Annotated in this window: 54 protein-coding genes; 49 read left to right on the top strand and 5 right to left on the bottom strand. The window is 36.8% G+C overall.

Annotated elements, in window-relative coordinates:
* Positions 1-245 precede the first annotated feature (245 nt).
* The 4 genes from C7B89_RS03590 to C7B89_RS03575 are packed head-to-tail and all read right to left on the bottom strand — an operon-like array spanning position 246 to position 2,721.
* Positions 246-860 (bottom strand): ABC-2 transporter permease, encoded by a 615-nt coding sequence (locus C7B89_RS03590; protein WP_115673180.1) that lies wholly within the window; start codon positions 858-860, stop codon positions 246-248.
* A gap of 10 nt (positions 861-870) precedes the next feature.
* Positions 871-1,497 carry an ABC-2 transporter permease gene (locus C7B89_RS03585; protein ID WP_048391550.1) on the bottom strand — a complete coding sequence of 209 codons (627 nt, stop codon included), beginning with the start codon at positions 1,495-1,497 and terminating at the stop codon, positions 871-873.
* Between the two features lie 2 nt (positions 1,498-1,499).
* Positions 1,500-2,342 (bottom strand): ABC transporter ATP-binding protein, encoded by an 843-nt coding sequence (locus C7B89_RS03580; protein ID WP_004224974.1) that lies wholly within the window; start codon positions 2,340-2,342, stop codon positions 1,500-1,502.
* 1 nt (position 2,343) lies between these two features.
* Positions 2,344-2,721, bottom strand: a complete 378-nt coding sequence (locus C7B89_RS03575; protein ID WP_048391548.1) for a GntR family transcriptional regulator — start codon at positions 2,719-2,721, stop codon at positions 2,344-2,346.
* 142 nt (positions 2,722-2,863) lie between these two features.
* Here C7B89_RS03575 and C7B89_RS03570 point away from each other — a divergent pair, with 142 nt between their 5' ends.
* From C7B89_RS03570 to C7B89_RS03325, 49 genes are all read left to right on the top strand, one after another.
* The gene (locus C7B89_RS03570) at positions 2,864-3,127 is read left to right on the top strand and encodes a YlmC/YmxH family sporulation protein (RefSeq protein WP_004224966.1); all 264 of its coding nucleotides are present in this window, start codon (positions 2,864-2,866) and stop codon (positions 3,125-3,127) included.
* A gap of 9 nt (positions 3,128-3,136) precedes the next feature.
* Entirely contained in the window at positions 3,137-3,916 is a 780-nt protein-coding gene (locus C7B89_RS03565) for an NAD(P)-dependent oxidoreductase (protein ID WP_004224963.1), read from the top strand.
* Entirely contained in the window at positions 3,910-4,500 is a 591-nt protein-coding gene (locus C7B89_RS03560; RefSeq protein ID WP_004224962.1) for a dipicolinate synthase subunit B, read from the top strand. The genes C7B89_RS03565 and C7B89_RS03560 overlap by 7 nt, the downstream gene beginning before the upstream one ends.
* A gap of 82 nt (positions 4,501-4,582) precedes the next feature.
* Positions 4,583-5,620 carry an aspartate-semialdehyde dehydrogenase gene (locus C7B89_RS03555; RefSeq protein WP_048391546.1) on the top strand — a complete coding sequence of 346 codons (1,038 nt, stop codon included), beginning with the start codon at positions 4,583-4,585 and terminating at the stop codon, positions 5,618-5,620.
* A 13-nt stretch (positions 5,621-5,633) separates the two neighbouring features.
* Positions 5,634-6,533, top strand: coding sequence for a 4-hydroxy-tetrahydrodipicolinate synthase (gene dapA / locus C7B89_RS03550; protein ID WP_048391545.1), 900 nt, complete (start codon positions 5,634-5,636; stop codon positions 6,531-6,533).
* Positions 6,534-6,810: 277 nt separating this feature from the next.
* Positions 6,811-8,478, top strand: coding sequence for a ribonuclease J (locus C7B89_RS03540; RefSeq protein WP_048391543.1), 1,668 nt, complete (start codon positions 6,811-6,813; stop codon positions 8,476-8,478).
* A gap of 154 nt (positions 8,479-8,632) precedes the next feature.
* Positions 8,633-10,924, top strand: coding sequence for an FtsK/SpoIIIE family DNA translocase (locus C7B89_RS03535; protein ID WP_115673178.1), 2,292 nt, complete (start codon positions 8,633-8,635; stop codon positions 10,922-10,924).
* A gap of 199 nt (positions 10,925-11,123) precedes the next feature.
* Positions 11,124-11,852 (top strand): GntR family transcriptional regulator, encoded by a 729-nt coding sequence (locus tag C7B89_RS03530; RefSeq protein WP_036080379.1) that lies wholly within the window; start codon positions 11,124-11,126, stop codon positions 11,850-11,852.
* 53 nt (positions 11,853-11,905) lie between these two features.
* Complete coding sequence (locus tag C7B89_RS03525; RefSeq protein WP_048391537.1) at positions 11,906-12,991, top strand: BMP family lipoprotein; 1,086 nt, start codon at positions 11,906-11,908, stop codon at positions 12,989-12,991.
* Positions 12,992-13,367: 376 nt separating this feature from the next.
* Positions 13,368-14,915 (top strand): ABC transporter ATP-binding protein, encoded by a 1,548-nt coding sequence (locus C7B89_RS03520; RefSeq protein ID WP_054550535.1) that lies wholly within the window; start codon positions 13,368-13,370, stop codon positions 14,913-14,915.
* Positions 14,915-15,961, top strand: coding sequence for an ABC transporter permease (locus C7B89_RS03515; protein WP_004224945.1), 1,047 nt, complete (start codon positions 14,915-14,917; stop codon positions 15,959-15,961). Before C7B89_RS03520 ends, C7B89_RS03515 begins: the two co-directional genes overlap by 1 nt.
* A 1-nt stretch (position 15,962) precedes the next feature.
* The gene (locus C7B89_RS03510) at positions 15,963-16,922 is read left to right on the top strand and encodes an ABC transporter permease (protein WP_048391533.1); all 960 of its coding nucleotides are present in this window, start codon (positions 15,963-15,965) and stop codon (positions 16,920-16,922) included.
* 169 nt (positions 16,923-17,091) lie between these two features.
* Entirely contained in the window at positions 17,092-18,363 is a 1,272-nt protein-coding gene (yfmF, locus tag C7B89_RS03505) for an EF-P 5-aminopentanol modification-associated protein YfmF (protein ID WP_054550536.1), read from the top strand.
* Complete coding sequence (gene yfmH, locus C7B89_RS03500; RefSeq protein WP_066036548.1) at positions 18,360-19,661, top strand: EF-P 5-aminopentanol modification-associated protein YfmH; 1,302 nt, start codon at positions 18,360-18,362, stop codon at positions 19,659-19,661. The genes yfmF and yfmH overlap by 4 nt, the downstream gene beginning before the upstream one ends.
* Complete coding sequence (gene ymfI, locus C7B89_RS03495; protein ID WP_115673177.1) at positions 19,658-20,386, top strand: elongation factor P 5-aminopentanone reductase; 729 nt, start codon at positions 19,658-19,660, stop codon at positions 20,384-20,386. The genes yfmH and ymfI overlap by 4 nt, the downstream gene beginning before the upstream one ends.
* A gap of 45 nt (positions 20,387-20,431) precedes the next feature.
* Positions 20,432-20,689, top strand: coding sequence for a DUF3243 domain-containing protein (locus tag C7B89_RS03490; RefSeq protein WP_004224939.1), 258 nt, complete (start codon positions 20,432-20,434; stop codon positions 20,687-20,689).
* A 216-nt stretch (positions 20,690-20,905) separates the two neighbouring features.
* Positions 20,906-21,691, top strand: a complete 786-nt coding sequence (locus tag C7B89_RS03485) for a DUF3388 domain-containing protein (protein ID WP_026023397.1) — start codon at positions 20,906-20,908, stop codon at positions 21,689-21,691.
* Between the two features lie 16 nt (positions 21,692-21,707).
* Complete coding sequence (locus tag C7B89_RS03480; RefSeq protein ID WP_175400707.1) at positions 21,708-22,637, top strand: helix-turn-helix domain-containing protein; 930 nt, start codon at positions 21,708-21,710, stop codon at positions 22,635-22,637.
* A 47-nt stretch (positions 22,638-22,684) separates the two neighbouring features.
* A complete protein-coding gene (gene pgsA / locus C7B89_RS03475) occupies positions 22,685-23,263 on the top strand; it encodes a CDP-diacylglycerol--glycerol-3-phosphate 3-phosphatidyltransferase (protein WP_004224936.1) in 579 nt (192 codons plus the stop codon).
* Between the two features lie 16 nt (positions 23,264-23,279).
* On the top strand, positions 23,280-24,539 hold the full coding sequence (locus C7B89_RS03470) for a competence/damage-inducible protein A (protein WP_054550950.1): 1,260 nt from the start codon (positions 23,280-23,282) through the stop codon (positions 24,537-24,539).
* A 161-nt stretch (positions 24,540-24,700) separates the two neighbouring features.
* A complete protein-coding gene (gene recA, locus C7B89_RS03465; protein WP_016992835.1) occupies positions 24,701-25,765 on the top strand; it encodes a recombinase RecA in 1,065 nt (354 codons plus the stop codon).
* 515 nt (positions 25,766-26,280) lie between these two features.
* Positions 26,281-27,840, top strand: coding sequence for a ribonuclease Y (gene rny / locus C7B89_RS03460; RefSeq protein ID WP_004224930.1), 1,560 nt, complete (start codon positions 26,281-26,283; stop codon positions 27,838-27,840).
* 226 nt (positions 27,841-28,066) lie between these two features.
* Positions 28,067-28,795, top strand: a complete 729-nt coding sequence (locus tag C7B89_RS03455; RefSeq protein ID WP_115673176.1) for a YveK family protein — start codon at positions 28,067-28,069, stop codon at positions 28,793-28,795.
* A complete protein-coding gene (locus tag C7B89_RS03450) occupies positions 28,795-29,496 on the top strand; it encodes a CpsD/CapB family tyrosine-protein kinase (protein WP_115673175.1) in 702 nt (233 codons plus the stop codon). Before C7B89_RS03455 ends, C7B89_RS03450 begins: the two co-directional genes overlap by 1 nt.
* A 40-nt stretch (positions 29,497-29,536) precedes the next feature.
* Positions 29,537-30,292 (top strand): tyrosine-protein phosphatase, encoded by a 756-nt coding sequence (locus tag C7B89_RS03445; protein WP_341865298.1) that lies wholly within the window; start codon positions 29,537-29,539, stop codon positions 30,290-30,292.
* A gap of 95 nt (positions 30,293-30,387) precedes the next feature.
* Positions 30,388-31,506, top strand: coding sequence for a glycosyltransferase family 4 protein (locus tag C7B89_RS03440; protein ID WP_115673174.1), 1,119 nt, complete (start codon positions 30,388-30,390; stop codon positions 31,504-31,506).
* Between the two features lie 114 nt (positions 31,507-31,620).
* Positions 31,621-32,811, top strand: coding sequence for a glycosyltransferase (locus C7B89_RS03435; RefSeq protein WP_115673173.1), 1,191 nt, complete (start codon positions 31,621-31,623; stop codon positions 32,809-32,811).
* Positions 32,798-34,141 carry a hypothetical protein gene (locus C7B89_RS03430; RefSeq protein ID WP_054550541.1) on the top strand — a complete coding sequence of 448 codons (1,344 nt, stop codon included), beginning with the start codon at positions 32,798-32,800 and terminating at the stop codon, positions 34,139-34,141. Before C7B89_RS03435 ends, C7B89_RS03430 begins: the two co-directional genes overlap by 14 nt.
* 5 nt (positions 34,142-34,146) lie before the next feature.
* Positions 34,147-35,238 (top strand): glycosyltransferase, encoded by a 1,092-nt coding sequence (locus C7B89_RS03425; protein ID WP_115673172.1) that lies wholly within the window; start codon positions 34,147-34,149, stop codon positions 35,236-35,238.
* The gene (locus tag C7B89_RS03420; RefSeq protein WP_054550543.1) at positions 35,228-36,739 is read left to right on the top strand and encodes a lipopolysaccharide biosynthesis protein; all 1,512 of its coding nucleotides are present in this window, start codon (positions 35,228-35,230) and stop codon (positions 36,737-36,739) included. The genes C7B89_RS03425 and C7B89_RS03420 overlap by 11 nt, the downstream gene beginning before the upstream one ends.
* A gap of 77 nt (positions 36,740-36,816) precedes the next feature.
* Positions 36,817-37,926: an acyltransferase family protein gene (locus C7B89_RS03415; protein ID WP_115673171.1), complete on the top strand. Its 1,110-nt coding sequence runs from the start codon at positions 36,817-36,819 to the stop codon at positions 37,924-37,926.
* A 114-nt stretch (positions 37,927-38,040) separates the two neighbouring features.
* Positions 38,041-38,838 (top strand): TIGR00282 family metallophosphoesterase, encoded by a 798-nt coding sequence (locus tag C7B89_RS03410; RefSeq protein ID WP_048391507.1) that lies wholly within the window; start codon positions 38,041-38,043, stop codon positions 38,836-38,838.
* A 177-nt stretch (positions 38,839-39,015) separates the two neighbouring features.
* Entirely contained in the window at positions 39,016-39,282 is a 267-nt protein-coding gene (locus C7B89_RS03405; protein ID WP_004224903.1) for a stage V sporulation protein S, read from the top strand.
* Positions 39,283-39,545: 263 nt separating this feature from the next.
* The gene (locus C7B89_RS03400) at positions 39,546-41,285 is read left to right on the top strand and encodes a 2-oxoacid:acceptor oxidoreductase subunit alpha (RefSeq protein WP_115673170.1); all 1,740 of its coding nucleotides are present in this window, start codon (positions 39,546-39,548) and stop codon (positions 41,283-41,285) included.
* On the top strand, positions 41,285-42,151 hold the full coding sequence (locus C7B89_RS03395) for a 2-oxoacid:ferredoxin oxidoreductase subunit beta (protein ID WP_004224896.1): 867 nt from the start codon (positions 41,285-41,287) through the stop codon (positions 42,149-42,151). The genes C7B89_RS03400 and C7B89_RS03395 overlap by 1 nt, the downstream gene beginning before the upstream one ends.
* 193 nt (positions 42,152-42,344) lie before the next feature.
* On the top strand, positions 42,345-43,052 hold the full coding sequence (locus tag C7B89_RS03390; RefSeq protein WP_112118035.1) for a lantibiotic protection ABC transporter ATP-binding protein: 708 nt from the start codon (positions 42,345-42,347) through the stop codon (positions 43,050-43,052).
* A gap of 1 nt (position 43,053) precedes the next feature.
* Positions 43,054-43,782: a lantibiotic immunity ABC transporter MutE/EpiE family permease subunit gene (locus C7B89_RS03385; RefSeq protein ID WP_115673169.1), complete on the top strand. Its 729-nt coding sequence runs from the start codon at positions 43,054-43,056 to the stop codon at positions 43,780-43,782.
* Positions 43,783-43,785: 3 nt separating this feature from the next.
* Positions 43,786-44,541, top strand: coding sequence for a lantibiotic immunity ABC transporter MutG family permease subunit (locus C7B89_RS03380; protein ID WP_103117598.1), 756 nt, complete (start codon positions 43,786-43,788; stop codon positions 44,539-44,541).
* 10 nt (positions 44,542-44,551) lie between these two features.
* Positions 44,552-45,214 (top strand): response regulator transcription factor, encoded by a 663-nt coding sequence (locus tag C7B89_RS03375; protein WP_115673168.1) that lies wholly within the window; start codon positions 44,552-44,554, stop codon positions 45,212-45,214.
* Positions 45,202-46,575: a sensor histidine kinase gene (locus tag C7B89_RS03370; protein ID WP_115673167.1), complete on the top strand. Its 1,374-nt coding sequence runs from the start codon at positions 45,202-45,204 to the stop codon at positions 46,573-46,575. Before C7B89_RS03375 ends, C7B89_RS03370 begins: the two co-directional genes overlap by 13 nt.
* Positions 46,576-46,725: 150 nt before the next feature.
* Complete coding sequence (locus C7B89_RS03365) at positions 46,726-47,103, top strand: ELKS/Rab6-interacting/CAST family protein (RefSeq protein WP_227744978.1); 378 nt, start codon at positions 46,726-46,728, stop codon at positions 47,101-47,103.
* Between the two features lie 234 nt (positions 47,104-47,337).
* Positions 47,338-48,426, top strand: coding sequence for an ABC transporter substrate-binding protein (locus C7B89_RS03360; protein ID WP_115673166.1), 1,089 nt, complete (start codon positions 47,338-47,340; stop codon positions 48,424-48,426).
* Positions 48,416-49,252 carry an alkaline phosphatase family protein gene (locus tag C7B89_RS03355; protein ID WP_115673165.1) on the top strand — a complete coding sequence of 279 codons (837 nt, stop codon included), beginning with the start codon at positions 48,416-48,418 and terminating at the stop codon, positions 49,250-49,252. The genes C7B89_RS03360 and C7B89_RS03355 overlap by 11 nt, the downstream gene beginning before the upstream one ends.
* A 71-nt stretch (positions 49,253-49,323) precedes the next feature.
* Positions 49,324-50,169 carry an ABC transporter permease gene (locus tag C7B89_RS03350; RefSeq protein WP_181574653.1) on the top strand — a complete coding sequence of 282 codons (846 nt, stop codon included), beginning with the start codon at positions 49,324-49,326 and terminating at the stop codon, positions 50,167-50,169.
* Entirely contained in the window at positions 50,166-50,951 is a 786-nt protein-coding gene (locus C7B89_RS03345; protein WP_048391486.1) for an ABC transporter permease, read from the top strand. Before C7B89_RS03350 ends, C7B89_RS03345 begins: the two co-directional genes overlap by 4 nt.
* Complete coding sequence (locus C7B89_RS03340; RefSeq protein WP_066036564.1) at positions 50,948-51,949, top strand: ABC transporter ATP-binding protein; 1,002 nt, start codon at positions 50,948-50,950, stop codon at positions 51,947-51,949. Before C7B89_RS03345 ends, C7B89_RS03340 begins: the two co-directional genes overlap by 4 nt.
* A complete protein-coding gene (locus C7B89_RS03335; protein ID WP_048391482.1) occupies positions 51,946-52,731 on the top strand; it encodes a DeoR/GlpR family DNA-binding transcription regulator in 786 nt (261 codons plus the stop codon). The genes C7B89_RS03340 and C7B89_RS03335 overlap by 4 nt, the downstream gene beginning before the upstream one ends.
* Entirely contained in the window at positions 52,728-53,738 is a 1,011-nt protein-coding gene (locus C7B89_RS03330) for a histidinol phosphate phosphatase domain-containing protein (protein WP_048391480.1), read from the top strand. Before C7B89_RS03335 ends, C7B89_RS03330 begins: the two co-directional genes overlap by 4 nt.
* 115 nt (positions 53,739-53,853) lie before the next feature.
* The gene (locus C7B89_RS03325) at positions 53,854-55,122 is read left to right on the top strand and encodes a carboxylate--amine ligase (RefSeq protein WP_115673164.1); all 1,269 of its coding nucleotides are present in this window, start codon (positions 53,854-53,856) and stop codon (positions 55,120-55,122) included.
* 1,575 nt (positions 55,123-56,697) lie between these two features.
* Here the strand turns inward: C7B89_RS03325 and C7B89_RS03320 are convergent.
* The gene (locus tag C7B89_RS03320) at positions 56,698-57,426 is read right to left on the bottom strand and encodes a hypothetical protein (protein ID WP_244205561.1); all 729 of its coding nucleotides are present in this window, start codon (positions 57,424-57,426) and stop codon (positions 56,698-56,700) included.
* Positions 57,427-57,671: the final 245 nt, after the last annotated feature.

The following is a 57,671-nucleotide window of genomic DNA, read 5'->3' as shown; positions in this document are numbered from 1 at the left end:
AGTGAAAACCTTTACCCAAAAGGTAACACTTTATTAAACTGGCGAGGAAGGTACTTGATTCCCGGGGATAGCGAGACATGTCACCCTCTCTAAATGGAGAGGTAGCGAAGGAAGCCGCTCTGCATATGCTCATAGGAAAGCAAGTAGCCTGCAATGAAATCCATTTCCTTTTAATTGACTGTTTTGCTATTCAACACAATTAAAAATAGGCTGCCAAATAAGGCAGCCTATTTTTTGATGAATGTTTAGCAAATTTCCTTTGCCAAATATAAATAAAGACATTTGTGAAACACAAGAAAAGTGATGAGGATACTAACCAGTGTTGGTATGAATAAGATAATTAAATTTGCAGCTACTAGTGATAAATAATAATGAATAACAAAATTTAGCAGAATGATAAGCACAATAGCTGTAAGCATTCTAACCGTTCGCATTCTCTCTGTTTCATCAAGATGCTGAATATAAAATTGACTACAGATGAGGAAAGAGGCGCTACTTATATAAGCAAAGTACATAGCAAGATGCTCGATAAAATTTTCAGATGCATCAGGTTGTGAGAAATACATAGGCGCAAGGATAATAAAGAGCAATGCAATAAGACCATAGCAAAATAAAAAATCGGATTGCAATTGTGTTTTCTTTGATAGAGGTAGCGTATTGACATACATTGTCCACTTTACTTGACGGTCGCCTCTATATAAATTATCTACGATGTTGGCTGAAATAACGACAACAAATAATCCGATAGAAGGACTATCTACAAAAGGTAAATGTACAAAATGAAGAAGTAAACATATCGTCATTGTAAAAAGAATAGTCCATTTTTGTACGACAATTCTTTGTAACAACAGTGCTCGCATGAGATCCCTCCTAAAACTCTTTTCTTTTATAAATAGCAGTAGAAACTAGAGAGGAGAGGCAGAGCAGTATTAGCCCGCCCAAAGGTGCTAAATAGACATATTGCTTTAAATATAGAAACGTTTGAGTCATATCAGGGATATATTCTTTAAACATCCCCGTTAAGAAGCCAGGAATAAAACAAAACGCAATGAGGACTATTCTTCCTTTAATAGAGCCAAATTTAATATAGATAGGTAGTAATACGGCTAATAAACAGAGCGCCGATGTTATGATCAAATTAAACGTTAGGAAAAATTCTGAAGTGATGTCGTTATTGGTAAAAAAATTGATAAAAAATAGGATAGGTAATGCCATAACAAGTCCGAAAATCATTAACATCACACTGAGTATATATTTACTAAAAACGATATCCGCTTTAGAAATTGGTAAAGTATTAGCGTATTTATCCCACTTACTTTGTTCATCGTAGCTAAGCGCAGTTATCGCTTGTATCGTAACAATAAAAACAATAACAGCTAGAAGCATTGCGCTTTGCTGCATAAAAATCGCCATCACAAGAAGAAATATAAGAACAAATGCTTGTGCTTTCATTTGTCGTTGAATGGTCATTAAATCTTTTAGGATAAGTCCTACCATATTTAAACACTACCTTTCACGAAAAATAGCATGATATCTTCTATAGAAGGCCTTTCAAGTCTGAAAGCCTCATTTACTTCATTTTTCAGAACTAATGCTTCTATTCCAAACGCACCAGGACGGGTTCTTAGAATAGCATGCTCTGGCAAGTCGTTTACTTCCTCACTGTTACCTTTGAAAATACCATATTCATATAATAGAGCATCTTTACTCTCGCTCAATAAAATCTCACCATTATGAATTAACGTAATATAGTCAGCAATTTTTTCTAAATCGCTTGTAATATGCGATGAAAATAAAATGCTGTGCGTTTCATCCTGCATAAATGCTAAAAATAAATCCAGAATTTCATCCCGAATAATAGGGTCTAATCCACTTGTTGGCTCATCTAAAATCAATAATTTTGGATGATGTGCCAATGCTAAGGCAATTGATAGCTTCATCCTCATTCCTCGTGATAGTTCCTTTATCTTCTTCCTCTTTGGCACCTTAAATTGAGCTAATCTTTCAAAATAATAGTCTGAATCCCATGTTTGAAATACTTTTCTCATGATTTTGTCGAGTTGCGTCGCATTTAGCGTTTCTGGTACATGTAAATCGTCAAATACAACGCCGATGTCGTTTTTTATCGATAGTTCGTGTTCGACATGATCTTTGCCAAATAGCAAAATTTCGCCATATTCTTTTTTTATTAAATTCAGCATGCATTTTATCGTTGTTGATTTGCCAGCCCCGTTTTCTCCAACAAAACCCATTACCGTGCCTTGTGGGACGGAAAAACTTATATCTTTAAGAAAAAAGCCTTCAAAGCCCTTATGTAGATCATGAATTTCAATGGCATTCATATTACTTATCCTCCTCTAACATTAAAGATAGTAGTTCTTGTAATTCTTCACCAGAAAGTCCAGCGGTTTTCGCTATTTTTGCTGCCTTTTGCAAATGCCCCTCTACCTGCCGTAATAGCTCCTCACGTAGAAAGTCTTGATTTCGTTCTGTGACAAAGCTCCCTTTACCAGCGACAGTTTCAATGAAACCATCTCGCTCTAAATCAGCATAGGCACGTTTAGTGGTCATCACACTTATTTTTAAATCCTTTGCTAAAGCGCGGATAGACGGTAGTGCATCACCAGCCTGTAATTTATTAGCTAAAATAGCCTCTTTGAGCTGTATGGTGATTTGCTCATAAATAGGTTTTTCACTCGCATTACTTAAATGGATATGCACAAATCATCACCTCTTATAACTGTATATATACACTATATACAGAAGGCGATGGAAATGCAACATATTCGTACTTTAGGTAGGGGTCACGATTTGCAAAAAGTCCGCATATATTGAGGTAACGGCTCAAGGAGGGAGATGAGGCATGCTACTATCTGAGATGGTGGATAAGGAGTTAATTCAAATTGAGGGTGGCGTACATTTTGGCATCCTGGCACATACAGAATGCCTATTAGATGTGCAAACAGGGAAAATACATGGTTTTGAAATTGTGAAAGATAAACTACCATTCCAAAAAAAGAAAATGAAAGTTAGTGAAATGATACCTTGGCACGAAATTATTTTAATTGGTGAAGATCGTATTTTATTTAATAAGACATCTACAGTACAGTCAGAATATTTACAGTGAGGTGAGCTTTTGGAAAACGAAAAATGGCTTGTTATCGGTGAGGACTCCCGATTAAAGGAACTAGCTACAATGCTAAGAAGTCCATCGAGAACAGTATTTTATAAAAGAACAACCGTATGGAACGAAGAGTTAAATAAACTTGTTTTAGAATTCCAACCTAATAAAATCGTATTACCTATTCTTCCATTAAAAATAGAAGTTGAGCAGCTCTATGGTATATCACAAGTGAAATTTTATACAGGTCGATTAACAATGCATTGGAAGCAATTACTAGAGAAAAATGAATCTATTTGCTATTTACAACAAGAATCATTTATTTGGCAAAATGCTCGATTAACAGCGGAGGGATTTATCGCCACGTTTTACGGACTCGAGCAAAAATGTATTTACGGACAAAATTTCACAATCGCAGGTTTTGGTCGCATCGCAAAAATGCTCGCCTCTTTACTAGTTAAGATGGGTGCAAATGTTCATATTGTTGCACGTTCAGTTGTACAAGTGAGTGAAGCAAAAGCTTATGGTTATAAAGCCACGAATTTAGATGATCGCCAATGGTCTATTACAGATGGCATTTTTATTAATACAATTCCTGCTAAATGGATTACAGAGTCTTTTATAGAGCATGTTCCAACTGTTTTATATGACTTGGCTTCAGAGCCAGGATGTTTAGATATAGATTCTGATCAATTACAAACGTATGTACTATTGCCATCATTGCCTGGGAAATACTTTGCACATGATGCAGCTACAATATTGTGCAAGGCAATAGAGGAGGAAGAAAATTGTTAACGGGGAAACGAATTGGCTTAGGTATTACTGCTTCTCATTGTACGTATGAAGATGTAGTACCTAAAATCCAAAATTTTATTGATGTCGGAGCAACAGTTATTCCAATCATTACCCATTCCGTTTTACATGCAGCTACACGCTTTGGTACAGGTGAAGAGTGGATTGCCAAAATAGAAGCTTTGACAGGAGAAAAAGTTATTTCTTCTATAAAAGAGGCGGAGCCATTTGGCCCATCCAATCCATTAGATGCAATGGTCATAGCCCCCATGACAGGCAATAGCATAAGTAAATTTGCTAATGCGGCAACAGATAGTCCTGTGTTAATGGCAGCAAAGGCAACTTTGCGTAATGGTTCGCCTGTAGTTTTAGGTATTTCCACAAACGATGCACTAGGCTTAAATGGCATAAATATTATGAAGCTGTTAAATGCTAAAAATATATATTTTATTCCCTTTGGTCAGGATGCCCCTCACTCCAAACCAAATTCTTTAATTGCTGATTTTGAACAAATGGTGGATACTGTTCATGCAGCAATTACGCAGAAAAAGCAATTACAACCGCTGTTGATACAATATTTCAAATAAATAAGAGATTACACACAATTTTCAGTATTTTTGTGATACAATAGCACACATTATGGAACATGTATTCAAGGAGAGATGACAGATGACAAAGCAGTTAACAGTTGCGGTTGTTGGGGCAACAGGTGCAGTAGGATCGAAAATGATGGAGCAGTTGATTAAACGTAAATTTCCGATTGGACATATTAAATTTCTAGCTTCTGCTCGTTCAGCAGGAAAATCAATCGAATTTAATGGGGAAACATATACAATTGAAGAAGCGACACCTGAGGCTTTCGAAGGCGTCAATGTCGCTTTATTCTCAGCTGGTGGTTCAGTATCAGCTGTGCTTGCACCAGAAGCAGCTAAGCGGGGTGCAGTAGTTATTGATAATACGAGCCATTTTCGTATGGATCCAGAGGTACCGCTTGTCGTGCCTGAAGTGAATCGAGGCGACTTAGCGAAGCATAAGGGAATTATTGCGAATCCAAACTGCTCGACAATTCAAATGGTAGCTGCGCTTGAACCAATTCGTCATGCATTTGGTTTAACAAAAGTAATTGTTTCAACTTATCAGGCAGTATCAGGTGCAGGGATTTCTGCGATCCAAGAATTAAAGGCACAAAGCGAAAACTGGGATGCAGGTAAAGATGTAGAAGCAAATATTTTACCATCTGGTAGTGATAAACGTCATTACCCAATTGCTCGTAATGTCATTCCACAAATCGATAAATTCACAGATAATGGATTTACATACGAAGAAATGAAAATGATTAATGAGACGAAAAAAATCATGCATGCACCAGAGCTAAAAGTAGCTGCTACTTGTGTTCGTGTGCCGGTCGTTTCAGGTCACTCTGAATCTGTTTATATTGAGGTAGAGAAAGACGCGTCAATCCAAGAGATTTTCGAAGTATTACGCAACGCACCAGGTGTGGTATTACAAGATGATATTGCAACACAAACTTACCCAATGCCTATTTATGCAGAAGGGGAAGACGCTACTTTTGTAGGACGTATCCGTCAAGATTTAGACAACAGCAAAGGGTTCCATCTATGGATCGTTTCTGACAATTTATTAAAAGGCGCCGCATTAAACTCTATCCAAATTGCAGAAGCAATGCTTGAGGATAACTTACTATAAGAGGGGTGTAAGGATGAATTTAGGTCGAATTGGAACGGCAATGATTACGCCGTTCAAAAATGATGGCACGATTAATTATCCAGAACTAGAACGTATTATTAATCATTTAATAGACAATGGTACTGATTGTATTGTTGCTTGTGGTACGACTTCTGAAAACCCAACTATGTCTACAGAAGAGAAAATTGAAGTTGTACGCTTTACCGTAGAGAAAGTAGCAGGTCGCGTACCAGTTATTGCAGGTACTGGGGATAATGAAACAGCTTACTCTATCGCGATGACACATAAGGCAGAAGAAAATGGAGCAGACGGCATTATGCTTGTAGCTCCTTACTATAATAAGCCAAATCAACGTGGGATTTATGCTCACTTTGAAACCATTGCTAAACAAACGAGTCTCCCTGTTATGCTTTATAATGTTCCAGGGCGTACTGGGGTCAATGTTGCCTATGAAACTTCTGTTGCATTAAGCAAGATTCCTAATATTGCTTGGATTAAGGAAGCTAGCGGTAACTTAGATCAGATGGGTGATGTTATTGAGAATGTTGATCCAGCTGATGATTTCTTAGTGTATAGTGGGGACGATGGTTTAACACTCCCACTAATGGCCATTGGTGGAGCAGGTGTTATTTCTGTAGCTGCCCATGTGGTAGGCAATGATATGCAATTAATGATTAAAGCGTTTGAAGAAGGAAATCATAAGCTAGCAGCCCAAATTCACCGAGCCTTATTACCTTTAGTACGTGCGCTGTTCGCTCAGCCCAACCCTTCACCGATTAAATATGCGATGACAAAATTAGGATTTGATACACTCAATGTTCGTTTGCCGATGATGGAAATGACAGATGAAGAGAAAGCTAATTTTGACCGAATTTGGGATACGTATCAAGAAAAAGCGAAAAGTTTTAGATAAATAGGAGCGAGGCTGATAGCATTTCAGCCTCGTTTTTTATATTTTATAAATAAAAAGTATGTACAAAATTTGTAACTCCTCGTCCTTACAAATACTTATTTAGCTCTATTTATACAGGATAGCCAATATTTATTTTCCATCTGCTAGTAATAAGCAAATAGCAGGAAAATCTATTTCCAAAGTGAAACATGTATTTTTAATTTGTGCAAAAGCTTTGCAAACCGTATAATAAATGTTAAGTGGTTGCTGTTCGGGATATTTTTTAGGAGGAAATAAATTGACAAAAAAGAAAAATGAATTAATCCGCATCATCCCTCTTGGTGGTGTAGGCGAAATTGGGAAAGCCATGTACGTAGTAGAAATTGATGAAGAGCTATTTGTGGTGGATAGCGGCTTAATGTTCCCAGAAGATGAAATGCTAGGTATAGATATCGTGATTCCTGACATTACTTACTTAGAAGAAAATAAAGAACGTGTGAAAGGTATTTTCTTAACACATGGTCATGAAGATGCAATTGGCTCTATTGCCTATGTATTACAAAAAATAAAGGCACCTGTGTACGGATCGAAATTAACTATTGCATTAGCAAAGGAACATTTAAAAGAATTACCTGCACCACATCAAGTGAAGTTTTTTGAAGTAACAAACCGTAGTCGTATGAATTTTAACTCAACGTATGTAACATTCTTCCACACAACACATAGTATTCCCGATTCGTTAGGGGTAGTGTTCCATACATCTGAAGGCGCGATTGTTCATACAGGAGAGTTTAAATTCGATCAGTCAGCGACAGGTAAATTTAAACCTGATTTAGCAAAAATGGCACAGCTAGGAGAAGACGGCGTTTTCATTTTACTATCTGAGTCTTGCGAAGCTGAGCGACCAGGATATACGACATCAGAGATTGTCATTGAAGAACAATTATCAAAAACATTCCACTCAGCACCAGGTCGTATTTTAGTAGCTGTTTACGCATCGAATTTTATTCGAATTCAACAAGTATTTGCTCAAGCACAGAAATCATTCCGTAAGGTTGTAATTGTGGGCAAACCTTTGGAAAAGGCAGTTGATTTAGGCGTACAGCTTGGTTATTTAACAGTCGAAGAAGATACAATTATTCCGATCTCGGAAATGCAAAAATATCAAGATGATGAAATTATCATTATTGCAACAGGCAACAGAGGAGAACCTCTCGATGCTTTAGAAAAAATTGTCCGTAAGCACCATCGTGACATTAAAATTAAACAAGGTGACACGGTACTAATCACCTTTACACCTTCTCCTGGCATGGAAGTTCAAATGGCGAATACAATGAACTCTATGTCAAAAGCAGGCGCTGAAATTTTGACTTCTAGCAAAAATGTCCATGTTTCAGGGCATGGTAGCCAAGAAGATTTAAAGCTGATGCTAAACTTGATGCAACCAAAGTACTTTATTCCCGTACAAGGAGAATACCGTATGCTAATTGCGCATTCTAAATTAGCACAACAGCTAGGTATGCAAAAATCCCAAATTTTTATCGCTGATAAAGGGGATATCGTAGAATATAAAAATAATAAAATGCGCATGAGTGGTCGTGTACAAGCTGGTAATGTCTTAATTGACGGTATTGGTGTAGGCGATGTAGGTAATATTGTCCTTCGTGACCGTAAATTATTATCGCAGGATGGTATTTTCATTGTGGTGGTAACATTAAATCGAGCACAAAAGAAAATTGCCTCTGGGCCAGAAATTTTATCACGAGGCTTTGTCTATGTACGAGAATCAGAGGAATTAATGATTGAGGCTTCTGACATTGCGAGAAATGTGATTGAAAAGTACGTTGGGAAAGAAACCTTTGAATGGACGAATATAAAACAAGAAATTAGAGATACACTGAATACGTATTTATTCCAAAAAACAAAACGTCGCCCAATGATTATTCCTATTATTATGGAATATTAATTGAACAAGCTCATCGTATATGCTTTGAGGAAAAAATAAATGATAAAGGATTTTCTCCCAATTGCGGTGGAAAATCCTTTTTTTGAAATATTCAAGTTCTACATGTGATGATTCGCTACATATATAGAATGGATTGCAGAAGAAGGTGAATTTGATGGCAGTTAGTAAGAGAAAAAAAGTTACTAAAAGTAAAGCGACAACAGAAAAAAAAGAAATGCATCCGCTTATGTACGAAATATTAGGGTTGCTCTTAATTGCATTAGCAGTCATTATGATTTTTGAATACGGCATGATCGGGCGGATTCTACAAACAATCGCCATGTTCCTTTTTGGTAATTTACATTTTGCTGTTCCATTTATGCTTATATTTGTTGCATTGTTAATGATGATTGGTCGTAAAAAAGTTGGGATAAAGGATCGATTAATACTTGGCATGTTCCTCATTGTTATGAGCTTAACGATTTTTAGTCATGGCATATTATTTGAACAACTATCCAAATCAGGTGGTCTACTATCTGATTCTGTGCTACGTGAATCATGGCGAATTTTGATTAATACAGATGGTATCATTCATCGTAGTAATGCTTTAGGGGGTGGCATGATTGGTGCCCTACTATTTAGTGGGCTTCATGTGCTGTTTGAAGCCTCGGGGGCAAAAGTTGTTGCTTGGGTTATTTTCTTTATTGGTTTAATTCTTGTCACTGGTAAAGCATTAGTGCCTTATTTAGCAGAAAAAACGCCAGATATATTTGGTAAATGGAAAAAAAAGCATCGTGATAAGAAAAAAAATACACCGAGAAAACCAAATAATCGTCGTTCAAGAGTAGAGAGTGGGGATGAAGTAGCAGCTGTTAATCAATCTATAGATATGCCTGAACAAGAAGAAGAAATACCACATGAACCGATTATTTCTGCTTTTACACAGAATGTTTCACAGGAAAGAGAAGTGATTGATACAACTCACATGGTGGAAAATGAACTTGAAGAAGCATCGGATGATGTCCAGATTCAGGGCACAGATGCAGTAGAAAATGCAGATTATCAGCTCCCATCATATAATTTATTACAATTACCTCCACAACATGATCAAAGTGGTGAATATTCAGTGATTCAGGCAAATGCCAAAAAGCTTGAGCAGACATTACAAAGTTTTGGCGTAAAGGCAAAGGTGACACAGGTGCATTTAGGTCCTGCTGTTACGAAATACGAGATTTTACCAGATATCGGTGTGAAAGTAAGCAAAATTGTCAATTTACAAGATGATCTTGCATTAGCATTGGCAGCTAAAGATATTCGTATGGAAGCGCCAATTCCTGGGAAATCTGCGATTGGTATAGAAGTACCTAATAGTGAGGTAGCCATTGTAACACTTCGTGAGGTATTAGAATCGAAAGATGGTGCTAAGCCTGAAGCATTATTACAAGTAGCATTTGGTCGAGATATTACAGGACAAGCTGTATTAGCAGAGCTCAATAAAATGCCACATTTACTTGTAGCTGGTTCTACAGGTAGTGGGAAAAGTGTTTGCATAAATGGCATTGTTGTATCCATACTAATGCGTACAAAACCGCATGAAGTGAAGCTCATGATGATAGACCCAAAAATGGTTGAATTAAACGTTTATAATGGGATTCCACATTTATTAGCGCCTGTCGTAACGGATGCCCGTAAAGCTTCGCAGGCACTGAAAAAAGTGGTATCTGAAATGGAACGTCGCTATGATTTGTTTTCTCATACAGGTACAAGAAATATTGAGGGCTATAATGCACATGTCCAAAAGGTTAATGATCAAACAGAGGAAAAGCATCCAAAGCTACCTTATATTGTGGTTATTGTAGATGAGTTGGCGGATTTGATGATGGTCGCATCAAGTGATGTAGAGGATTCGATTACACGTTTAGCGCAAATGGCAAGGGCAGCTGGCATTCATTTGATTATTGCCACACAACGACCAAGTGTAGATGTTTTAACAGGTGTCATTAAAGCAAATATTCCATCAAGAATTGCTTTTGCAGTTTCTTCCGCGATTGACTCAAGAACAATTTTAGACATGGGTGGAGCTGAACGATTATTAGGACGAGGCGATATGTTATTTTTACCTGCTGGAGCTTCTAAACCAAAAAGGGTGCAGGGTGCCTTTTTATCAGATCAAGAAGTGGAGGCAGTCGTTCATTTTGTTATAGAACAGCAAAAAGCTCAGTATCAGGAGGAGATGATTCCTACTGAAGAAGAGACCATTTTAGAGGAAACAGATGATTTGTATGATGAAGCAGTCCAATTAGTTGTCAATATGCAAACAGCATCTGTCTCTATGCTTCAACGTCGCTTCCGTATCGGTTATTCAAGAGCTGCACGTATTGTTGATCAGATGGAGCAACGCGGTATTGTTGGGCCTCCAGAGGGTAGTAAACCTCGTCAAGTACTTGTTCACCAATACGATAACTAAGCAAAAAATGAAGACGAAAATGGTGAGAGCATTTGTATTTTTGTCCAAAAATTTGCAGATAAAATAAAGAAAGAATGAATTCTATAACAGATTTTACTCAAAACTGTTTATTTCATTCTGCAAAAATGTTATATTTATGAACGATTAGTAGGAATGTTGTACATCAGATGTCTGATCTCTGATTTTGGTGGTGATATATGTGACTATTAAAGCAGATCATCGTCATCTCTATCTTCAAGTAATCGATCGTTTAAAATCTGACATCGAGGCTGGCATTTTTAAAGAAAATGAAAAGCTGCCTTCAGAATTTGAATTATCGAAATCACTAGGAGTCAGTCGAGCAACACTTAGAGAAGCACTTCGACTGTTGGAAGAGGAAAATGTGATTGTGCGCCGACATGGGGTTGGGACTTTTGTCAACCCGAAGCCGTTGTTTACATCAGGCATCGAGCATTTATCTAGTATTTCTTCTATGATCGAGGCAGCAGGTATGGAGCCAGGTTCGCGATTTTTAAAAGCGACTGAGCATGTGCCTTCTGAGGAAGATTTAAAACGCTTCCAAAGTGATGGCGACGATAAAATACTCACGATTGAACGTGTCAGAACAGCGGATGGTGAGCCAGTAGTATACTGCATAGACAGGCTACCTGCAAGCTTCCTGCCTACTGACTTTGTCGAAAAAAAAGAAGTTTCACTGTTCTCTGCACTTGAGCAATCTGGCAAAATTCATGTAGCTTATGCTGTAACCTATATTGATCCAGTTGGGTATCATGAACAAGCCTCACCGATTTTAAATTGTGGACGTGAGACAGCTCTTTTAGTGTTAAAGCAATTGCATTATGATGATCATGATCAAGTAGTGCTCTATTCAAAAAATTATTTCCGAGCTGATAAATTCAGCTTCCATGTAGTTCGTAAACGGGTGTAGAACATTTCTAAATTTTTTCCTGCTAATTACAATACCTTTGGGGGGTTAATTAAATGAAAAAACGTAAATTTGGTTTAGTATTAACATCAGTATTAGCGGCAAGTGCTATTTTAGGTGCTTGTGGTACGAAAGACGACGAAAAGCCAGCGAAAGAAAATGACAATGCTTCAGGTGGCGAAAGCACAGAAGAAGCTTTCTCAGTAGCGATGGTTACTGACGTAGGTGGCGTTGATGACAAATCATTCAACCAATCTGCATGGGAAGGTGTACAAGCTTACGGTAAAGAGCATGATTTATCAAAAGGTGATGGTGGTTTTGACTACCTACAATCAGCTTCAGATGCTGACTATGAAACAAACTTAAACAACTTAGTTCGTCGTGACTTTAACTTAGTATTTGGTATCGGATTCATGATGGCTGATGCAATTGATGCAGTTGCTTCTGAAAATCCAGATAACCACTTTGCATTAATCGATGCTGAAGTAGAAGCAGACAACGTAGTAAACGTACTGTTCAAAGAGCAAGAAGGTGCTTTCTTAGCAGGTGTTGCTGCAGCGAAAACATCTAAAACAGGTAAAATTGGCTTCGTAGGCGGCGTTGATATTCCAGTTATTAACCGTTTCCACGCTGGTTTCGTTGAAGGGGCTAAAGCAGTAAACCCAGATATCGATATTCAAGTAAAATATACTGGTGCCTTTGATAAAGCAGATCTTGGTAAAATTACAGCGAACAGCATGTATTCTTCAGGTGTAGATGTAATCTTCCACGCTGCTGGTGCAACTGGTAACGGTGTATTCTCTGAAGCAAAAGAGCGTAAAGCGAAAGATCCAAATGCTGATGTATGGGTTATCGGTGTAGATGCTGACCAATACGAAGAAGGTAAAGTAGACGATAAAACAAACGTTACATTAACTTCTATGTTAAAAGGTGTTAATACAGCAGTAGTAGATATTTCAAATAGAGCGAAAAATGGTGATTTCCCAGGTGGAGAAACACTTGTTTACGGTTTAGCTGAAGACGGCGTTAAACTTGCGGATTCTCGCGGTGCGATTCCAGAAGATGTACAAAAAGTAATCGACGAATATAAAGAAAAAATTGCTAAGGGTGAAATCAAAGTTCCAGAAAAAGTGGAAAAATAATTCATCTTTTGATCATCATAAGGGACTCTTAGAAGGACCTTATGATGATTTTTCAATCTATCGTTATATTTAGATTATTCGCAATACTCTATTTAACTAGATTTATAGAAACCTTATAGAGGTAGTAATTATGATTTGAATAATGATGGTAACAAGTTAATAGAAGAAAGGTTTCTAACGATGACCTTTCCTGTATTAATTTAGCAAAACATCTACCTCTATAGGTGGGATATTAAATCGGTAATAAAATATAGCCTCTAGTAGAAAATTTATTACTGGACGTATGGCTTATCTGTACCATCCATCATGTAGCAGCAGATACTATACGCTAAGATGAAAATACTTAATAATAGTGCCTATTAAGGGAGTGACAAATTTGGATTATGTGATTGAAATGCTAGGAATCCGTAAAGAATTCGGTAATTTCGTGGCGAATAATAATATCACCCTCCAACTGAAACAAGGCGAGATTCATGCATTGCTAGGTGAAAATGGTGCAGGTAAATCGACTTTGATGAACGTCCTTTTTGGTTTGTATCAACCAGAGGGTGGCGAAATTCGTGTACGTGGGAAGGCTGTAAAAATTACAAACCCGAATATTGCCAATGATTTAGGGATTGGCATGGTGCATCAACATTTTATGTTGGTAGAAAACTTTACGGTAACAGAAAATATCATTTTAGGCACTGAGCCTACTAAAATGGGAATTGTGAATATAAAAGATGCGGCTAAGAAAGTACAAGCACTTTCTGAAAAGTATGGATTAGATGTTGATCCGAACGCCAAAATCGAGGATATCACGGTTGGTATGCAACAGCGTGTAGAAATATTAAAAACATTGTATCGTGGTGCCGAAATTTTAATTTTTGATGAACCAACTGCATCATTAACACCGCAAGAAATTACCGAATTAATTCAAATAATGCGCCGTCTTATCGCAGAGGGTAAATCCATTATTTTAATTACGCATAAGCTAAAAGAAATTATGGAAGTTTCAGACCGTGTGACGATTATCCGTAAGGGAGAAGGGATTGGCACAGTTGTAACCGCTGCCACAAATCCTGATCAGCTTGCTGAAATGATGGTTGGCCGTCAGGTTGAATTCAAAACGGAAAAAACGGATGCGACACCGACTGACGAAGTGCTTGCGATTGAGAACTTGGTTGTTACAGACTATCGAAATATTGATAAAGTGAAAGGTCTTAATTTAAATGTTCGTAAAGGTGAAATCGTAGGTATTGCTGGTATTGATGGTAATGGTCAATCCGAGTTAATAGAAGCCATTACAGGTCTACGCAAAATTAAAAGTGGTAAAGTCAAGCTGAATGGTAAAGATATTACTAACATGAAGCCTCGTAAAATTACAGAGGAAGGCGTAGGACATATTCCACAAGACCGTCATAAGCATGGATTAGTTTTAGATTTCCCAATTGGTCATAATATTGCATTGCAAACATATTACCAATCTCCAATAGCGAAGGGCTTTGTGATGGACTATAAAAAGGTGTCAGAGAAAGCTCGCCAAATCATTAAAGAGTATGATGTGCGTACTGGTAATGGAGAGATGACACCAGCTCGTGCATTATCTGGTGGTAACCAACAAAAAGCAATTATTGGTCGTGAAATTGACCGTAACCCTGATCTATTAATTGCTGCTCTACCAACACGTGGACTTGACGTAGGAGCTATTGAATTCATTCACTCTCGTCTAATTGAGCAACGTGATAAAGGGAAAGCCGTTTTATTAATCTCATTTGAATTAGATGAGGTAATGAATGTTTCGGATCGAATTGCTGTTATCTATGATGGACAAATTGTTGATGAGTTAAATCCGAAAGAAACGACTGAACAAGAGCTAGGCTTACTAATGGCAGGACAAAGTAAAAAAAATATAAAGCGTGATGCGAAGGAGGGGAACGACTAATGTCAAATCGTGTCATTAATATCCTCGTTCCTATCATCTCTATCATTATCGGTTTAATTGTAGGGGCTATCGTTATGGTAGTCAGTGGCTATGACCCAGTGCAAGGTTATATCGCTCTTTGGACAGGTATTTTTGGAGATTCATATTCAATCGGGAACACAATTCGTCAAATTACACCATATATTTTAGCAGGTCTTGCGGTAGCATTTGCATTCCGTACAGGGCTCTTCAATATCGGTGTTGAAGGTCAGCTAATTTTAGGTTGGTTAGCCGCTGCATGGGTAGGTTATGCGTTTGAACTTCCTAAAATCATTCACTTACCATTAGCATTGCTTGCAGCAGCTGCTGCAGGTGCATTTTGGGCCTTTATTGCAGGTTTCTTAAAAGCGAAATTTAAAGTTCACGAAGTTATTGCGACAATTATGCTGAACTACACTGCACTTTATATTGCAAATGCAGTGATTAAAAAATTGTCCGATGGCAGCTTTAAAACAGAACGTATCCATGAGTCAGCTTCTTTACGTTCTCCGTTTTTAAGAGAGCTTACAGACAACTCAAGTCTTCACTATGGGATCATTGTTGCACTTTTAATGGTAGTTGTGATGTGGTTCATTTTAGAAAAAACAACACGTGGCTACGAGCTAAAAGCAGTAGGTTTTAACAAAAATGCCGCTGATTATGCAGGTATGAGTGTCAATAAAAATATTATTTTAGCTATGACAATTTCTGGTATGTTTGCAGGTCTGGGTGGTGCGATGGAAGCTTTAGGGACATTCCAAAACGCATCCATTAAACCTGGCTTTACGGGAATTGGGTTTGACGGTATCGCCGTTGCGCTACTTGGTGCCAATACACCACTTGGAGTAGTGTTTGGGGCATCCCTTTTTGGTTCTTTAAAATATGGTGCATTAAATATGCCAAATGCTGCGGGAATTCCAGAAGAAATCGTATCCATTATTATTGCATTGATTATCTTCTTCGTTGCATCAGGCTATATTATTCGAGTAGGCTTACAAAAGCTGAGCAAGAAAAAGGAGGGACAATAACATGAGCTTTTTAGAAATGTTATATTTCATCATCCCTTCAGCGATTCTTTATGCAACACCTTTGATTTTTACGGCCATCGGTGGGGTATTCTCTGAACGCTCTGGTGTTGTCAACATCGGGCTAGAAGGCTTAATGATTGTCGGTGCGTTTGTTGGTATTTTTGTCAATTTAGAATTCGCTTCATCATTAGGGGCAGCAACAGTTTGGGTAGCAATGCTAGCAGCTGTTGTGATTGGTGCTGTGTTCTCACTTTTCCATGCTGTAGCTTCTATTTCTTTCCGTGCCGATCAAACGGTATCAGGGGTAGCTATTAACTTACTAGGTTTAGCTGCAACCGTATTCTTAGTAAAAATGATTTATGATAAAGGTCAAACAGATATGATTGACCAACCGATTCGTCGTTTTGGTGTCCCTTACTTAGAGGATATTCCGTTCTTCGGTCGTTTACTGTTCCATGATGTTTACAGCACATCTATTTTAGCGTTCGCTGTAGCATTCGGGGCATGGTTTATCATTTATAAAACGCCATTCGGCTTGCGTTTGCGTGCAGTGGGTGAACATCCAATGGCAGCAGATACAATGGGTATAAATGTAAATAAAATGCGCTATATTGCCGTGATGATTTCAGGGGCATTAGGTGGTCTTGGTGGTGCAGTGTATGCACAAACAATTACACACGACTTCTCACATGCAACAATTGCTGGTCAAGGTTTCATGGCTATTGCCGCAATGATTTTCGGGAAGTGGCATCCAATTGGAGCACTAGGTGCAGCCTTATTCTTCGGTTTAGCACAAACATTAAGTATTGCAGGGAATCAAATTCCGCTAATCGAGAATGTTCCAGCAGTGTATCTACAAATTTTACCGTATGTGTTAACAATTCTTGCTTTAGCAGGATTTATTGGTAAAGCAAACGCTCCAAAAGCGAGTGGACAACCTTATATTAAAGGTAAACGCTAAGAAAAGCATTTTAAGGACTGGGCACTATGCTCGGTCCTTTTTTTATTATAATTGGCGTAATTTTTAATTTTTCCCATACATACTTTGGATTCCTTTTGCAATTATAGACAATAGACATGTATAGTATGTGTAGTACATCGTTATATTAAGAAGGATAGGAGGGTTTCATATGTTTAAAACAATACCTTTTGCAAAAGGTGTCAATTTGCATATCCGACAAACGACCCAATTTAAAACCGTAAATTTTTCAATTAAATGGAGAAGAGCATTAACGGCTAAAAGTGCATCAGAGCGTACAGTATTAACAAATGTACTGCAGCACAGTAATGCTAAATATAAGACAACTGCTGCTTTTCGAAGCTTTTTAGATGACTTGTATGGTACAGTTTTGTATTTTGATACATCGAAGCGCGGAAATGAGCATACGGTTCTTATGAATGTAGAGACTGTTAATGATCATTATCTAGCAAATACAAGTGTCTTAAACGAAGTCCTTGGTTTATTGCATACAGCTATTTTTGAGCCTAATCTAGAAAATGGTGTCTTTAAGGAATCCGTTGTTGAGCGTGAGAAAAAGACAGTTATTCAACGTATTGAATCTATTTTTGACGATAAATCTCGCTTTGCTCAATTCCGTCTTCAACAAATCTTGAGACCAAATGAGCCAGCATCAATTTCAGCGAATGGTAGTGTCGAAGAAATTCAAAAGATTACCCCTGCCTCATTATTTGAGGCTTATCAATCGATGCTAGCTAACGACAAAATCGATATTTATGTAGCTGGAGACATTAATGAAGAGGAAATTGTTGCGAAATTAAAAAAAGCGCTACCATTTAAGGATCGTACTCCTGAGGAAGTTCCAGCAGTACTCCCCCAACAACATCCAGACAATGATTATGTAAGAGAACAGCATGAAATGAAACAAGGTAAACTTCATATTGGCTTTAGCACGCCTGTTAGATTTGGTGATGCAGATTTCTCTAAGATGCAAATTTTTAATGGGATTTTTGGTGGATATCCACATGCTAAGCTGTTTATGAATGTTCGTGAAAAAGAGAGTCTTGCTTATTATGCTTCAAGTTCCTATGCTTCGCATTATGGACTTGTATTTGTTGTATCTGGGATTGAAGCTAAAAATGAAGAAAAAGCGCTATCTTTAATTAAAGAACAACTTGCCGTCATGCAGGCTGGGGACATTACAGATTTAGAGCTGGAGCAAACAAAGGCTATGCTGACGAATCAGCTAAAAGAATCCTTAGATTCGGCACGAGGTCAAATTGAAATTTTTGATCAATACAAGGATTTACCTGAGGAATTCTCAGTTCAAGCCTGGGCAAATAAGTGGAAAGCTGTGACAAAAGAAGATGTTGTTGCAATGGCAAAGCAAGTGCAGCTTGAAGCGGTCTATTTCTTATGTGGAAAGGAGCAAGCCGCACAATGAAAACAATAGAATTTAAACAATTAGATGAAATACTTTATTATGAAAAACTAGACAATGGCTTAGATGTTTATATATTGCCGAAAAAAGGCTTTTCCAAAACATTTGTTACATTTACAACAAAGTACGGCTCTGTCGATCGTACGTTCGTGCCAATTGGTGACACAGAAAGTATTACTGTACCAGATGGTATTGCACACTTTTTAGAGCATAAAATGTTCGAAAAAGAGGATGGAGACGTTTTCCAAAAATTTAGCGAATATGGTGCTTCTGCGAATGCATTTACATCGTTTACGCGTACAGCTTATTTATTTTCATCTACTGACAATATTTATAAAAGTACAGAAACATTATTGAATTTTGTCCAAGAACCATACTTTACAGAAGCTACTGTCAATAAAGAAAAAGGAATTATTGGGCAAGAAATTACAATGTATGATGATCAACCAGACTGGCGTCTATACTTTGGCACAATTGAAAATATGTATCATCATCATCCTGTAAAGATTGATATCGCTGGTACAATTGAATCGATTGATGGCATTACAGCCGAGCACTTATATACGTGCTACAATACGTTTTATCATCCTTCGAATATGTTGTTATTTGTGATTGGTGCTGTTGAACCAGAAGAAATGATGACGTTTATTCGTGAGAATCAAGGTAAAAAAGAGTTCCCAGAACCAACGCCTATTCAACGCTTCTTTGATATAGAACCAACAGAGGTAGCTATTAAAGAACGTACATTAAATATGGATGTTCAAAAACCAAAAATTTATGTAGGTTTAAAAGCGAAAGACACTAATTTATCAGGTCAGGACATGTTAAAGCATGAGTTGTCGGTTCAAATTGCACTTGAGCTTATTTTTGGACGTACCTCTGATTTTTATGAACGTGTTTACGAGGAAGGTTTAATTGATGAGACATATGCTTTTGATTTTACCTTAGAAAATGGTTTTGGGTTTGCCATGATCGGATCAGATTCAGCAGAGCCTGATAAATTGGCAAAAACGATTATGGACGAATTAGCAAAATATGAAGGAAATAGCCAGTTTGATCGTGCTGGTTTGGATCGTATAAAACGCAAAAAAATTGGGTTCTTCCTACGTGCACTAAATTCGATCGAGTTTATCGCAAACCAATTCACACGATATTCCTTTAATGACATGAATTTATTTGATGTAGTACCAGTACTTGAGACATTAACTGTGGATGATTTACAAAAAGCATTTGCTTCTATCCAAGGTGAAACACAGCAAACGGTCTTTAAAATTCTGCCAAGTAAGCAGGATGCACAGTGAAAAAATTTGCCCTTGTTTTAGGTGCATCAGGTGATATCGGTCATGCCATTTGTCAAAGCTTAGCTGAGGACGGCTGGTCCATCTATGTACATTATTCAAACAATCAAAATGCGGCACAGAGATTATGTGAAATGCTTACCGAAAATTTCCCTGCACAAGAATTTATGCTTGTACAGGGGGATTTTTCAATTGTTGATGGAGCAGAATTAGTAGCCGCGCAAATTTTCAATGTGCAGGCTATTGTTTTTGCTAATGGACAAGCCCATTATTCATTGCTCGAAGATACGACAGTTGAGGATATGGATGCTTTATGGCGTGTTCATGTTCAAAATCCTATGAGACTAACAGCTTTACTTTCTGGAAAACTTCGCAAGCATGAAGTGAGCTATGTACTATTTATAGGTTCCATTTGGGGAGAAGCTGGCTCAGCGGGGGAGGCACTTTATGCAACTGTTAAGGGTGCGCAACATGCTTTTGTTAAATCCTATGCAAAAGAAGCGGCATTATCTCGGATTAGAGTGAATGCTATTGCTCCTGGTTTTATAAATACCTCAATGAACAGCCATCTAATTCAAGAAGAGCTTCAATACATTTTGGACGATATCCCACTAGGTTCCATTGGACAAACAAAAGATGTGGCTGAAATGGTACGTTTTTATTTGTCTGGTAAAGCTGATTATGTGACAGGACAAATCGTACGATTAAATGGAGGCTGGTACATATAATAATCTCTTTTGCACATACTACTTGTGTAAAGGAGGAGGAAGAATATGACCATTTTAGAAAACTGGCAAAAATGGACATCGTTTTTAGGACAAAACGTTATGCAAGCTGAATCAAGCGGTATGCCGAAGAAAATGATTCAAACGGCTGCTGTCCAAATTGGGGAATATTTGGCGACTAATGTCGATCCTAAAAACGAACAAGAGCGAGTGCTGTCGGATTTATGGGGCGTTGCCTCTGAAGATGAAAAACATGCATTAGCGAATTGTGTCATTAAGCTTGTACAAAATAAGCATGTGCAGTAAATAAAAGAGGAGAGCCAATCTCCTCTTTTTGTTATACTATAAACTTTTTATCTGTGAAAACGGGAACGTATGTAAGCCTATTTAACAGTCATCAAAAAAAATTAGTAAATAACACTGTAATTCCATGTATTCTAACTTTCCATTACATAAAAAATCAGCTATGATGGAACTTATAAAGGATTTTTTACGTTAACTAATAGGAAGGGAACGAGTGTGTTGAGCGATTGGTACTTTGAATATGAAATTCAGGTGAATCGCCCTGGATTATTAGGAGATATTGCTTCACTTTTAGGGATGCTTCGTGTCAATATTATATCAATAAATGGTGTAGATGAGGATCGACGTGGTATGTTAGTGCATACAGACAATGATGAGGCAATTGAGCGTTTTCGTACAATTGTTTCGACAATGGAACATATTAACGTAACCAAATTTCGACAACCAAAACTTCGCGACCGTTTAGCCATTAGGCATGGTCGTTATATTCCTCGAGATGCAGATGAAAAAAACACATTCCATTTCGTAAGAGATGAATTAGGTATTTTAGTCGACTTTATGGCAGAACTCTTTAAAAAAGAGGGACATAAGCTGATTGGTATTCGTGGCATGCCACGTGTTGGAAAAACTGAATCCATAGTAGCCGCCAGTGTCTGTGCCAATAAAAAATGGATCTTTTTATCATCTACAATGATTAAGCAAACAGTTCGTAATAAGCTTGTGGGAGATGAATTTAGTCGTAACAATATTTTTATTTTAGATGGTATTGTGACTCGACGTTCATCTGATGAGAAACATTTGCAATTAGTGCGTGAAATGATGAATATGCCTTGTATCAAAGTTGTAGAGCATCCAGATATGTTTGTTCAGCATTCAGAATATAAAATAGAGGATTTTGATTATATTATTGAACTACGTCATCACACTGATGAAGAAATTACTTATGAAATAATGGAAAAAAATCATATGTCCGAATCGGATTCTTTTGGAGGATTTAATTTTTAATTTGATGTTAAAGTAGGTGTTATTAGTGGCAGAATTAGGGACTCGACTGAAAGAGGCGAGACTGTCTAAAGGCTACAGCTTAGACGATTTACAAGAAATAACGAAAATCCAAAAACGTTATTTAGTAGGAATTGAAGAGGGCAATTATTCCATTATGCCTGGTTCGTTTTATGTACGAGCTTTTATCAAACAATATGCAGAAGCTGTTGGGTTGGATGCGGAAGAAATCTTAGAGACATATAAAAATGAACTACCGAGCACTCCAAACGATCAAGTAAGTCAATCGATGACGAATAGCCCCAGCAGAAGAAAAGTAACGAAAGGCCCTTCGAATAAAATGATGGAGGCTATGCCAAAAATCATTGTTGCTTTATTTATTGTAGTCATTATTGTGGCTATATGGGTGCTATGGCAATCAAAAAACAGTCCAGGGACAAGCGAAGAAGTAAATCCAACTCCTGAGATTGAATATGACACAAATGTCAAGCCAATTGATAGTGAGAAGGATAAAAAAGAACAAGAAAATAAAGATGCACAGAAAAATGATAAAGAAGATACAAAAGCTACAGAAGAAACACCAACTGATGAAGATGACACTGATCAAACTGAAGAGATGAAGCAAACAATTTCCGCGGGTACTGTTGAAGCAGATGGAGCGACAACTTCTTATACGTTAACAGGGACAGATACAATGAAACTGAAAATTGAAATATCAGGCCCTACATTTGTTGGTATTCGCAATCAACAGCAACAAGAAATCTTAACAGATACGCGTGTCTATAATGCCGGGGAAGTAGTTGAATTTGACGCCTCAACACAAAACTATGTTCGTATTCGTCTCGGTAATTCAACGCAAGCTAAAATCTATATTAATGACGAACTTCTAACGTATGCACAACAAATTGTAACGCAAAATATCGTCATCAATTTCAATAAAGAACAGTAGTCATCACATGATGACTACTTTCTTTCATCATGAAAGGTGTTAGAAAAATGAACATTCCAAATAAAATTACCATCTCTCGAATCTTACTTATTCCATTCTTTGTCATTGTTATGATGTTTGATTTTGGCTGGGGAACATTATCACTTTTTGGTGCAGAGATGCCAATTCATCATTTTATAGGCGCACTTATTTTTATCTTTGCTTCAACAACCGATTGGGTGGATGGTTATTACGCACGTAAGTATAATCTTGTAACGACATTTGGGAAATTTTTAGATCCCTTAGCTGACAAGTTACTTGTCTCAGCAGCCTTTATTTTAATGGTCGAGCTTAAGATGGCACCTGCTTGGGTAATTATCATTATTATTAGTCGTGAATTTGCTGTAACGGGTTTACGTTTGATTTTGGCAGGTGGAGGAGAAGTCGTAGCTGCCAATCAGCTTGGTAAAATTAAAACTTGGGCACAAATTGTAGCGATTGCTGCTGCTCTTTTACACAATACAATCTTTACATTGGTTGGTATTCCATTTGATACAATCATGCTCTATGTTGCATTGTTCTTTACACTTTGGTCAGGATGGGATTATTTCTATCTAAATCGACGTGTATTACTTGAGTCTAAATAAGAAAGGTCTTGGGATCATGAATGCTGAAATTCTTGCGGTTGGCTCAGAACTATTATTAGGTCAAATTACGAATACAAATGCGAGATTTATCTCAAGCCAGCTATCCGAGCTTGGCATCAACGTTTTTTATCATACCGTAGTAGGCGATAATGCAAAGCGTTTAGAACAAGCTATCGAAGTGGCAGAGTCTCGTGCAGATCTCATTATTTTTTCGGGAGGACTTGGTCCAACAAAAGATGATTTAACGAAGGAAACGATTGCACGTCATCTTGGTGTTTCTCTTGAGTTTGATGAAGTAGCATTGACGTATATTGAGCAATTTTTTGCTAAACGAGGACGTCCAATGACGGAAAATAATCGTAAACAGGCATTAATTTTAGCTGGGAGTGAAGTATTAGCTAATCACCATGGAATGGCTCCAGGTATGATCTTCACAAAAAATGATCGCACTTATATTTTATTACCAGGACCTCCAAAAGAGTTAGAACCAATGTTTCAATTTGAGGCTAAACCTAAACTTGCTGCGATGCTTAATGATGGAGGGATCATTGCATCACATGTTATGCGATTTTATGGAATTGGTGAGGCCGAGCTTGAAGTACAAGTTCAAAATATTTTAGATGCACAAACCAATCCAACAGTTGCTCCACTTGCTTCTGATGGTGAGGTAACGTTACGCGTAACAGCTAAAGCCGCAACAGAGCAACAAGCTGGCCAACTTATTAAGGCAAAGGTTGCAGAAATACAAGCACTTGTTGGTGATTATCAATATGGTGTAGATGATGATTCCCTTGCCTCAAAAACGGTAGAAATGCTACTGGATAATGAGCTAACAATTGCGGCTGCAGAAAGTTTAACTGCTGGTTTATTTCAATCTGAACTTGCGGAAATTCCAGGGGTAGGCAATGCACTTATAGGAGGCGTTGTTACCTATGCAGCAGATGCGAAAGTAAAACAGCTAGGCATTTCACAAGAATTAATTGATACACATGGTGTTGTGAGTGCTGAGTGTGCAGCGGCAATGGCAAGTGCTGTTCGTGAGAAATTTGCTACAAATATTGGGATTGGTCTTACAGGAGAAGCAGGTCCCACTGCACATGATCATCAGCCAGTAGGTACGGTTTGGATTGGTATTGCCATAAATGACGAGGAGCCGCTTACATATTTACTTCATTTATCAGGCATGCGGAATACGAATCGACTCCGTGCGGTGAAATTTACATGCCATTATTTAATGCAGCTTTTAGAAGAACGTGGCTACACAAAACGTTATTAAAATAGAGTAAAACATAGGAATTTGGGTAGAGGAAAACTATCCAAATTTTTATTTTGAAGAAAAATCGAATAAATGTTCGCTTTTTTCTTGCGTGTTTTCTCAAAAACAAGTATAGTAGAGATAGATAAAAACAGTGAACAGTTTTCGAAGGAGGAAAATGAATGAGTGATCGTAAAGCAGCCTTAGAACAGGCTCTAAAACAAATTGAAAAGAATTTTGGTAAAGGTTCCATCATGAAACTCGGTGAAAAAACCGATTTAGAAATTGCGACATCTTCAAGTGGGTCACTTGCACTTGATGCTGCATTAGGAGTGGGTGGATATCCACGTGGACGTATTATTGAAGTATACGGTCCAGAATCATCGGGTAAAACAACTGTTGCTCTACATGCCATTGCTGAAGTACAAGCAACAGGTGGACAAGCAGCATTTATCGACGCTGAGCATGCATTAGACCCAATCTATGCACAAAAATTAGGTGTTAATATTGATGAGCTATTATTATCACAGCCCGACACAGGTGAACAAGCACTTGAAATCGCAGAAGCATTAGTGCGTAGTGGGGCTATTGATATTATCGTTATTGACTCAGTTGCTGCCTTAGTGCCAAAAGCTGAAATTGAAGGGGACATGGGTGACTCTCATGTCGGCTTACAAGCCCGTTTAATGTCTCAAGCTTTACGTAAACTATCAGGTGCGATTAATAAATCAAAAACGATTGCTATATTCATTAACCAAGTTCGTGAAAAAATTGGTGTTATGTTCGGTAATCCAGAAACAACACCAGGTGGACGTGCACTTAAATTCTACAGCTCTGTCCGTTTAGAAGTGCGACGTGCAGAAGCTATTAAGCAAGGTAATGATATTGTTGGTAACCGTACTAAAATTAAAATTGTAAAAAATAAAGTAGCACCACCTTTCCGTACAGCTGAAGTAGATATTATGTATGGAGAAGGAATTTCTAAAGAAGGCGAAACAGTCGATTTAGGCGTAGAATTAGACATTGTACAAAAAAGTGGTTCTTGGTATGCATATGGCGATGAGCGCTTAGGTCAAGGACGAGAAAATGCTAAACAGTATTTAAAAGAAAATACTGCTGTCCTAGAAGACATAGCAAATAAAATCCGAGCTTCTTATGGTATTGCAGCTTCTTCTTATACAATTGCTGCCCATGATGATGAAGAAGAGATGGATGAAGAATTAATGTTACTTCTGGAAGAAGAATAATTAATGATTGCATTGTTCCTACTTTATTGAGGGGGCAATGCATTTTTTTGTCTATATTCTTAAATTTTTACACATAATAAGAGAGAGGCTATGTGTTTATTTCTTATGTACTGTTTTTTTATTAATTGTATTTAACATGAAAAATTTTCTAGTGAAATAGTAATAGGGAAAAAATTCACTGAATGGATAGGACTTACTTTTTTTGGCTAAGGTGGCGAACATACGCCTGACTATCCTTGACAGAGCATGAGGCTAGCTATACAATTAAATATGTATAATTTCTGAATTATGACTTTAAATAGGCAGTACATTTTATCCTCATTTAGCAAATGTTTTATAGTGAAATATCCTTTAAAATGGATGTCTAAACGCCTACTGGATGAAGATAATGCCTTTGGCCAATGAAACGGGTTTTGCATAAATTTTAACAAAATCTGGTGCATTTTAGCTAAGGCGACATAGATGTATGCGCCGACTGAAACTGTAATACCCAAATAGCAAGAGGAGGTGTTCATATGGATGGAATTACTATCATCTCCGCTTTGCTTGGACTCATCGTTGGTGCCGCTGTTAGCTATATCTACATGAAAAAAGTGAATGACTCAAAAATCACTGGTGCTAAACATGTCGCTGAAACAATCGTTGAAGAAGGAAAACGAGAAGCGGAGGCAATGAAGAAAGAAGCACTACTTGAAGCCAAAGATGAAACTCACAAATTTCGTACTGAAGCTGAAAATGACATTCGTGAACGTCGTTTAGAACTTCAAAAACAAGAGAACCGTTTATTGCAAAGAGAAGAGAATCTTGATCGCAAAGATGATGCTCTAAATAAGAGAGAAGCTGGCTTAGAGCGCAAAGAACAAGCTCTAGCTGAAAGACAACAGCATATTGAACAGATGGAGAGCAAAGTGGACGAGCTCATGGCATCACAAAAAACAGAGTTAGAACGTATTTCTGCTTTAACTAGGGATGAAGCTAAATCAATTATCCTCAATGAAGTAGAAAAAGAGTTATCAACTGATATTGCTGTGATGACAAAAGAAGCTGAAACACGTGCGAAAGAAGACTCAGATAAAAAAGCACGTGAAATTTTATCATTAGCACTACAACGCTTTGCTGCAGATCACGTAGCAGAAACAACTGTATCTGTTGTGAACTTGCCAAATGATGAAATGAAGGGACGTATTATTGGTCGCGAAGGCCGTAATATCCGTACATTGGAAACGTTAACAGGAATTGATTTAATTATTGATGATACGCCAGAAGCGGTTATATTATCAGGCTTTGATCCAATTCGCCGTGAAACAGCTCGACTTGCACTTGAAAAACTTGTACAGGATGGTCGTATTCACCCAGCTCGTATTGAGGAAATGGTGGAAAAAGCTCGACGTGAAGTGGATGAACAAATCCGCGAAACAGGTGAGCAAACTACATTTGAAATTGGTATTCATAACTTACATCCAGATTTAATGAAAATTTTAGGCCGCATGAAATATCGTACAAGCTATGGACAAAATGTTCTAAAACATTCAATTGAAGTCGCACATTTAGCAGGATTACTTGCTGCTGAACTTGGTGAAGATGTAGCATTGGCTCGTCGTGCAGGCTTATTACATGATATTGGAAAAGCAATTGATCATGAAGTTGAAGGAAGCCACGTCGAAATCGGTGTGGAATTAGCAACAAAGTATAAGGAACACCCAGTTGTCATTAATAGTATTGCTTCGCATCATGGTGATACTGAAGCAACATCTGTTATTGCGGTATTAGTCGCTGCAGCTGATGCATTATCAGCAGCTCGTCCAGGTGCACGTAGTGAAACACTTGAAAACTATATCCGCAGACTTGAAAAGTTAGAGGAAATTTCAGAAAGCTATGATGGCGTAGAAAAATCTTATGCGATTCAAGCTGGACGTGAAATTCGTATTATTGTACAACCTGAAAAAATTGATGATTTAGCGTCTCATCGTCTTGCGCGTGATATTCGCAAACGTATTGAGGAAGAACTCGATTATCCAGGTCATATTAAAGTAACAGTTATTCGCGAAACACGTGCTGTGGAATACGCGAAATAAATATTAAAATAATAGGCATCCCTTGACCAAGGTCAGGGGGTGCCTTTTTGTATGTGAATAAATTCGATGTGATCTACCCAGTAAGAATAAATGGATGATTCCAACAATATAGTATGGAATAAAGCATAGTGAACTAGCCTCAACATGAATACCTTTTAAAAATTAACCAGCCTAGTTATACTCCATTTTTACAACTGGTTTATGTTTTGACAAGGAGTGAAGAGCATTGAAAGAAACAATCACATTACAAGATATATTGAAAATAGTCCGAGAAAACTTTCTTTTTATCATAAGTTTTACACTTTTTGCAGCGTTGGTTACAGCCTTTATTAGCATCTTTGTGTTAAAACCTACCTATGAGGCAGAAACGCAAATTTTAGTTAATCAAAAAAATATAGAGCAACCACATTTAGGTGTACAACAGGTTGAAACAGATCTCCGACTTATTAATACGTATAACATTATCATAACAAGTTCTGCTATTTTATCTAAAGTTATAAATAAGCTAGATTTGGATGTCACACCTGAAGTTTTAATGGATCAAATTACTGTATCTAGTGCCAATAACTCACAAGTTGTCAATATTAATGTTGTAGACAAGCAAGCAGGGTTGGCTGTCGAAATTGCCAATACAATAGCAGATGTGTTTCAAGAGGAGATCCAAGTTTTAATGACGGTTGATAATGTTAATATTTTGTCAGTTGCACAATTAGATAAGGAACCTGTACCGATTGCGCCAAATAAAACCCTTTATATAGTAGCAGCCTCGTTTATTGGTTTTGTTTTAAGTGCTGCTCTCATAATCATAATAGAGAGCTTAGATACTACAATCAAGACGGAGCAAGATATTGAAGAGCTAATAGGACTACCGATTATTGGCTTGATTAGTCAAATTAGTGATGCTCACAATAAAAGCACTAGGATAAAATCTCGTAAAACGAGGAGAGGATCATAATGTTTTGGAAAAAAAAGAAAAAGAAGAAGTTAGTGAAAATGGGACGAAAACTTGTGACGATTGCAAATGACCATTCTTTTATTTCTGAACAATTTCGAACAATCCGAACAAATATTACTTTTTCAATGCCAGATAGAGAGATTAAAACAATATTAGTGACATCTGCAACACCAGGTGAAGGAAAGTCAACCAATGCAGCCAATATAGGTGTTGTTTTCGCACAAGAAGGAAAACGGGTCGTCATCGTAGATGCAGATTTACGAAAACCAACAATGCATTATACGTTTCTATTGCAAAATGCTAGAGGACTATCAAATTTACTAACAAGACATTTTACAATTTCGGAAGTCGTCAATAATACAGATATTGCTAATCTATATGTCTTGACAAGTGGGCCTATTCCCCCCAATCCAGCAGAGTTACTAGCTTCTACCTTAATGGGGAGTGTAATTGAGGAACTAAAGAAAGAGTTTGACATCATTATTTTTGATGCGCCACCCCTATTATCTGTAACAGATGCTCAAATTTTGTCCAATAAATGTGATGGTACATTATTAATTGTGAACAGTGGAGTTGCAGAAAATGAAAGTGTGTTAAAAGCAAAGTCAAGCCTTGAAGCCTCAAAAGCAAATATTTTAGGCATAGTATTAAATAACTATAAAATGCCACTCCATCAATATTATGAGCAATATTATCGTTAATTCAAGTATCTAGACAGGGAAGTGAAGTACAGTGATTGATATGCACAGTCATATATTATTTGATGTCGATGATGGTCCGAAAACGATTGAAGAGACACTTTGTTTATTTGAGCAGGCAGTTTTGGAGGGCATTTCAACGATTGTTTCCACTTCGCATGCTTTACATCCATTGTATAATGTCCCCTTTGATGTCGTGAATGAGCAAATTGTACAGTTACAAATGGCAATTGACCAACGTAATATGCCTTTAAAACTTTACACGGGACAAGAGGTACGCTTGGCAGGTAACATTCTAGAATTGTATGAAAAAAAACAATTACATACATTAGCAAATTCCAATTATTTGCTGTTGGAACTTCCCTCTAATCATATTCCCAAATATACAAAGGATATCATTTACTCGTTATTAACAGCAGGCATAACACCAATTATTGCACACCCAGAGCGAAATAGAGTCATTTCAGAAAATCCAAGTCATTTGGAACAAATTATACGCGAGGGAGCACTTGCACAAATTACATCAGGGAGTTTAGCAGGATTGTTCGGAAAAACCGTCCAAAAACTTTCGCTAAATTTAGTGCGCTCGAATCTTGTCCATACATACGGTTCAGATGTGCATAACTTAAATACACGTCCTTTCTTATTTGAAAAGGGACTTAGATTTTTAGAAAAACAAAAAGATTTGGATATGGTAGAATTTTTGCTTGAAAATAACGAACGAATCATTAATAATCTTCCATTAATTGTATATGAACCAGATGATACTTTCACAAAAAAATGGTGGAAGTTTTTTTAAAATGGGAAAGCACCTTTAAGTTGTAAGGACATAAAAGGAAGCGAAAAGTAGCTGAAGCACTAGAGACATTCAGTGTTTAAGGGGGGGCATATGAGATGCGAGTTGTTTTTATGAGGAGTAACCCTGTTTCTCCAGATCCAAGGGTTGAAAAGGAAGCACATTGCCTTGCGAAAAATAATTGGAAGGTTCACATTTTAGCTTGGGATAGAGATAAAAAATATAAAATAAAGAACCAGCTGTTAGAAGGTGAACAGGCAATTCGTATTACAAGGTTTGGTATTCCGGCAACATTTGGAGGAGGTTTGAAAAAGAACTTAGTCCCATTTATAAATTTTCAACTTAAACTTTTTCAATGGTTACTTCGCCATAAAAATACGTATGATATGATTCACGCTTGTGATTTTGATACAGCGTTAATAGGTACAATATGTGGGAAATTACTTCGTAAAAAAGTAATCTACGACGTATTTGATTCGTATACTTCACCATTTTATGGACCGGAGATTATTGGAAAGGTCATTGCTAGTCTAGATATACGCCTTATGAATAGTGTGGATGCAGTCATTATATGTACAGAAAAGCGCAAAGAACAGATTGCTAAAGCTTCACCTAAAAAAATAGAGGTCATATATAATACTCCACGTTATATAGATTCCAATGATTGCTTAGATTTGAATCCGAAAAAAGTAAAAATAGTCTATGTAGGTATACTTACTGAAAATCGATTGATTAGTGAACTGGTTGAAGTAGTAAAGAATACGCCAAGTTATGAGCTGCATATTGGTGGATTTGGTAAGTTAGCTGATACATTGCTGCAAGCTTCGAAAATGCATGACAATATAAACTTTTATGGTAAGTTACCCTATGAAAAAACAATAGAGTTAGAAAATAGTTGTGACATTATGACGGCTATTTATGATCCTACCATCTCTAACCATTATTATGCTGCACCTAATAAATTCTATGAAGCATTAATGCTTGGTAAGCCTTTGATTATGGTGAAAAATACGGGAATGTCAGAAGTAGTTGCAACAAATAATTTTGGAGAACTTATTGATTACAATAGAGAGAGTTTACAAAATGGAATTGAGAATTTGGTAAAGCGTAGAAAAGAATGGCCAGAAATTTCTCGTGAAATGAAGGCACTGTACGAAGAAGGTTACAGCTGGGCGAAAATGGAGAAACGGATAACAGATTTATACAGTAATTTATAAAAGCTATGCGGAGTGTGAGCAGCAAAGGAAGTGGCACGTAGCGGCTATCGATCCGTTTTTTATTTACGTAAGAGCAATATGAAAATTTACAGTAGTATTTTTAGGGGGGCTAATATGAAAATATTATTTGTTGCACAAAATTTTCAAATGGGTGGCATCCAAAAGTCGTTAATTAATATGCTAAAAGAAATCAGCCTCTACGAGAAATATGAGATAGATGTTTTCACATTTAGTGGAGGGGAATTAATGAACGATATTCCCTCCAATGTGAAGGTAACTACAGGGAACTTACTGTTACAACTAATTGCTACACCTTTTGCTGAAGTGAAAAAAAGAAATAACGTATGGCATATTATTTTACGCATTGTGTGTATGATAGTTGTTCGATTAATAGGTTCCCATAACTTCTATTCGATGCTTTTAAAAAAACATCGCAATAATTGTCATTATGATATCGCCATATCTTATTTTAATGATGTACCCAATCAATACTTCAATAAGGGGACCAATTTATTTGTAGATCAGTTTGTGATAGCAGATCGTAAGTTAGCATGGATTCATACAGATCCCATTAAAGCGAATTTTAATTATGAGGCTTGTGTCAAAACCTATAAAAATTTTGATCGATTGTTATGTGTTTCAGTAGCATGTAAGGAAAATTTAATAAATTTTCTTCCACAATATCAACATAAAATTCAAGTGGTTTATAATTTTTTTCCAATCGAAGAGATTAAAGAACTGGCATGTCAATATACACCGTTTCATAAAAGCGAGTTGGATTTAATATCTGTCGGGCGAATTGAAAATAGTACAAAAAGGTTCGACCTTATTCCACATCTGTGTAAGTTGTTAAAGGAAGCTTCTATAAATAATTTTCGCTGGCGCATTTTAGGGGATGGACCAGACCTACTTTCAAATCAGCAATTAGCTTTGCAACTAGGTGTAGAGGATGTAGTTGAATTTGTAGGAGAAATGAAAAATCCGTATCCATTTATAAAATGTAGTGATGTATTCGTTTTAACATCTGCCTACGAAGGCTATCCAATGGTCATTGGGGAGGCATTAATTGTACAAACGCCTGTTATTACAACGGACTTTGCCGCAGCAGGTGAACAAATTTGTAATGGTCATAACGGATTGATAACAGGCTTTAACATTCAAGACATCTTTCAAGTCATTTCTAGTGTTATGAAAAATACAGAATTACTACACAATATGAAAAATTACATAGAGGAAAATCACTACACAAACAAAAAAGCTCAAGAGCAACTTGTATTGGAGTTTGATGTACATGATAGAATCTAAGAATTTTAGTGTGCTCATTTGTATAATTTCAAGTATCTTTGTCGTATTCAAAATATATACAGGTAGTAATCTATTTCTCTGGCTCTTCTTCCTTTTAACTAGTTTGGCGATGCTGCTAGATAAGCAGCAGCATCGAATTGACTATTTATTGTTTTTTATTTCGTGGGTGTATGTCATTAAATTCGATATATCAGGATACTCACTGCTTGTTGTACTTAGTTCTTTCTATATTTTGTTAAGTATTTTGACGCTCTTTTTACAAAAGCAAGGTATTTCAAAACGACTCCTATTAACCTATTTTTTATTTGCATTTTATACGGTGGCCGTAACGATAGTTAGTGGTGGTAATCTTATTGCAGTTTTAGGCTTTGTGTTGAATTATAGTGTGCTCTTTTGTGCAATATTGACCCTCGATGATAAGGCATATTTCAGAAGGTATACGTATATCTATGCATCGGGTTTACTAGCTGCTTCAATCGTTCGATTGATTAGTTATTCTATCCCAGAAATTGATCATTTCATAGAGTCAATGACCATTGTGAATACAGTGAAGACAATGAACTCGATTAGTACAAGATTTACGGGTTTAGATTTAGATCCAAATTACTTTAGTTTGCAAGTATTAATAGCTATGGCTTGTTTATTAGTGCTTTTTAATCTGGATGGAAAAAAGGAGAAAAAGTCAATTGTATTACTCGTGATATTAGCATTTTTTGGCATACTGACATATTCCAAAATGTTTATTATTACATTAATCGTTTTCATTATGATGACATTTGTTGTATTCATTAGAAATAATGTGAAGACTGCTATTAAATTTTCGTCTTTTATCGTGATTATTTGTGGGGGTGCCCTCTATTTTTTTTACGAGAAGTTATTCGAAATTTATTGGATTCGGTTTTTTGGGTCAGGAATATCGACAGATGCCATTACCACTGGTCGAGTGAGTAGTTGGAGCCTATTTGTAAATGAAATCCTTCAAAACACGAAAGTATTTGTTTTGGGTGCAGGCTTTGGCACAAGCTTTGCGAAGGTAAAGATGGCACATACAATGTACTTATCAACTCCCTATTATATAGGTTTAATCGGAATAGTCTTGTCAGTACTATACATTTCAAGCCTCTATAAAGTACTTAGAGAGAATGTCGGAATTATGAATAGACCAGGCTTTCAAATCCTTTCAATCAACGCTATTCCTCTCTATATCATGTTAATAGCGAATATAGGACTTGATTCATTTGTCATGGATTATTTTCCATATCATATTTTATTAATTATGTTTGCACTGACTATGAGTAAAAGTAAGGGAACTACTATGAATGAGAGGTGAGGTGAGTGCCATATTTAAGCATTATTGTCCCCGTCTATAATACGGAACCTTACTTAAAAATGTGTCTTGATAGTATTCTGAGACAGGAATTCGTAGATTTTGAGTTGATATTAGTAAATGATGGCTCGACTGATAGCTGCTCGGTAATCTGCGATGAATATGCCGAATCTGATACAAGAATTACCGTCATTCATCAAGCAAATAGTGGTGCTGTCAGTGCCCGTAAAGCAGGGCTAAGGGTCGCCAAAGGACAGTATATTGGTTATGTAGATAGTGATGATTGGATTGAAGTTGATATGTATAAATCATTATGTAATACTGCCCGTGTTTTTGATGTAGATATTGTTATTTGTGACATTGTAGAAAATTATCCACTCCAAGAAGTGAAGAGACCACAGCTTGTCTCGCCTGGTTTGTACAGGAAGGATAGAATGGAAAAAGAAGTATATCCAATTATGCTATATTCGGGCGAGTATTACCGTTTTGGCTTATATCCATCTTTATCTAACAAAATATTTAAAAGAGACCTATTAGAGAAAAATCTCTTTGATGTGGATGATCAAATTTGCATGGGGGACGATGTTGCTTGTACATATCCTAGCTTACTTGATGCAGAAAGTATTTATATATTAGAAAATCAGTATCTCTACCATTACCGTCAGCATTCTTCTTCCATGACGGCTAGTTATGATCAGATGTTTTTTAAAAAAATACTTGTGTTGTATGAACAATTGAAAGTTTTAAAGTACAGGAAAGCAGACCAGGTTCCTAATTTTGCTGAACAACTTCAGTATTATTTTACTTATTTAGTGATGGCAGCGGTGAATAATGAATTGAATAGATTCAACCATAAGCGTTTACATGAAAAGCGTACCTTTATTAAGGAAATGTTGATTCATGAAGCGTTTCATGGATCGTTGCATGCGATTCGGATGACAAATATGCCGCTCAAATCAAAGATCTATACTTGGTTATTAAAGAAAAAACAAATTCTTTTACTTTTCATGTTGAATAGGTTTAAACGGCGGATCAGTGATTGCAAAGGTTTAATTCCTACTTTTACTAAAAGAAAAGGTGCTTACCAGCATGAGAACTAAGAGAGTAGTTTTAAATTTAATGTCTAATGTATTACTACAAGTTGTTGCAGCGGTTATTAATTTCATTTTACCTCGACTATTTATGACAACATACGGCTCTGCTACTAACGGGCTTGTTTCGTCGATTAAGCAATTTTTAAGTTATTTAAAAATAGTAGAGGCTGGGGTTGGTAATGCATCTATAGTGGCACTTTATAAGCCACTAGCCAAGGGTGATAAAGACCAAATAAATGGAATTCTTTCAGCGACTAATCGTTTTTATAGACGTTCGGGTTATGTCTTTGTTGGATTAGTCGCCATTTTGGCTATTTGTTATCCGTTATTAGTAGGAGATGAAGTGAATCCGCGAACGGCTCTTTACATGGTACTTATTTTGGGGATTAGTGGCATGTGGGAGTATTTTTTTATAGGGAAATATTTAGTTCTACTGTCGGCAGATCAAAAAAGCTATGTTATTTTTCGCATTCAAACAATGTTGCTTTTTGCGAGTGCACTATTGTCAGTTACTTTGATAGCATTTGGTTTTTCCATCGTCATTGTTGTTGCTAGTTCAAGTGCCATATTGCTACTGGATGTTCTTTTTTTAAGATTGTATGTTAAAAAGAAATATCCATATTTCAATAGTAAAAAACAAGCGAATACGTTAGCAATTAAAGATAAATGGGATGCTTTAATTCATCAAATTGCCTCGTTAGTGGTGTTTAACACGCCGTTTATTTTAATAACGATTTTTCTGGGCTTAACAGAAGTCAGTGTGTTTACAGTTTATAGTATGGTGTTTAATGCAGTCACTTTGTTTATATCCACTTTTTCAGGGGCGATATTAGCAGCTTTTGGAGACATTCTTGTCAAAGAGGATAAGGACGTTCTTCGGAAATATTTTCATCACTTTGAATATATTTTTTATGGCATCATTGCTTTTAGCTACACATGTACAGCTATTTTAATATTGCCATTTATAAAGATTTATACAGCAGGGATTGAAGATGCCAATTACATAAGGCCCTGGTTAGCAATATTGTTTGTCATTGTAGGAGTAGCGAATACAATTCGGATTCCTGCCAATACGTTAGTGAATGCTGCAGGCCATTTTAGAGAGACGAAAAATCGTGCCATTATGGAAGCATTAATCAACCTTGTAGTTTCTCTTGTTTTTGTACAGTTTTTTGGCGCAGAAGGAATATTACTGGGAGGAATTTGTTCATACGGCTATCGTACTTATGATTTAATCATTTATTCTTCTAAAAAGATTTTACAAAATTCACCTAAAGATACTGTCAAAAAAATTGTGCAAAATAGTATTTTTGCACTTACTGCAGCAATACCATTTATATTTTTTATCGAGCTCCATATTACATCTGCAGGTTCATGGCTTGTAGCCGCTATATGTATTTCCTTGTGGACGATGTTTATTTTATTAGTAGGTAATTTTATTATTGAGCCTCAAACAATGCGAGATATTTTGGTGCAATTAAAGAGAACAACTACCAATAGTAAATAATTTTATCCCTGCATTGAGTAAGGTAAGTAGCATAATTGAAAGGCAAATTGATTCCTTTGAAATGGCAGGTGAGGGTGATGAAGCGAGAAGTCAAAGAAATATATTTACTACGATACGTTGCTTGCTTAGGGATTGTGTTAATGCATAGTGTTACGTTGGCATTGAACATGTATGACATAGAAGAAGGTCCACTATTCGTAATCCTGACATCTATTCAGCTGATCTTTATGTTCGGGACACCTCTTTTTATATTTATCTCAGAGTTTGTCATTGCCTATTCCTATTCAGATCGTTTGCCGAAAAAGTTTTATGTAAAACGTTATAAATATATGTTAACGCCATTTCTTTTTATTGGACTACTTGATGCCGTTCTTAAATCAATTGAATCGCCTTCTATTGAATTTGCCAAAAAACTACTACTAAATTATTTGGAAGGTGATTTCCATGGTTATTTTATCGTGATCATTTTTCAGTTTTATATCATTCATCCATTTTTTGTGAAATTTATTGCCTCAAGATACCCTGCCTATAAAGTAATAATGACTGCTTTTATCATTAATTTTGGTTACTTAGCCTTTTTTAATTTTTTGGATCCATTTAAGTATTTTCCTGATTTAGCGTATACTAGTTTACAATGGGATTTTTTTAATAAGATGCCATTTCCTGCGTGGATTGCTTATTTTGCAGTAGCTTATTACTGTGGAAAAAATTATGATAAATTTCTATCGTGGTTACAGCGTTTTCGTTTTCTGTTACTAGCAGTATTACTAATCACAGTAAGTCTTTTGCTAACCACTCAATTAACAGGTATTATTACGGAAGTTCATTCAAAGAGAATAGACGTTATCCTTTATACATTCAGTGTAGCTTTTCTGTTATTTTTCATAGCGAGTAACAGAAGAAAAATGCCGAAATTTATCATTTTTATTAGTCGTTATTCCTTCGGTATATATTTATTACATCCCCTAGTTAATAGCCTACTTAAAATTTTTTTAACGAATTTTATCAAAACATTAAGTGTATTTTCTGTCATTGCCATTTCATTTATTGTCAGTCTCAGTTGCTCCATTTGTATAACATATATAATGAGTAAATGGAAATTAGGCGCTTTTTTTATAGGGCAACTCAATACCAATGGGGACTCCTCTAATAAAAAATATGCACAATTTCCCATCCAGAAATCCTAAATAAACGGGCATTTAAATGTGTAAATGTGGTAAGGCTTGCATTTTACTTTGCGATTGCCAAAGCAAAGATGGTAAACTAAAAGATGTTATTTAGAGAAAGTGTGGTCTTGCATAATGAAAGTTCTATTTATTGGTGATATTGTTGGTTCAATTGGTCGAGATGCGGTGGAAAAATATTTACCTCGCTTAAAAAAGAAGTATAATCCAGATGTTGTGATTGCAAATGGGGAAAATGCTGCGGCAGGACGAGGGATTACTCGTAATATTTATAATAGCTTGCTACAAATGGGTGTAGATGTTATTACGATGGGGAATCATACATGGGACAATAAAGATATTTTTGATTTTATTGATGACGCGGATTACTTAATCCGTCCGGCAAACTTTTCAAGTGAAGCACCTGGTAAAGGTATGGTTCAGATTTCTAAAAATGGCGTGACATTATCTGTCATTAATTTACATGGTCGCGTATTTTTACCGCCACATGAGGATCCGTTTGCAATGGCAGATCAATTGATTGCAGAGGCTCGACAAATATCTCCACTTGTCTTCGTGGATTTTCATGCTGAAGCGACTAGTGAAAAAATCGCTCTTGGTTGGCATTTAGATGGAAAGGCTTCAGCGGTTGTTGGGACACATACACATGTGCAAACAGCAGATGCAAGAATCTACCCACAAGGTACGGCTTATATCACGGATGTTGGTATGACAGGGCCGTACGATGAAATTTTAGGTATGACGAAGGAAAGTGTCATCTATAAATTCCAAACAAACATGCCATCTCGTTTTGAAGTTCCGAAAAAAGGGCGAGAGGTTTTGAGTGGTTTCTTTGTAGAGATGGATGATCGAACAGGAAAAGCTATTGCCTGTGAACGCATTTATATAAATGAAGACTATCCATTTCAAGGGTAGATAAGTCGAAGAATGTTTTTTTACGTTTCTTTTACGGGGATATAGGTTTCTTTGTCAAACTAGTCTATTTCCGTTTTGCGGAGCATAAAATGTGCTACGGACAATAACTTGAGGTCCAAAAAGGGGGACATGAGTTGTTGAGCGTAAACACTATTCGCGAAACGGGGAGGAATAATTGTGGATTCATTAAAAGTATCATCACGCTCTAATCCAAATTCAGTTGCAGGTGCATTAGTCGCGGTAATCAGAGAAAAAGGGCAGGCAGAAATGCAAGCAGTTGGGGCAGGTGCACTTAACCAAGCCGTGAAAGCAGTGGCCATTGCACGCGGATTTGTAGCGCCAAGTGGCACAGATTTAATTTGCGCGCCGGCGTTTGCCGATATTTTGATTGCTGGAGAAGAACGAACAGCATTAAAGCTGCTAGTGGAAAAACGTATTCGATAAAAAAGTAATGAAGTAAAATGCTCTGTCACATAATATGGTGGCGGAGCATTTTTTCGTTTTCCTGTTTTACATATGATAGATGTCACTTGAAATAGGGGCGTGATTTTGCTTAGATTTGAAAATTACAACTTTATGAACAGGATTTTCAGTCAAAGGTCTGATTTTCGCCTAAATCGTGGAGAAACAATAGTCCAGACGGTTTCTTCGTGTTAAACTTATGAAGGAAAAATAATAGTACACATTGGATTTAAGGAGTTGTTGACATGTTACATCAGCTTTCATGGAAAGTCGGTGGGCAACAGGGTGAAGGGATTGAGAGTACAGGTGAGATTTTCTCAATGGCAATGAATCGTCTAGGTTATTTCCTATACGGTTATCGTCACTTCTCTTCTCGAATTAAAGGTGGCCATACGAATAATAAAATTACAGTTCGTCCAACAGAAGTACGTTCAATTGCGGATGATTTAGATATTTTAGTGGCATTCGATCAAGAAACAATTGATGTCAATTATAAAGAGCTTACAGAAAAGGGTATTATTTTAGCCGATGCAAAATTTGATCCTGTTAAACCAGAGGATTCAAAAGCACCATTATTTGCAGTACCGTTTACAGAAGTAGCAGCAGAGCTTGGTACTTCGTTAATGAAAAACATGGTGGCTATCGGCGCAACTGCATCATTGCTAAACCTAGAAGACGCAGTATTCCAAAATGTTGTCGATGATATTTTTGGTAAAAAGGGCGAAGAAGTCGTACAAAAAAATATGGAAGCCATTACACGTGGTCGTCAAATTATGAATGAGCTGTTAGTTGATCGTATAGGCGAATGGGAGCTTGCACCTGCAGATGGTAAACGTCGTATGTTTATGATTGGGAACGATGCGATAGCACTTGGTGCATTAGCTGCTGGGACACGCTTTATGGCAGCATACCCAATTACACCAGCGTCTGAAATTATGGAATACTTGATTAAAAAATTGCCGAAATTCGGTGGAACGGTCATCCAAACGGAAGATGAGATTGCAGCAGCAACAATGGCTATTGGCGCTAACTTTGGCGGTGTACGTTCCTTTACCGCTTCTGCTGGTCCTGGTCTTTCATTAATGATGGAAGCAATTGGTCTTTCAGGTATGACAGAGCAACCTTTAGTAGTAGTGGATACACAACGTGGAGGCCCTTCAACTGGGTTACCAACTAAGCAAGAACAATCTGACTTGATGGCTATGCTTTACGGTACTCATGGAGAAATTCCTAAAGTAGTCATTGCACCTTCTACAATGGAGGAAGCTTTCTTTGATACGATCCAAGCATTTAACATTGCAGAGGAATTACAATTACCAGTAATCTTAATGACAGATCTACAATTATCTCTAGGTAAACAATCTGTTGAGCCATTTGATTATAATAAAATTGAAATTCGTCGCGGTAAAATTGTGATGGATGATCTTGAGGAAGCGGCAGATAAAGCCTACTTCAAGCGTTACGAAGATACAGAAGATGGCATTTCACCTCGTGTCTTACCAGGTACATTGCATGGTATTCATCACGTTACAGGTGTTGAACATGATGAAACAGGGAAGCCATCTGAGGCAACGGGTAATCGCCAAACTCAAATGGATAAACGCTTCCGCAAATTAGAGAGCTTGAAATTTGATAACCCAGTCTTTGTTAATGCACCACATGAGGAAGCCGATATTTTATTAGTAGGCTTTAACTCAACAAGAGGAGCTATTGAAGAAGTGCAAGAACGACTGAATGCACAAGGAATGAAAGTGAATCATGCCCATATTCGTTTAATTCATCCATTCCCATCTGCAGAAATAGCACCTCTTGTTGCACAAGTGAAAAAGGTGATTGTTGTAGAAAATAACTATACAGGTCAATTAGCTAATATTATGAAGATGAATGTTGGTGGTCACGATAAAATCGCGACAATCACTAAATATAATGGTACACCATTCTTGCCTGGTGAATTAGAAAATCGTGTGAAGGAGTTGACTCGCTAATGGCAACATTTAAGGATTTTCGTAATACAGTGAAGCCAAACTGGTGCCCAGGCTGTGGAGACTTCTCAGTACAAGCAGCTATTCAACGTGCTGCTGCAAATGTCGGCATAGAACCAAATGAACTTGCTGTCATTTCAGGAATTGGATGTTCAGGTCGAATTTCAGGGTATATCAATTCTTATGGGTTCCATGGTATTCATGGTCGTGCACTTCCGATTGCACAGGGTTTGAAAATGGCTAATCGTGATTTACATGTTATCGCTTCTGGTGGTGATGGTGATGGATTTGCTATTGGTATGGGGCATACAATTCATGCCATCCGCCGTAATATTGATATAACTTATATTGTAATGGATAACCAAATTTATGGTTTAACAAAAGGTCAAACATCTCCACGTTCAGCTGCTGGATTTATTACAAAATCTACACCAGGTGGAGCGATTGAGCCATCATTGAAACCATTAGAGGTAGCGTTAACAAGTGGTGCAACATTTGTGGCGCAGGGCTTCTCTACAGATATTAAAGAATTAACAGCACTAATTGAAGCTGGTATTAACCATAAAGGTTTCTCATTTATCAATGTCTTTTCACCTTGTGTAACGTATAACAAAGTGAACACATATGATTGGTTTAAAGAAAATTTAACAAAATTAGCAGATGTTGAAGGTTATGATCACTCAGATCGTGGTATGGCAATGCGTACAGTGATGGAACACGAGGGGTTAGTAACAGGCATTATTTATCATGATACGGAAACAACGTCGTATCAAGAAAAAGTACCTGGCTACTCTGAATTACCATTAACAGATATCGATATCAAAATGAGCGAAAATGATTTTAATGATTTAGTAAAAGAATTTATGTAAAATTGATGAGATCGAAGCATTTGGAATGAAGTCATTCCAAATGCTTTTTTTATGCTTGATGAAAGAATCGCGAGTATTTAGTGATCCATCGCGGGTAAACGCATAGCTACCGCGAGTATTTTGATATTGAATCCTTATAAAATCCTTATAATTTTTTTTTACACTAAGGTCATCGAAAGGATGATGACTAATGATGAAAGACTTGATATTAAAGACAGAAAATCTTAATAAGTCGTTTAAAGGGCAAAAAATTGTGGATAATGTAGCGTTAGAAGTCCAACGTAATACGGTCTACGGTTTACTTGGACCAAACGGAGCGGGGAAATCCACAACATTAAAGATGATGACAGGTATGTTACGACCAGATGCTGGGAATATCATTTTTAATGGACATACATGGACACGAAATGATTTACAGGACATCGGCGTGTTAATTGAAACACCTCCCCTGTATGATAATTTAACAGCAACGGAAAATTTACAAGTTCGCACGATAGCATTACGTCTACCGCAAAGTCGTATTGAAGAAGTATTAAAAATTGTAGATTTAACGAATACAGGAAAAAAACGGGCGGGGCAGTTTTCCTTAGGTATGAAACAACGATTAGGTATAGCGATTGCGCTGCTAAACAAGCCAAAGCTGTTAATTTTAGATGAACCTACAAATGGACTTGATCCTATTGGTATACAGGAGCTTCGTCAGCTTATTCGCTCATTTCCAGAGCAAGGCATCACTGTGATTTTATCTAGTCATATTTTGTCAGAGGTGGAACAGGTTGTGGATGACATTGGCATTATTGCTGATGGCAAGCTTGGCTATCAGGGACCAGCACCGCAAGGTCAGGAATTAGAATCACTATTCATGCAGGTTGTTGCCACCAATAGAAAGGTGGGTTACTAGCATGATAGCCATTATGAAAGCGGAACAATTAAAATGGAAGCGAACTTTTATTCCCAAATTACTTTGGCTTACGCCACTTATAACCTTACTTATAAGCGCTGTACTTATGGGAGGTGAATATTTTCAAACAGGAGCTTATAACTGGTGGTATACGATGCTTCTGCCAGGTGCACTGACGATTTGCTGTGCCTTAGTGATCGAAAAGGATAAAAAAATAAAATACCATAGTATTCTTGCCTTACCACTTGATCTTAAAAGGATTTGGCTAGGAAAAATAGTAACATCAAGCATATGGCTTTTTCTGATTACGATTATTTTCTTTGGAGGAATCACGGCTGGAGGCTTGCTATTTGGTCATAGTTTACCAATAGCCAGCAGTTTACTAAGTACTTTTGTTATTTTCCTGACGTTTTTGTGGCAAATACCTTTATGTCTTTTCTTAGCAGCTAAACTAGGTACCTATTTGACCATCTTACTCAATGTAGTAGCCAATATCGTAGGGATTGTTGCCTTTGCAGATGGGGAAATGTGGTATTACTATCCATTTGCGATTGGTCCTCGTTTGTTATGTTCGACACTTGGCATATTACCAAATGGTCTATTAGTACCACAAGGTAGTCCTTTATTGGATAAAGGCGTTATACTTCCAGGCTTACTGTTAGCATTAGCTTGGTTTATGATGATTAGCTTTCTTACGGCGATGTGGTTCACAAAAAGGGAGGTGAAATAGCGGATGGACATGTTACGATTATTAAGAGTGGAATGTCTTAAAACAAAACGAACACCTTTTTTGCTGACACATATACTTGTCCCCCTTGCTATTTCTGGGCTATTTTTAGCCTACTACTCCTATTCGCCATGGAATTTTCAAGGAAAAGTAACTGCCTATTTTCAGGGGCTGGCTTGTGGACTACCAATTATAATAGGATTAGTATGTGCTATGGCATCTGAGCAGGAAGCAAACGCTGGTCGTTTCCAAGGTATGCTAGCTACAACAAACATAAAAATAAAGACATATATGAGCAAGCTTATCTTATTATTATTGTTTAGCTTTGGAGCCATCTTTCTATCTATAGCTATTTTTAGTTTTGGCTTTAGAGAACTATTACATGAAGTAGATTTGGGCTATTCATTTTATAGTATGGCTGCTTGTATTCTATTCGGCAGTCATGTGATTTTCTATATGTTACATTTATTTGTAAGCTTCCAATTTGGTAAAGGCGCTTCGATTGGTTTAGGTATTGTAGAAGCTCTGCTGGTCGCCCTATTGCTTACAGGCTTAGGGGATCGTATTTGGCCCTTTTTACCTTATGGATGGAGCGGTCATTTTGTTTCTTTATGGATTTTATCATCGACAGGAACAAATTTAACATTGCTCGAAACAAGTATCCAGACGGGCATAATGGCGTGCTTAGGGGGTATCCTATTGACTTTTACGCTGTCTTGTTTATGGTTTTGGAGATGGGAAGGTAGAGCATCTGAAAATTAGAGGGTGAATTATGGCAAATATATTAGTAGTGGATGATGAAGTGGATATTTTAATGCTGATAAAAAATGCACTTTATAAAGATAATCACTTGGTAACCATTGTGTCTAAACCGACAGAAGTAGGCAAGATGGATTTAGGTTCCTTTGATTTAATTTTGCTTGATGTGATGATGCCTATTATGGATGGCTTTACATTGTGTGGGCAAATTAGGCACGCTGTAGATTGCCCTATTCTTTTTCTTACAGCTAAATCCTTAGAAGAAGATGTGATGTATGGTTTAGGCCTAGGCGCAGATGATTATTTGATTAAACCATTTGGCATTGGAGAGCTACGAGCAAGGGTGAATGCGCATATCCGACGGGAAAGCAGAGAAAAGCGGAGCATCCTTTATAGCGATAAAGTTCACTTTAATCTTTCTGGTAAAGAACTGTTTGTTCAGAATGAACGCGTCCTGCTAACTAAAAGTGAGTATGAAATATGTGAATTTTTAGCACGGCATCGTGGGCAGGTTTTCTCAAAAGAGCAGATATACGAAACAATTTTTGGATTTGATGGCAAAAGTGACAGTACAGCAATAACAGAGCATATTAAAAATATTCGTTCAAAGCTACATGCATTTGATATAGAGGTCATTGATACGGTTTGGGGGATTGGATATAAGTGGAAACCGTAAAACCGAGGAAAGGAACACGTCTGCATACATTTTTCTTGAGATATTTATTTTTTCTTTGCATTGGCATCATTATTTTAGTTGCACTATTAATAGGTCTATTTATGTTTGCCTTTTCAGCTAATATTATTTTACCTGCAAATTATGCAGAGACACAAATCACTTTAGCAAAAGACAGAATTGCTACAAGCAGCTCGGTAACGGATGAGATGATCCCTGATCTTGTAGACTACGCAGTGATTTCTAATAAGGGTGAATTTCTTTCTGGTACTTTAACAGAAAAAGAGGCTTCCCATGCATGGCGTTTAAAGCAGAGGGGAGAGACGAAAAGTAATGCTCGATTTTATGCGTTCGTTGAGCGAGAACAGGAAGTGTGCATTTTACGCTATGGTTTAGTCCCTGAGTATCGCACACCTGTTATGAGAAAATATTTACCTAATCCTCAATTAACGGTTTTACTATTGTTTATTATGGGCGTTATCATACAGGCAACGGTGCTTGCTGTGCATTTCGGCAGAAGACTTAAACGAAAAATGATGGGCTTACAAGAAGCCATTGAAAAAATCCAACATCAAAATTTAGATTTTCATTTAAAACCATCTGGGATTCGAGAAATTGATGATATTGCACTTTCTTTTGAGCAGATGAAGGAAGCATTAAATACTTCATTGACACAACAATGGCAAGCAGAGCGCGCGCGCAGAGAACAAATTTCTGCCCTTGCCCATGATTTGAAAACACCTCTTACGATTATTCGAGGAAATGCGGAACTTTTATTGGATACTGTTCAAGATGAAGTACAAAAAGAATACAACACTTATATATTAAAAAATACGCTAGAAATTGAAAAATTCACAAAGCAATTATTAGATATTTCCAATATGGAGCAAAGTGTTGGTGGTGTAAAAACAACTGTAGAGCTGGCTTCATTTATTCAACAGCTAGAACAGCAAATGAAGGCACTTGCTTTAGAAAAAAATATTGAAGTTAGTGTAGAAAAGGATAAACTGCCTGATGTCTTTATGATAGAGGAGGAGCTTTTTTATCGGGCTTTATTAAATTTGATTGTCAATGCTATAGAGCACACGCCATATAATAGCAAAGTCACATTATCTGTTCAGGGAGAGGCAGATGTTATTCATTTTACTGTGATAGATAGCGGTGCTGGTTTTTCACCGCAAGATGTAAAGGAAGCCACAAAGCAATTTTATCGGGGAGATCCAAGTAGAAATACAGCAAATCATCATGGCATGGGTCTTTATATTGCCGAGTCCATCATTCAAAAACATGGTGGAACACTAACGTTGGCTAATGATTCCATAACGGGAGGAGGAAAAGTGATAGTCACCATTGCGACGTCTTAATTATAAGATGTCTTTTTTTTATTGGATTCACTAGTATTTAGCGATCAACCGCGAGTAAAAGCACAATTAAAGGTTTCATGTAAAAATTGTAGGGGGCGGTGCAGGCAATATTCTTTAAAAAAATGCTACAATAAAAGAAAAAAAGAGGCGATGTACGTGAATAACGTCATTGATTTTATTGCAAAAAAAAAGGAACGTGAAGACCGAAAGCGTGCTCAGGATTTAGAACGTTATGTAGCTACACAATGTAATTTTCAACACCCTGAAAATATTGACGCTCTTGTAGAGGACAAATTGATTGAGGTTAAAGATCATACGTTATTTCTTGGCTTTCTATCCATTTTAAAGGATGAGCAAATAGAACCGTTAGATATTTTTCAAGATGTCTTTTCATTAGAGCCCTCTCGTTTTGAAATGTCCTACAATATGAGATGGTGGTCAGTTGTGCAATTGGCATTTACATTTTTAACAATTCTCAAGGAAAATGAGCCGCATACATATGCTGATTTTTTAGGTCTCTCCAAATAATCTAAGTATGTGTACGTCTGTAAAGCAAACGTACACATACTTAGATTTTTCTTATCTTCCCCCGCTAGCTTTACAAGCCTACTTCATTTATTTATTAAATTCATAGATATTTATAATTCCTCAATAATTTTTACTAAATATTCTTAACACCTCCATACTTGCTTAATGTTTGTTTTATAACATAACGTTTGTAAGCAAATAAAAATAAAGCAAAACAAATGGAGGGTCCAACACATGGCAATTCAAAAACTGTGGAAAAAAGGTCTAATTGGTGCATTAGCTATTTCCATGTTGGCAGCTTGTTCTGAAAGTTCATCTAGTGCAAATGAGGTAAACAAGGATTTATCGCTTGAGGACATTACAGAAAAAGCAAAGGAAGAGGGCACTGTTAATTCTGTCGGTATGCCAGATACATGGGCGAACTGGGTAGAAACCTGGGAGGAACTCGGGACCGAATATAGCATCAAACACAAGGATACGGACATGTCGAGTGCAGAGGAGTTAGCGAAGTTTGAAGCAGAGAAGGATGATGCTACGGCAGATATTGGAGATGTCGGGATTGCTTTTGGACCAATCGCTAAGGAAAAGGGCTTAACATTACCATACAAAACGTCTTATTGGGATGAAATACCTGATTGGGCTAAAGATGATGAAGGACACTGGATTGTTGGCTATACAGGAACCATTTCTTTTTTGACAGATAGAAATAATGTGAAGAATGCTCCAACATCATGGGAAGACCTAAAAAATGGAGATTACACAGTAAGTATTGGGGATGCATTAACAGCTAACCAAGCACAGTTTGCCATCTTAGCAGCGGCTATGGCATTTGGTGGAGATGAGTCCAACATCCAGCCAGGTATAGATTTCTTTGCTGAATTAGCGAAGCAAGGACGTCTACAGGGAGATCCATCAGTAGCAAACCTAGAAAAAGGTGAAATAGATGTTGCGATCTTATGGGACTTTAATGCATTAGGTTATCGTCATCAAATTGATGAGGACCGCTTTGATGTAGTGATACCTAAGGAGGGATCTGTCACTTCTGGTTATGCAACGGTAATTAATAAATATGCCAAAAACCCACATGCTGCCATGCTAGCACGTGAATATATTTTATCTGATGCAGGTCAAGAAAATTTAGCAAAAGGCTATGCGCGTCCAATTCGGGACGGAGTGAAATTACCACAGGATGTAAAAGATTTACTATTACCTGCTGATATGTATACGAATGCACAACCTGTTAAAGACCAAAAGAAATGGGAAGATACAACAAAGCAAATCCCTCAACTCTATCAAGAGCAGGTGTTAATCCATGCAAAATAACAAAGTGGTTCTCATTGTTATCGATGCCTTGCGCTTTGACACAGCCTGCACACATATGGGGTTCTTGCACCATTTAGTCGAGCGTCAGGTAGCTGCTCGCTATAAGGTTTGCTCAGAGGTGCCTTCTTTATCAAGACCATTGTATGAGACGATTTTAACAGGTACACCCCCTATTGTACATGGCGTTACCAGCAATATGACAGTGCGTTTATCGAAAGGGCAAAGTGTCTTTCATATCGCAAAGGAGCATGGTTTAACTACAGCAGCCTCCGCCTATTATTGGGTGAGTGAGCTTTATAATAGAGTCCCATTTAATCATATGGAGGACAGGCTACAACTCGATACACATTTACCAATTGACAATGGTATGTTCTATTTTGAGGATCATTATCCAGATAGTCATGTATTTGCCGATGCAGCATGGTTAATGGCTCAAAAGCAGCCTGATTTCCTGTATATTCATCCAATGAATGTTGATGATGATGGTCACAAATTTACGGCAGATTCTGCTCAATATCGCAATCGAGTTTTAGCGATGGATGCTTTACTATCCTTGTTTATTCCAAAGTGTATGGCGCTGGGCTATGAGGTTATCGTTACGGCTGATCATGGCATGACAAGAGATGGTAATCATGGCGGTACCACACATGAGGATCGTCATGTCCCGCTATTTGTCATTTCAGATGCTGTAAAGGCTGGCATAAAAGAAGGCATTATTTCTCAATTACAAGTTGCACCACTGTGCTGTCATTTATTAAATATCAAGCCTGCTGAAGATATGGTACCACTCCTGTTAGAAGGTGTGTTTACAGCAAAAGAGGTTTAAATAATAGTAGTCGCTCTTATTATAAGGAGCGGCTATTATCCCCATGAGCCGCAAGTCATTTATAGAAAGAAGTGAGTGTGTTGATATCGAAGCGGCAATCCATTGCTTGGCTTTCGCCTTTTCTTGTATTACTATTACTGTTTTTCTTAGTACCGCTCCTATATATGCTCATTACAAGCTTTCAAAATAGTGAGGGCTTTACTCTGAAGCAGTATGAATCAATTTTTACGAACGACTACATTCTTCAAGGTTTTAAAAATAGTATTACTTTATCTGTTATCTCAGCTATGATTGCGTTACTTATCACCTTGTTTGCAGTTTATGCCATGATGAAGTTTTCAGAGCCAGTACGGGAGAAGATTTTAATACTTACTAACTTAACCTCCAATTTTTCAGGTATTCCGCTAGCATTTGCTTTTATCGTTTTACTTGGCAATAGTGGTTTATTTACATTGTTATTTGACAAATGGGATATTGAGGCGTTGACATCCTTTTCATTATACAGTTGGAGCGGTTTGTTACTTATTTACATTTACTTTCAGCTGCCATTATCACTAATGCTGCTATATCCCATTTATGATGGAATTCAGCAACAGTGGAAGGAGGCGGCAGCCCTTCTTGGTGCATCTAGCTGGCAGTTTTGGATGAAAATTGGTCTCCCTGTTATGCTCCCAGGAATTGTGGGAACCTTTAGTGTATTGTTCGCCAATGCAATGGGCGCGTATGCCTCTGCTTATGCATTAACAAGTAGTAATTATAATTTAGTGGCGATTCGTATCGGCTCCTTAATAAAAGGTGATATTTTTGCTCAGCCAGAGCTAGCCAGTGCCATTGCAGTTATATTAGCAGTGACAATGGTGACGGCCATGCTGATCAGTGAGTGGAGCATCTCTAAAACAAGGAGGAAAGTAAAATGAAAAAGCGTGGTTTGGCTGATTTCTTTTTCCTTCTGCTCGTGGGATATTTACTATTACCTGTGTTAGCAACAATGCTCTATGCGTTTGCAACAAAATGGAATAAAACGATATTGCCAGAAGGACTCACACTAAAATGGCTTTCCACATTGTTTCAGGATACCGATTTTATTCAGGCATTTGGTCGTTCAGTATTTTTAGCAGGGGGGGCAGTTAGCATTGCACTCCTTGTCATTGTGCCAGCCATTTTCGTCATCGTCCTATACTTTCCAAGATATGAAAAATGGATACAGATGGCAGTGGTGATGGTGTATTCTTTTCCAGGAATCATTTTAGCTGTAGGGCTTATACGCGTTTATAGCCAAATAGGTATACCGATGATATTTGTTGTTTTAGGTGCCTATGTTGTGGGAATTCTTCCTTATATCTATCAAGGTACACGAAATAGTTTAAGAAATATAGATGCGAGGCAGCTACTTGATGCCGCTCAATTACTAGGCGCATCCAAAAGGCAGGCATTCACAAAAATTTTACTGCCTACCGTTTATCCAGGCTTATTTGCAGGGGCATTGTTATCCTTCTCTGTCTTATTTGGTGAGTTTGTCTTAATTAATCTTGTTGTAGGTTCTCGCTTTGAAACCGTTCAAATTTATTTAATGAAAAAGCTTAGCACAAGTGGACATATTGCTAGTGCTGTTGTTTTCATCTATCTCGTGCTAATGGGTCTTTTAACATTCGTCATTGCTATCGTAACGAAACGATCGAAAGGTGCTACAAATCTATGAGTTATCTTGTTATTGAAGGGCTGCATAAAAAATATGGACAAGTATCTGTTTTAACCAATATTCATATGGAAATTCAAAAAGGAGAATTTATCACACTATTAGGTCCTAGTGGCTGTGGAAAGAGTACGATTTTGCGTATTGTTGCAGGCTTAACAGATGCATCGGCAGGTAAGATTTTGATTGAAGGGAAAAATATGAGTGGGGTACAACCGAAGGATCGTCAAGTGGGTATGGTCTTTCAATCCTATGCACTTTTTCCTAATATGACTGTGCTCGAAAATGTTGCTTTTGGTTTGCGTATGCAAAAAGTTAATAAGGCAGATATAGAGCAGCGTGTTCATGAAATGCTAGCGCTTGTTCATCTAAGTGAGAAAGCTAATGCGTATCCGAAAGAATTATCTGGAGGTCAACAGCAGCGTGTTGCTCTAGCCCGTGCATTAATTGTCCGACCTAAAGTACTGTTATTAGATGAGCCACTTAGTGCGCTTGATGCTCAAATTCGCAAAAAACTTCAAGCAGATTTACGAGCAATTCAGCGAAAATTAAATATGACAATGATTCTAGTTACACATGATCAGGAAGAGGCAATGGCTGTTTCGGATAGAATATTTGTCATGAATAATGGCAGCATTGCCCAAAATGGTACGCCAACGGAAATCTATACGAAACCAAATAATGAATTTATTGCTAATTTTATCGGTCATTATAATGTTTTTCCACGCCAAACTTTAGAAAAAATGCTTGGAGCATCTTTAATAGAGCAAGCTACGAAATTTGCTATACGACCTGAGGCGTTACATCTCGATCAACGAGATGGGGACTTATGTCTCTTTGGGGTTGCCAAACAATCATTAATGAGCGGCAATATTATCCGTACTACGTTTGAAGGAGAAATGGCGTTTACAATGGAACAACTGCATCAACAAGGGTATTCGATTGAAATGGGAAAATCCTATAAGTGTTATGTCGCACAAGAAGATGTGATTGCGCTATCATGACTTACGCTAAACTGGAAAGATTTGAATTTATCTTAAAACAATTAGATTCTGAAGGGAAAATTATTGTTGCCAATATTGCCGATGCCCTTCAGGTAGCACCAGAAACAATTCGCCGAGACTTTGATGAATTAGAACAACAGCATTTATTATCAAGAGTTCATGGCGGGGCTATTAAATATACGAATGTACGTAATGAACCGGTATTTTTACGCAAGCTACAAATGCACAAGGACGCAAAGAGACAAATTGCTCGTATTGCTGCAAAACGCATTTGCGACGGCGATACTATTGCAGTAGATACAGGTACTACAACAGTACATATAGCCGATTTTTTACTAGCTGTGGAAGATATAACAGTTGTAACGAATTCAATTGCAGCAGCTATTCAATTTAATTTAGCCATAGAAGAACGACGCATGACAGGCAAGGTCATATTACTAGGAGGTACGGCGAATCCAAAACAATCTTCTGTTGCAGGTGCTATGACGTTAGAAATGCTAGATAATATGAATTTTGATAAGGCCTTTTTATCGTGTGGTGGCATGAGTGAGGGCATTGTTTATGATTACGATTTGGATGAATCTCTTATTTCAAAGAAAATGCTCAAGCATAGCAAAGTGAGTTATTTATTAGCCGATGCATCTAAAATTAATGGCAAATCATTTTTTCAAATCTGTCATCTTGATGAATGTACAGAAATTCTTTGCGAAAGCACTTGTCCATTAGAATGGCAGGCTTATGAGGAAAAATGGACGATATGTAATGGAGGGAAGAGTGGATGACAATAGATTATCACGTACATTTAGAAGAGGGACCTTATTCATTTCGCTGGCTAGAGCGTACATCGCAGGCACTGGAGTTTTTTTATCCGGATGATGAAACGGAAAAAGGCTCCAAACAACAAATAACTTGTCATTTACAGCGTCTAGCAAGGCGTGTGAAAAATGGCTGTTATAGTGAGGAATGGTTGGATTTATATCTTGAACAGGCAAAGCAGCTCGGCTTACGTGAGGTGGGGATTGTCGATCACTTATATCGTTTTCAAGAAACGCGTGCCTATTTTGAGCGATTTATGAGGCTGGATGAAAGTAAAATTGGACAAATTCAGCGCTATTGGCTGGATCGTGTGATGACAGAAAATATGGATGCTTTTGTGACGACCATTCAGCAGGCAAAGGAAAAATGGCGTCAACATGGCATTACACTGAGACTTGGTATAGAGGCAGATTATTTTGTTGGTGGTGAGGAGGAATTAACGGCTTTGCTAGCAGGTTATCCTTGGGATTATGTAATTGGTTCTGTTCATTTTGTTGATGGGTGGGGCTTTGATAATCCACAAACAAAGTATCTTTTTGAGCAAATGGATCAACCCTCTTTACAACAAAATTATGAGCGTTTTTTTAAAGTAGTAGAGAAAATGATTCTTTCCAATATGTTTGATTTTGTTGCCCATTTAGATAATTTTAAAGTATTTAATTATCAGGTGGAGGATCGTGCGTTTCTTGAAGTTTGGTATAAACGTATTGCAAAGGCACTAACGTCTACTGAAACCGCCACTGAAATCAATGCCGGGCTGTATTATCGTTACCCTGTACAGGAAATGTGCCCTGGTCCTCGTTTTTTACAAACCTTACTTGAGCATGGAGTTGCTTTTACTGTATCCTCTGATGCACATTTCCCAGATGATTTAGGTAAATATACATTTGCCAATACAGAGCTGCTAAAGGGTTATGGCGTTCAAGCTATTGCTTCCTTTGAACAGAGAGTGAAAAAAATGATGACGTTATAGGTTGAGTAAAGGGCACTAAAGCTTCAATGTAGTGCCTTTTATTCGTATTACATAAGTACAATTTTACTCGCATACAAATGATTAAATTCATTTTTATAATGTGAGGCGATTCAGATTGACATCTATTAAAGAACAACCCTTTTTACCTATTATTATACAATCGGGTCAGCATGCGTACGGGGTAGCACGCTCATTTTATGCAGCCTACCGCATGAAAAGTCTTGTCATTGAGCCAGCAAAAAAAGGGAGGACGATGCGCTCACTCCTTTTGAAAGGCTCACAGGGAATTGCCACGCAGAATAGCGGTATTCTGGATTTTCAATACGTTGAACATTTAGATGATCCTACCCGTTTTGTACAAGCGCTAGTGGGATTGGCCATGCAGTGCCAACAAAAGAAATTGATTTTATTAGTTTGTGACTGCTACTATGCAGAGCTTATTATTGAAAATAAAGAGCAGCTTGAAAAGTACTTTATTTTACCTTACATTGATCAGGCTTTACTAAATAGGGTGCAAACAAAGGAGAAGTTCTACAGGCTTTGTGATAAATATCAGTTAAAATACCCCAAAACCATCATTATAACAAAGGAACATCATTCAAATAGAGAAATTCCAATCCAGTATCCCATTATTATTAAACCCTCCAATACCGTGGCCTATACGAACTGTTCCTTTCCTGAAAAGAAAAAAATATATCTAGTGCACGATGCAGATGAGATGCAGCACATCATTGGCTGTATTTATCGTTCTAGCTATCAAGACACCTTAATCGTTCAAGAATTTATTCCAGGCGACGATTCCTATATCCGTGTTCTAGATGTATATGTAGGAAGAGATCGAAAAGTAAAATTAATGTGTCTTAGCAACAAGCTACTCGAAGATCCATCTCCACAAAACAAAGGTATTTCTTTAGCTGTTATGATCGATTATGATGAACAGCTAATGGAATCCATTCGGCATTTTTTAGAGGACATCGGCTATACGGGCTTTGCTAATTTTGATATGAAATATGATGCAAGGGACGGGAAATACAAGCTATTTGAAATGAATTTGCGAGCAGGGGCTTCAAGCTACTATGTGACCGCAAGTGGGTATAATTTAATGCAATATGTGGTGGATGATTATTTATACCAGGTTAATCATGAACGAACATATGTCCAGACGAAGCATGTATGGTCATTACTTCCTTCAAAAACACTATTTAAATACATGAAGAATGAAAAATTAAAAATAGAAGCAAAGCAATTAATGAAAGAAGGGCAATACACGGATGCATTACTATATAAAGAAGATATGAATATCAAGCGTTGGATAAAGCTGAAATTGTATCATTCATATTTACAGATAAAATACAGCAAGTATTTTAACAAAAGCAATGGTTAGCATATGTGAAATGAAGGATAGGGCTTTAAGATTCGTATTTATTATTTCATTTTGTTAAGTGATTTAGATATTGAAAAGCGTTATGAGACATTAAATTTAGGTATAGAAAATGCTTTAATAAGAATGAATCAAAGAAAGGATTATCTTTTAGATGAAATTGTTTTAGAAAGCTTCGAATAGCTGATAAATAAAAATTGGTACCTTCAAATATAGTAAAAAAATATTGTAGTACTTTATTGGAAATAACGGATGAATTGCGCAAAAATAAAATTGAAAATGATGGGTATTTCAATTTGTTAAAAATAATTAGTGAATATAATATTGATTATGCTTATAAAATCTTTTAATAGCGAGTTCACATGTGTATGACAATAGGGTTAGGAAAGACTCTTTTGAGAGCGCTGTGGATAATATCGAACAATTAAAAGCTATAGAGTATTTTCATAAATTGTATAAATCAGAAATCAAATTATTTAAAGTTTATCTAATGAATTTAAAGATATAAAGATTGATTTGTTGACTTTAGAAGAAAAACTAAACCAACAGTAGGAAAAGATTTAACCAATAATCTTATTAATATTGAAATGATATCAACGAAAACATCTCAAAGATTTTTTCGATGGAGACTTAATTCGCTTAATTGATTATCTAAGAGAAAGTAGCTATTCAGATTACAGATATAACAATTATGTATCTGATACAATACATTATATAGTTGCTGCGGCTTTTAAAAAAAGTCACTTAGATATCAAATAAAAATAGTGGAGCACTAAGGTTATTTTGAATTACTTCAAATATATTCGCTTTTAGAAGGAAGTGGAGATAGAGAGAAATGTAGAGAATTATTTAGTTTCCTATAAAATTAGTAGAATTATTGGTCTTTTAAAGAAATAATTTTTAAAAATGAAATGATAGAATCTTATCTTTACAGACTGTGCTTTTTCTTTTGGTTATTTATAGCAATAACAGTTTCGGAATATTCAAACATATTTTGATGAGAATATTTAAATTTTACCGATTTATATTTGCCGAATCGACAAATCATACTTATAGCTCAATCTCTTATCACCTCTTAAAAAGGTATATTTGTTATTTTAAGTTATTCTTTAATCCCCACTATTATCATATCAATTTATGTTTAAATGACAAAATATATAAGTGAAAATGAGTGTGTATTTTATGGTAATTTTATGACATTGTAAATATAGTGTAGTATAAGAAAAGGCGTGTGCGCACGTGACCTAGAATAGCATAAAAAAGAACACTCATTTGTTTTTAACTCTAAAACAAATGAGTGTTTTTTCAGCTTTCATCGTTCTGAATAGTAGTCTGATTCAGAGGTTCTGCTCATTCCCACTTCAAAAAAATAACAATGTTATTTAATGAAATAGTGCAGAATACAATAGCACTAAAAAACTAAGTAGAGTGAAACTAAATAGAATTATTAGAGGTAATTTCTCTTTACGTTCTTTGATTCGATTCATTCTAAGAAATAGTACAATACAAAGGGTGAGTGAAATACCAAAAAGAATAATAGGAACTATAGATAACACAACTATCCCCCTTTTTTAATAATTAACATTGAGAACCTATCCAGAAAGGATCTGGATTTACTGTACCTGTCCATTTAATCCATAATCCACAGTCCTTAACGCTTGATAAGTTTAAGGCAGTTGCCCCAATATCAATTAATCCTATTGCAATAATAGTAGCTAATCCAAGAGGAGGAGCAATAAAGGCAGCGATAGCAGCTCCAAGTGTAGCTATTCCTGCTCCAATTTGAATATAAGTTATTATCTTGGAAGCTTGACAACTATCAAAGTAAGTATAGAATCCAACTGAAGTCTTTTCATACTTACTTTTACCGTTACATGCAGCTAACGGCTGGACAGAATTCATTAATTCAAAGTCTTTTGTAGTAGACTCAATTAAGTCTTCAGATACATTTTCTTTTCTAGCTGACTCTTCATCAAAATAAAAACCATTTTCATCATATGTTACAAATGGCTGTATAGCCAATGTATCGTTTATTATTTGATTATGTTCATTTACTTTTGATATTGCAAGCTTGATATCAGAATCTGTTGCACCTTGTTTTTTTGCTAAATTAGTATCTATAGCAATATAGTCTCCATAGAAACCTATTGTTTTATCAAATTCTTTATCTAATTCTAATACACTTGTAAGAATAGTCGATAAATTATCTATTGTTTCATTTTCTATTTGTGCTGCGGTTGCGGGAAACTGCGTTGTTATTGAAAACATAAAAATTATTGCAACGATTCCTGTAATAATTTTTTTCATTTTTTATCCCATCCTTTTAATAATATGATTCTCAACACTGTGTGACAACCAATATCTAGTAAACTATATTATTTCCATTTAGTAACCTCCTTCTAGTAGATTATTTATATAATAACATAATAATTTACAAAAATAAACAAATATTAACAATTTTGATAATGATTATCCAATTGTGGAATTATTAATAGGGTTTTAACCAAAGATAAAATTATATAGCTTTTCATAATCTTTATTTAACGTAGTGC

Origin of the sequence: Lysinibacillus capsici, assembly GCF_003367505.1 — a bacterium.
Classification (GTDB): domain Bacteria; phylum Bacillota; class Bacilli; order Bacillales_A; family Planococcaceae; genus Lysinibacillus; species Lysinibacillus capsici.
Note: the sequence above shows the minus strand (reverse complement) of the source record. Positions and strands in the feature narration are given on the sequence as shown.

Bases quoted from the DNA above. Each gene is read 5' to 3' on its own strand.
- C7B89_RS03590 (WP_115673180.1), bottom strand. From the start codon at position 860: ATGCGAGCACTGTTGTTACAAAGAATTGTCGTACAAAAATGGACTATT.
- C7B89_RS03585 (WP_048391550.1), bottom strand. From the start codon at position 1,497: ATGGTAGGACTTATCCTAAAAGATTTAATGACCATTCAACGACAAATG.
- C7B89_RS03580 (WP_004224974.1), bottom strand. From the start codon at position 2,342: ATGAATGCCATTGAAATTCATGATCTACATAAGGGCTTTGAAGGCTTT.
- C7B89_RS03570 (WP_004224966.1), top strand. From the start codon at position 2,864: ATGCTACTATCTGAGATGGTGGATAAGGAGTTAATTCAAATTGAGGGT.
- C7B89_RS03555 (WP_048391546.1), top strand. From the start codon at position 4,583: ATGACAAAGCAGTTAACAGTTGCGGTTGTTGGGGCAACAGGTGCAGTA.
- dapA (WP_048391545.1), top strand. From the start codon at position 5,634: ATGAATTTAGGTCGAATTGGAACGGCAATGATTACGCCGTTCAAAAAT.
- C7B89_RS03535 (WP_115673178.1), top strand. From the start codon at position 8,633: ATGGCAGTTAGTAAGAGAAAAAAAGTTACTAAAAGTAAAGCGACAACA.
- C7B89_RS03525 (WP_048391537.1), top strand. From the start codon at position 11,906: ATGAAAAAACGTAAATTTGGTTTAGTATTAACATCAGTATTAGCGGCA.
- C7B89_RS03515 (WP_004224945.1), top strand. From the start codon at position 14,915: ATGTCAAATCGTGTCATTAATATCCTCGTTCCTATCATCTCTATCATT.
- C7B89_RS03510 (WP_048391533.1), top strand. From the start codon at position 15,963: ATGAGCTTTTTAGAAATGTTATATTTCATCATCCCTTCAGCGATTCTT.
- yfmF (WP_054550536.1), top strand. From the start codon at position 17,092: ATGTTTAAAACAATACCTTTTGCAAAAGGTGTCAATTTGCATATCCGA.
- yfmH (WP_066036548.1), top strand. From the start codon at position 18,360: ATGAAAACAATAGAATTTAAACAATTAGATGAAATACTTTATTATGAA.
- C7B89_RS03490 (WP_004224939.1), top strand. From the start codon at position 20,432: ATGACCATTTTAGAAAACTGGCAAAAATGGACATCGTTTTTAGGACAA.
- pgsA (WP_004224936.1), top strand. From the start codon at position 22,685: ATGAACATTCCAAATAAAATTACCATCTCTCGAATCTTACTTATTCCA.
- C7B89_RS03470 (WP_054550950.1), top strand. From the start codon at position 23,280: ATGAATGCTGAAATTCTTGCGGTTGGCTCAGAACTATTATTAGGTCAA.
- recA (WP_016992835.1), top strand. From the start codon at position 24,701: ATGAGTGATCGTAAAGCAGCCTTAGAACAGGCTCTAAAACAAATTGAA.
- rny (WP_004224930.1), top strand. From the start codon at position 26,281: ATGGATGGAATTACTATCATCTCCGCTTTGCTTGGACTCATCGTTGGT.
- C7B89_RS03450 (WP_115673175.1), top strand. From the start codon at position 28,795: ATGTTTTGGAAAAAAAAGAAAAAGAAGAAGTTAGTGAAAATGGGACGA.
- C7B89_RS03445 (WP_341865298.1), top strand. From the start codon at position 29,537: ATGCACAGTCATATATTATTTGATGTCGATGATGGTCCGAAAACGATT.
- C7B89_RS03440 (WP_115673174.1), top strand. From the start codon at position 30,388: ATGCGAGTTGTTTTTATGAGGAGTAACCCTGTTTCTCCAGATCCAAGG.
- C7B89_RS03435 (WP_115673173.1), top strand. From the start codon at position 31,621: ATGAAAATATTATTTGTTGCACAAAATTTTCAAATGGGTGGCATCCAA.
- C7B89_RS03430 (WP_054550541.1), top strand. From the start codon at position 32,798: ATGATAGAATCTAAGAATTTTAGTGTGCTCATTTGTATAATTTCAAGT.
- C7B89_RS03420 (WP_054550543.1), top strand. From the start codon at position 35,228: ATGAGAACTAAGAGAGTAGTTTTAAATTTAATGTCTAATGTATTACTA.
- C7B89_RS03415 (WP_115673171.1), top strand. From the start codon at position 36,817: ATGAAGCGAGAAGTCAAAGAAATATATTTACTACGATACGTTGCTTGC.
- C7B89_RS03410 (WP_048391507.1), top strand. From the start codon at position 38,041: ATGAAAGTTCTATTTATTGGTGATATTGTTGGTTCAATTGGTCGAGAT.
- C7B89_RS03400 (WP_115673170.1), top strand. From the start codon at position 39,546: ATGTTACATCAGCTTTCATGGAAAGTCGGTGGGCAACAGGGTGAAGGG.
- C7B89_RS03395 (WP_004224896.1), top strand. From the start codon at position 41,285: ATGGCAACATTTAAGGATTTTCGTAATACAGTGAAGCCAAACTGGTGC.
- C7B89_RS03390 (WP_112118035.1), top strand. From the start codon at position 42,345: ATGAAAGACTTGATATTAAAGACAGAAAATCTTAATAAGTCGTTTAAA.
- C7B89_RS03385 (WP_115673169.1), top strand. From the start codon at position 43,054: ATGATAGCCATTATGAAAGCGGAACAATTAAAATGGAAGCGAACTTTT.
- C7B89_RS03380 (WP_103117598.1), top strand. From the start codon at position 43,786: ATGGACATGTTACGATTATTAAGAGTGGAATGTCTTAAAACAAAACGA.
- C7B89_RS03375 (WP_115673168.1), top strand. From the start codon at position 44,552: ATGGCAAATATATTAGTAGTGGATGATGAAGTGGATATTTTAATGCTG.
- C7B89_RS03365 (WP_227744978.1), top strand. From the start codon at position 46,726: ATGTACGTGAATAACGTCATTGATTTTATTGCAAAAAAAAAGGAACGT.
- C7B89_RS03360 (WP_115673166.1), top strand. From the start codon at position 47,338: ATGGCAATTCAAAAACTGTGGAAAAAAGGTCTAATTGGTGCATTAGCT.
- C7B89_RS03355 (WP_115673165.1), top strand. From the start codon at position 48,416: ATGCAAAATAACAAAGTGGTTCTCATTGTTATCGATGCCTTGCGCTTT.
- C7B89_RS03345 (WP_048391486.1), top strand. From the start codon at position 50,166: ATGAAAAAGCGTGGTTTGGCTGATTTCTTTTTCCTTCTGCTCGTGGGA.
- C7B89_RS03340 (WP_066036564.1), top strand. From the start codon at position 50,948: ATGAGTTATCTTGTTATTGAAGGGCTGCATAAAAAATATGGACAAGTA.
- C7B89_RS03335 (WP_048391482.1), top strand. From the start codon at position 51,946: ATGACTTACGCTAAACTGGAAAGATTTGAATTTATCTTAAAACAATTA.
- C7B89_RS03330 (WP_048391480.1), top strand. From the start codon at position 52,728: ATGACAATAGATTATCACGTACATTTAGAAGAGGGACCTTATTCATTT.
- C7B89_RS03320 (WP_244205561.1), bottom strand. From the start codon at position 57,426: ATGAAAAAAATTATTACAGGAATCGTTGCAATAATTTTTATGTTTTCA.